The organism is Kitasatospora sp. NPDC022785 (assembly GCF_055561295.1).
Map to the genome: position 1 here is coordinate 105,799 of NZ_JBVHHB010000010.1, position 57,671 is coordinate 163,469.

Below are 57,671 nucleotides of genomic sequence, written 5' to 3' on the forward strand. Positions count from 1 at the left end.
TTTTCCTATCCCTTATGCCGGCCCCCCCCCCGGGGGGGCGGCCGCCCCCCCCCGGGCCCCGCCCCCCCCGCCCCCCCCCCCGGGGGGGGGGGGGGCGCCCCCCCCCCCCCCCCCCGCGCCGGTCGCCTGTCGGCCGTCGGCCCTCGGGACGGGTGCGGTGGATCGACCGACTCTGCTGCCGGCCCGGCGGCCTGCCCGAGCTGTGGCCGCTCAGCTGAAGCCGCTCAGCTGTGGCCGACGATGACGGAGATCCCCCAGCCGATGGCGGCGAGCACCGCGGCGAAGCACAGCCCCGCCACCACGTGGCCGACGGGCCCGGCGGTCGGCTGCCCGGTGACAGCCTCGTCCGCCGGAGCCGGTGGGTTGAGGGCGCGCAGGCCGATGGCGAACAGGGCCGGCAGGCCGGCGCCGGCGAGAAGGCCCACCGCGACGATCCGCCACAGCGCGTCCAGGTTGATCCAGGTGTTCACAGGGCCGCCCTGTCGGCGTCGGGTTGCGGGACCACCGAGCCGGTCCAGGTGGCGTTGACGTTCTCCGGTGTCACGGCCTGGTGGCGGGAGGCGACGTAGAAGGCGGTGGAGGCCAGCAGCAACACGAGGAAGATCACCACGACGCCGAGGGTCCCGCCGATCCCGTTCGCGGCCCAGTAGGCCGCGGCGCCGACCCCGCCCGAGGCCGGCAGGGTGAACAGCCAGGCCACCGCCATCCGGCGGGCGACGTTCCAGCGCACCACGGCGTCCTTCTTGCCGACCCCCGCGCCGACGATCGATCCGGTGGCCACATGGGTGGTGGAGAGCGAGTAGCCGAAGTCGGTGGAGGCCAGGATCACCGCGGCCGAGGCCGACTCGGCGGCCATGCCCTGGGGCGACTCGATCTCCAGGAGTCCCTTGCCCAGCGTCCGGATGACCCGCCAGCCACCGATGTAGGTGCCCAGGGCGATCGCCACCGCGCAGGACGTGATCACCCAGGTCGGGGAGGTGGCCCCGGGCTCCAGGGTGCCGTTGGCGATCAGGGCCAGCGTGATGACGCCCATGGTCTTCTGCGCGTCGTTGGTGCCGTGCGCGAGCGAGACCATCGAGGCCGAGCCGACCTGGCCGCGCCGGAAGCCGTGGTCGCGCGGGCCTTCGGACACGCCCCGGGTGAGGCGGTAGACGAGGTGGGTGCCGACCACCGCGACGGTGCCGGCGATGAACGGGGACAGGGTGGCGGGCACGATCACCTTGGACACCAGGCCCTGCCATTTGACGGCCGAGGCACCGGCTGCCGCCATCGTGGCCCCGACGACGCCGCCGACGAGCGCGTGCGAGGAACTGGAGGGGATGCCGAGGTACCAGGTGGTGAGGTTCCACAGGATGCTGCCGGCCAGGCCGGCGAAGACCACGGTGAGGGTCACGTCTCCGCTCTGGACCAAGCCGCCGGCGATGGTCGCCGCGACGGCGGTCGACAGGAACGCGCCGAGCAGGTTCAGCACAGCGGAGACGGCGACCGCCACCCGTGGGCGCAGGGCGTGGGTGGCGATCGAGGTGGCCATGGCGTTGCCGGTGTCGTGGAAGCCGTTGGTGAAGTCGAACCCCAGCGCGGTGGCGACCACCAGAGCCAGGACCGCGTCGTTGCCGGTCACGGGCCCGAACCTAGATCGTCGGCCGCAGCACCGTCATCCGATCGGACCAACGGCGCAGCACCTGAGCACCCGTCGTCAGGCGCCCGCGTACGCGACCGGCGGCCGCGGGAACGCATGCGCGGAGGGGCAAGGCGGTACCGGACGGCGCGGGGCGGAATCTCCCGGTGCGCTCGCCCGTGGCCCGGCGGTGCGACGCCGCCACGGGGAGGCCCTCCGTGATCGGCCGTCAGAAGAGACCGGAGGGTACCGACGGATCCGGCCCGGACGCGCTGGGCGAGGCCTCCCCCGGTGCCGCGCGTCTCTGCCGCATCATGGGCCGGGGGACGGAAGGAGACTCGTGCCGCAGCCTGTCCCGCGGAGCGGCGGATGGCGCCCCTCCCTTCCGCCGCTCCCCGGGCTCACCGTGCTCAGGGGCTACCGGCGCGTCTGGCTGCGCGGTGACCTGCTGGCCGGTGGCACCGTCGCGGCGTACCTCGTGCCGCAGGTCATGGCCTACGCGGGTGTCGCGGGTCTGCCGCCGGTCGCGGGTCTCTGGGCGATCCTGCCGGCGCTGGCCGTGTACGCCTTCGTCGGGTCGTCCCGGCTGCTGTCGGTGGGGCCGGAGTCGACTACGGCGCTGATGACCGCCACCGTGGTCGGGCCGCTGGCCGGCGGGGACGCCGACCGCTACGCGGTGCTCGCCGCCACGCTCGCCGCGGTGGTCGGTGGGCTGTTCGTGCTGGCGTGGCTGGCCCGGCTGGGATTCGTCGCCGACCTGCTCTCGCGGCCGGTCCTGATCGGCTATCTGGCCGGGGTGGCGCTGATCATGATGGTGGACCAGCTGTCCAAGCTCACGGGCGTCGAGGTGGAGGGCGAGGGGTTCGGCCCGCAGCTGCGGTACTTCGTGCGGCACCTCTCGCAGGCGGACATCGGCACCGTCGTCTTCAGCGCGGCGGCGCTGCTCTTCCTCTTCGTCCTCAACCGCTTCCTTCCCCGGCTCCCCGGGCCGCTGCTGGCCGTGGTCCTCGGCACTGCCGTCGTCGCGGTGTTCGGTCTGCAGGACCACGGCATCGCGGTGATCGGCGAGATCCCGGCGGGACTGCCCAGCCCCTCCCTGCCGGACCTGAGCGAGGTGCACCGTCTGCTGCTGCCCGCGGCCGGGGTGCTGCTCGTCGGCTACACCGACGTGATCCTCACGGCGCGGGCCTTCGAGTCCCGGGCCGAGGGCGAGCAGCTGGACGCCGACCAGGAACTGCTCGCCCTGGGCGGGGCCAACCTGGGCGCCGGGTTCCTGCACGGGTTCCCGGTGAGCAGCAGCGCCAGCCGCACCGCGCTCGCGCAGTCGGCCGGCGGGCGCACCCAGGCGTACGCGCTGACGGCGGGCGTGGCCGTGCTCGCCGTGCTGCTGTTCCTGAGCCCGCTGCTGAAGTACACGCCGTCGGCGGTGCTCGGCGCGCTGGTCGTCTTCGCCGCGATCCGGATGATCGACGTGTCGGGGCTGCGCCGGCTGAAGGGGTTCCGGCGCCGGGAGTTCCTGCTGGCGATCGGCTGCCTGGTCGGGGTGCTGGCGCTGGACATCCTGTACGGGGTGCTGGTGGCGGTGGGGTTGTCGGTGGCGGAGCTGCTGAGCCGGGTGGCCCGCCCGCACGACGCCGTCCAGGGCCTGGTGCCCGGTGTTCCCGGCATGCATGACATCGACGACTATCCGCAGGCCCGCACCGTTCCCGGGCTGGTCGTCTACCGCTACGACTCGCCGCTGTTCTTCGCCAACGCGGAGGACTTCCGGCGCCGGGCGCTGGCGGCGGTGGCCGAGGAGACCGGCCCGGTCCGCTGGTTCGTCCTCAACACGGAGGCCAACGTGGAGGTCGACATCACCGCACTGGACTCGGTCGAGGCGCTGCGGGCCGAGCTTGCCGGACGCGGCGTCGTCTTCGCCCTGGCCCGGGTCAAGCAGGACCTGCGGGGCGAGCTGGACGCTTACGGACTGACCGAATCCGTCGGCACGGACCGGATCTTCCCGACCCTGCCCACCGCCGTGGCCGCCTACCAGGCCTGGGCCTCCGGCGGCGGTCCCGGAACGGGGACCACCGGCCGGCGGTGAGGTCCACGGGGACGGGAGCCCTCGTCCGGAATCTCCACGTCTCCGTCGTCGCCACGCCGGTGCACGGCAGCGGCTCAGCCACCGCCGATCCTGCGCCCGGTGATCTCGTCCGCCCGGATCCGCACCCAGAGCGGGCGCTCCCCACCGGCCCACGGGGTGGTCGTGGGCAGCTCGGACAGCCGCCGCACCTCGTCGTCGTCCGTCACGTGTCGCGCCTCGCCGAGGATGAGAACGCTCCAGCCCCGGCTCAGGTGGTCGTCGATCCGGTCGACCTGGAACGACACCGCGGCCCCGTCGTCCGGGGCCGCGCTGCTTCGGGTGGCCGTGCGGAAGACGATGCCCGCGTCGTCCACTGTGTAGTTGACCGGGAAGACCGCCGGTCCCGGCTCGACGGGCAGGGCGATCCGGCCCACGCCGTGGGTGCCGATCTTCTCCCAGCACTCGGCGGCGGTGAGGTGGAGGAGGAGTGGACGCGCAGCCGCCTGTGGCTGCCCCGGCGGGGCGTCGGCACGGCCCTCCAGCAGGTCCTGGTAGGTGAGTCCGAGGGCGGCGGCGATCCGCTGGAAACCGGCCGGGTCGAAATCCGGGCCGGCCGCCAGCAGGTGCTGGAGGTAGCGCGGTGCCATCGCCGCCTGGTACGCCAGCATCTGCTCGGTCAGGCCGAGTCGGGAGCGCCGCTCGGTGATCCTGCGCGCGACGTCTGCGGGATCTGCGGGACGGACGGCGTCGATGTCGTGGTTCTGGTTCACCCTGTGCTCCTTGGCTCGCCGGGTCTCCGGGTCACGTACCTCCGGGTCACGTACGAAAGAGCGCGACCTTGAGGGCACCGTTGGTGCCAGCGTCGGCGAAGAGGTCGTAGGCCTCCTGCATCTCGTCGAGGCCGAACCGGTGGGTGACCAGCCCGGAGACGTCGAGCCGGCCGGCGGCCAGCATGTCGAGCAGCCGCGGGGTGCTGTGCGTGTCGACCAGGCCGGTGGTGATGGTGACGTCACGGATCCAGAGGTCTTCGAGGTGGAGGACGGCCGGCTTGCCGTGCACGCCGATGTTGGCCACCCGCCCGCCGGGGCGCACCACGCGGGTGCAGAGCTCGAACGCGTCGGGGACGCCGACCGCCTCGATCGCCACGTCCGCCCCGAGGCCGTCCGGGCTCAGCGCGCGCACCGCCTCCGGTGCTGCTTCGGCGACGGTGAGTACGGTGTCGGCTCCCATCCGCTTCGCGGCGTCGAGGCGGCTCGTCGCGAGATCGACGGCGATGATGCGGGAGGGGCTGTAGAGCCGGGCGGTGATGATCGCGGCGAGGCCGATCGGGCCCGCGCCGACGACCACGACGCTGTCGCCGGGGCCGATCCGGCCGTTGTGGACTCCGACCTCGTAGGCGGTGGGGAGGATGTCGGCGAGCGGCAGGGCGTTCTCGTCGGTCACGCCTTCGGGCAGCCGGTGGAGGGAGTTGTCCGCGAACGGGGTGCGGACGTACTCGGCCTGCGTGCCGTCGACCAGGTGGCCGAGGATCCAGCCCCCGCCCCCGGTGCACTGGCCGTAGCTCGCGGCGCGGCAGTAGGCGCAGCGGCCGCAGGCGGAGATGCAGGAGACCAGGACCCGGTCTCCTGCCTTGACGGTCCGTACGCCGGAGCCGGTCTCGGTGACGGTGCCGACGGCCTCGTGGCCGAGAACGCGGCCGTCGGCGACCTCGGGGACGTCTCCCTTGAGGATGTGCAGGTCCGTGCCGCAGATGGTGACCGCGTCCACCCGGACGACGGCGTCCTCGGGGTCGCGGAGGGCGGCGTCCGGTACCTCGCCCCAGGTGCGGCGGCCCGGTCCGTGGTAGGTGAGCGCCTTCATGTCCTGATCACTCCTGTCGGACATCGCCGGTGCGGAACGACAGCGGTGCCGTCCTGTCTCCTCCTCCAGCGTTCCCCGTGGAGCGGTTCGCCGCCATGGGCCGGGTGGGACCCGCAGCGGGGCCGATGGGCCCAGGCGGCGCGCCGGCGAGGCAGGGCGCACCCGAGCCGCCGCGTCCGGTCCGGCCATGGCACCCGGCGAACCCCGGATCTCCTCTCCCGCTGCTGCCGGGCGGCGCCGGGCATAGCCTGGACGCAGGCCGAACGCGGTGTCCCTCACGAGCACCGGACTGTCCCGCGGTGCCGCCCCGCGATCCGGAGGTACCTGCCATGAAGAACCCTGTCGTCGTGGGCGTCGACGGCTCGGAGTCGAGCGCGCAGACCGTGGACTGGGCGTCGGACGAGGCGTGGCTGCGGGAGGCGCCCCTCCACGTGGTCCACGCCTGGTTCGGTGAGACCGCGGCCGCACCCGCGGGACGCGAGACACGACTCACCAAGGAAGCGGGCGCCGCCGTGCTCGACGCGGCACGCGAACGGGTCCTGCTCCGGCACCCCGGCGTCGACCTCGCCACCTCCCTGGTGGACGACCACGCACGTGACGCCCTGGCCACGGCCGCCGAGGGCGCGCTGCTCCTCGTGCTCGGCGCGCGGGGTTCGGGGGGCTTTCCCCGGCTCCTGCTCGGCTCGACCAGCCTTCACGCCGCCGCTCACGCCCCCTGCCCGGTCCTCGTGGTGCACCCCACCGAGGCCGGGACCGGCGGCGAGGTGGTGGCGGGTGTCCAGGGCAGAGGACAGGACGAACAGGTCCTCGCGTACGCCTTCGATTCCGCGCGGCGCCGGAACCTCCCCCTGCGCGTGGTCCATGCCTGGGCCTATCCGCTGGTCGCCGGCCCGGGGCACGAGCTCCCGCTGGTCTACGAGGAGGGGCACATCGCCGCCGAGCACGAGCGGCTGCTCTCCGAGGTGCTGGCCGGCTGGCGCGAGCGGTTCCCGGACGTCACGGTCACGGCCACCTCCGTGCGCTCCAATCCGGCCCGGGAGCTGGTCTCCAGGTCCCAGGCGCAGCGGCTGGTCGTCGTCGGCCGGCACGGGGAGCACCGCGGCCCGCTCGGCAGGCTCGGCTCGACCAGCCAGTCGGTCGTGCAGCACGCCCGCTGCACGGTGGCCGTCGTACCGGCCTGAGCCCCGCGAGGGTCTCGGCCGTGGTGCCGTCGAGGATGCTGTGGTTCATCGTGCTCACGCCTCCCGGGTGGCGGCCGGTCGGCGCAGTCGTCGCAGGTAGGGGTCGAACGAGGGCCGGGGTTCCAGTCGGACCCGGGCGTCGACGCAGACGGCGCCGCCGGGGCGGGCGATGAGGGGGTTGAGGTCCGCCTCGACGAGTTGGGGCAGGTCGGCGGCGAGCCGGGAGAGTCTGGCGAGCACGTCGCGGACCGCGGCGAGGTCGGCCGGGGGTGCGCCCTGGTGGCCCAACAGCAGGGGTGCGCCACGGAGTTCGGTGGCCATGGTGGTGAGGTCGTGCTCGGTGAGCGGGGCGAGCCGGGCGGCTCGGTCGGCGAGGACGTCGGCGGCGGTGCCGCCCATGCCGAGGACGACGAGCGGGCCGAAGACCCGGTCCTGCACCACGCCGGCGAGCAGTTCGACACCGGGTGCGGCCATCGGCTGCACGACCGCGCCGCCCAGCTGCCCGCCGAAGCGCTCACCGAACTCGCGGAAGGCGTCTCTGACCTGCGAGTCCGTGGCAAGCCCGGTGCGCACCGCGCCGGCGGCGCTCTTGTGGACCTGGCCGGGCCAGTAGGCCTTCAGTGCGACCTCTCCCCCGTGCCCGAGCCCGCGCAGGCCCTCGGCGGCGGCCACGGCGGTGTGCTCGTCCGGCGCCCAGACCGAGGTGATCAGCGGCAGGCCGTAACTCTCCAGGAGGTCGGTCGTGCTCACCGGGTCGAGCCAGCCGCCGTCCGGGTTGGCCGCGAGGAAGGCGTCGACCATGGACTTGGCGGCCTTCGGGTCGCAGCCGGGCGCGTCGGCCTCGGCGGCGAACGGCTCGGCCAGCCACCGGGCGCGGTCACGGGCGTGGGCCAGGGCCCGGGCGGCGGCCGCCGTGTCGGAGTACGCGGGCAGCAGGCCACCGTCGGCGCAGGTCAGGTAGCGGACGGGCATCTGCTGGTCGAGCAGCACAGCGGCGACCGGGATCCTGCGCCGGGCCGGGCCGTCGAGCAGGGCGCGCACGGGGTCGCGTTCGGCGGTCGTGGTGAGTGCGGTGGGGACGAGGCAGACCAGCAGCGCGTCGACGGCCCTGCCGCGTTCCAACGCCTTCAGGCAGCGGGCCAGTTCGGCCGGCCCGACGGCCGCCGTGGTGTCGACGGGGTTGCGCGCCGACGCACCGTCCGGAAGTGACTCCAGGAGATCGGGCGCGAGTTCGGGCAGCAGGAGACCTGCGTCCGTGCAGGCGTCCGCGGCCAGGATGCCGATGCCGCCGGCGTTGGAGACCACCGCGACCGCGCCGCGCGGAGCGGGCAGCGGCTGGGCGTGCAGCAACGCTGCCGTCCCGACGAGTTCGTCGATGCTGTGGGCCGCGGTGATCCCGGCTTGCCGGAACAGCGCCTCACGGGTGACGGTCGGGGTGGCGGCCGCCGCCGTGTGCGAGGCGGCGCCCCGGCGCCCCGCCGGCGAGCGTCCGGCGTCGACGGTCAGGACGGGCAACTTCCGGGTGACGCGGCGGGCGGTTCGGGCGAAGGCCCTCGGGCTGCCGAAGGACTCCAGGTGCAGCAGCGCCAGGTCGGTGCGGCCGTCACCCTCCCACCACTGGAGCAGGTCGTTGCCGCTGACGTCGTACTTGTCGCCGAGCGAGACGAAGCCGGAGACGCCGATGCCGAGCCAGGCCAGCCGCTCCAGCAAGGCGATGCCGACGCCGCCGGACTGGACGGCCACTCCGGCGCTCCCGGGCAGCGGGAACGCGCCGCCGAACTCGGCGTCCAGCCTGACGTCGGGATCGGTCTGCGCGACGCCCAGGCTGTTGGGGCCGACCAGCCTCATGCTGTACCGGCGGCAGGACCGCATCAGCTGCCGTGACTCGCCCTGCCCGAGGCCGGCAGTGAGTACCACCAGCGCCCGGACGCCCGCCCGGCCGCACTCCTCGGCCACGCCCGCCACCGCGGCCGGGGGCACGGCCAGCACCACGAGGTCCGGGTTGGCCGGCAGGGCGCGCACCGACGGGTACGCGCGCTCGCCCGCGACCTCCTCCGCGCGTGGATTGACCGCCCACACGGGCCCGGCGAAGCCGCCCTCGCGGATCTTCCGCAGCACGGTCTGCCCGACCGACCCCGGCCGGCGCGACGCCCCCACGACCGCGACCGAGGCCGGCCGCAGCAGCGGGCCCAGGCTGGCGACGTCCGCGCGGCGGCCGCGCTCGTCGACCGCCTCGCGGTAGTGCTCGTCCGCCTCGTCGAGCGGCACCCGCACCCGGATCTCGCCCTGTTCGAGGCGGCGGTGCACGGGCAGCCCGAGGTCGGCGAAGACGCGGTGGACCGCCCGGTTGCCGGCCAGCGTGTCGGCCTCGAAGACCCGGACACCCCGGCTGCGCGCCGCGTGGACCAGGTACTCCAACAGCAGGGTCGCCACTCCCCGGCGGTGCCACTCGTCGGCCACCGCCAGCGCCAGTTCGGCAGCGTCCGGGCGGTCGTCCAGGATCCCGCAGTCCGCCTCCCCGACCAGGTCGTCGCCCGCCCATGCACCCAGGGCGAGCAGCCCGGGGCGGTCGGCGCCGCACAGCCGCTCGGCGGCCAGCCGCGGTGCGGTGCGGCTGGCGCCGAAGAAGCGCAGCCGCCGGCTCTCGGCGGACATCCGGTTCGCGTGCAGGTCGAGGACGGCCTCCCGGTCCGACGGGGCGATCGGGCGGATCTCGACCGTCGTGCCGTCGGCGATCAGCGCCTCGGCGGTCGGCGGCAGGTGCGGAACGGACATGGCCTCTCTCCTCGGCGGCCCCGGCGGTCAGGACATCTCCAGCGTCCGCACACCCGCTCCTCCCGGGAAGGGCCGACCGGCCCACCATCCGGCCGGGTACCGGCGGACCGTTCAGTACCCCGCACGGCCCGGTCGGCGCTCGCCGTGAGGTCCCCGCTCACCGACCATGGAACTGTGCCGGCCGTTCGGCGCCGCTGCAGCGCCCCCGGCGGACCGGGCCGTGAAGGGAGAAGTCCATGCCCATGACAGCATCAGGCGGGGAGCCGCCGCAGGACCGTCCGTCCCGATCCCACGACGGCGGGGACGACCAGGCCGGTCCCGGCGACATCGGCCGCCGGATCGCCCTGCGTCGTCGGCAGCTCGGGCTCAGCCGTGCGGAGACGGCGGAGAAAGCCGGCATGGCAGAAGGCTTCCTGGAGTATCTGGAATCCTCGCCGGCCGCCGTCGAGACCGGGCCGCTGATCAGACTCGCCGACGCACTCGGGACCTCCGCCGCACAGCTGCTCGGCGGCGGGCTCGACCGGCCGACCGGGTCGGCCGCGGCCGCCGCCCACCCGGTCCTGACCGAGCTGTCGGCCCCGGAATGCTGGGGCAGGCTGGCACCGGGCGGCGTCGGGCGGGTCGCGCTGAGCACTCCGGAAGGGCCTGTCGTGCTGCCGGTCAACTACCGCGTGCTCGACGGCACCCTGCTCTTCCGCACCGCCGCCGGGAGCACCCTCGCCGCCACCCCGGGAAGCCGGATCGCCGTGGAGGTCGACCGGATCGACGAGGCGTCGCGCACCGGCTGGAGCGTCCTGGCCGTCGGGGAGGCCACCGCCTTCGACGAACCGGAGGCCGTCGAGCACCTCGTCCGGCGCGGCAACCCGGACCCGTGGGCGGGCGGGCCGCGCGACGTGTGGGTGCGGATCAGGCCGACATCCGTCACCGGCCGGGCCATCCACACGGAGGAGGAGGCGGCGGCTGCGGACGACGGCCGGTGAGCGGGCCGACGACCCGTTGCGCAGACTGGAAGGACGCCGACAGCACGGAGGCCGCCGCGTGGAACCGGACAGCCCCGCCGCGGGCCGGGCGGACGCCCTGATGCCCGACCCCTGGGCGCTCCGCTACCAGGGCTTCGACCCCGCGCAGGAGGGACTGCGGGAGGCCCTGTGCGCGGTCGGCAACGGCTACGTCGTCAGCCGCGGCGCCGCACCCGAGTCGGTCGCCGACGGCGTCCACTACCCGGGCACCTACCTCGCCGGCTGCTACGACCGCGCCTCCTCGACGGTCGCGGGCCGCACGGTCACCAACGAGGACCTGATCAACACCCCGAACTGGCTGTCACTGACCTTCCGCCCGCCCGGCGGCGAGTGGTTCACCGGCCCGCCGGCCGAGCAGAGCCTGGAGCTGGACCTGCGATGCGGGCTGCTGACCCGTCGCGCCCTGGTCGTCGACGCCGAGGGGCGGCGGACCCGGCTGGTGCAGCGCCGCCTCGCCAGCCAGGCACAACGGCATCTGCTCGCCCTGGAGACCACGCTGACCGCGGAGAACTGGTCCGGCCTGCTGGAGATCCGTTCCGCCCTGGACGGCACCGTGGCCAACACCGGGGTCGCCCGCTACCGCGGCCTGACCGCCCGCCACCTGGTACCGGCCGGCCAGGGCCTGGACGGGGACGGGCCGCTCTGGCTGGAGGTCGCAGCCGCCGGTTCGCCGCTGCACATCGCACTCGCGGCGCGGAGCCGCCTGCACCGGGCGGGCGAAGCCGTCGGCTGCGGCCGTCGCGGCGAGTTCCGGGAGGGCTGGGCGGCCCAGACCCTGACCGCGGACATCCGGGCCGGCCACCCGCTGACCGTGGAGAAGACGGTCGCCGTCCACACCTCACGCGACCCGGCGATCGAGGCTCCCCTGCACGCCTCGCGCCTCCTGGTCGCGCGGGCCCCGGGATTCGAGGGGATCCTGGCCGACCACTCCCTCCGCTGGGGCGAACTGTGGCGCCGATGCCGGATCGAGGCGGACTTCGAGGGCGCCGGCCCGCTGCACCTGAACCTGTTCCACCTGCTCCAGACGTACTCCGAGCACTCCGCCGACCTCGATGTCGGCATCCCGGCCCGGGGGCTCCACGGCGAGGCCTACCGGGGTCACGTCTTCTGGGACGAGCTGTTCGTCCTCCAACTGCTCAACCTGCGGTTCCCCGAGCTGGCGCGAGCCGTCCTGCGCTACCGCCACCGCCGCCTGGAGGCGGCCCGCCAGGCCGCCCGCGAGGCCGGGCTTCGCGGCGCGATGTACCCGTGGCAGAGCGCGAGCGACGGCCGCGAGGAGTCCCAGCGGCTCCACCTCAACCCGCTCTCCGGCCGCTGGCTGCCCGACCACAGCCACCTCCAGCGACACGTCGGCTCGGCCGTCGCCTACAACATCTGGCAGTACTACCAGGCCACCGGCGACCTGGACTTCCTGGCCGAAGCCGGCGCCGAAACGCTCCTGGAGATCGCCCGGTTCTGGTCCTCGGCCGCCACCTACGACCCCCGGCGGGACCGCTACTCGATCCGCGGGGTAGTGGGCCCGGACGAGTACCACGACGCCTACCCGTGGGCGGACGACCCAGGCCTGGACGACAACGCGTACACCAACGTGCTGGCCTCCTGGGTGCTCGCCCGCGCCCTCGACACCGTCCGCGTCCTGCCCGGCTACCGGCGCGACGAGCTGCTCGAACGACTGGCCCTCGACGACACCGAACTCGGCCGCTGGCGCGAGGTCGGGCGGCGGCTGCACGTCCCCTTCCACGACGGTGTGCCGAGCCAGTTCGACGGCTACGAGCGACTCGCCGAACTGGACTGGGCCGCCTACCGGTACCGCTATCCCGACCTGCGCCGGCTCGACCGGATCCTGGAGGCCGAGGGCGACACCGCCAACCGCTACCGGGTGTCCAAACAGGCGGACGTCCTCATGCTCTGGTACCTGTTCTCCGCCCACGAGGTCCGCGACCTGCTACGCCGGCTCGGCTACCCCGCCGGTCACGAACTGCTGCGCCGCACCACCGCCTACTACCTGCGCCGCACGGTGCACGGCTCCACGCTCAGCTCCGTGGTCCACGCGTGGGTCCTCACCCGCTCCGACCGCCGCGCCTCCTGGCGGCACTTCCGCGACGTCCTGGTCGCCGACCTCCGGGACGCCCAGGGCGGCACCACGGCCGAGGGCGTCCACCTCGGTGCCATGGCCGGCGCGGTCGACCTGCTGCAACGCTGCTACACCGGCCTGGAGATCCGCGAGGACGCACTCTGGCTGGACCCGCACATGCCGTCCGCCCTCGGCCGGATCGAGCTGGAGCTGCGCTACCGCGGCCACTGGGGCGTGGTGATCGCCACCGACCGCCGGGCGGTCACGGTGAGCCTGCGGGCGGGCTGCCAGGCGCCCGTCCAGATCCGGTTCCGGGGCGCCCCGACGCTCGTCCGGCCCGGCGAGAGCCGTGCCTTCCCGCTCTGAGGCCGTCGGCGATCCGCTGTCAACACCGCCCGGACGTCTTCCGCCGGGGCCGGAACGACCGGTGCCCCGTTCGGTCCGACCCGACCGTTGGGCCGATCGGCCCTCCCGCCGAGCCCCCCGTTCCTCCTGGCGTGGGAACGGAACCGGCCATAGCGTGGAAACAGGACCGGTCATCGCGGGCCGGCCGTCGGGTGGAGGAGCCATGACATCCGCCAGCAGGAACCGTCCGATCGTCCTCGGTGTGGACGCCGTCGCCCCGGGGGCGACAGCGCTGGCCTGGGCCGCCGACGAGGCCGACCGCCGCAGGCTGCAGCTGCGGATGGTCCACGCCGTTGTGCCACTCCCCCACGACGTACGTGCCTTCGCCGGGGGCGCCTACCACAAGGAGCTGCGCGAGCGCGGCGACCAGGCCCTGGACGAAGCCACCGCCCTCGCCCTCCAGCGGCACCCCGGCCTGTCGGTGGCGACGGCCGTCAGCGAGGACGTCCCCGCCCCGATGCTCTGCCGGGAGTCCGCCCACGCCGAATTGGTCGTCCTGGGCTCGCGCCGGCTGAACCGCCTGGAGGAGATGCTGAGCAGCTCCTCGGTGACCGTGCCGGTGAGCGCCCAGGCCCACTGCCCGGTGGCCGTCGTCCACGAACCGGAGCATGCCACCCAGGACCCGCCGTACCTCGTGGTCGGCGTGGACGGCAGCCCGTCCTCCGCCGCGGCCGTCGACTTCGCCTTCGACCTCGCCGAACGGCGCGGGGCCGCGCTGCGCGCCGTCTGGGTCTGGCAGTCGCACCTGATCGGCCGTCTCGACGAGGAGGAGGCCGTCCGGACCCTGCGGCGGCTGCTGGACGAGACCACGGCCGGACGCCGGGCCCTCCACCCCGACATGGCGCCCACGCACGAGGTGGTGCACGGCCACCCCGTCGAGGAGCTGGCCAAGGCCTCCGCGCACGCCCTCGGCGTCGTGGTGGGACGCCGCGGGCGCGGCGGGTTCACCGGTATGCGGCTCGGGTCCGTCCCGCATGGCTTGCTGCACCGCGCCCACTGCCCGGTCTTCACCGTCCCCGCTCCGCCCGAGGGCGGGCACTGAGCGGCGGGCACTGAGCACGGCCGTCAGGGTCGGGGCCGCCCGCCGTCGGGGCCGCTCCCCTCGCTGGCTCACGGCCCGCGGTCACACGATGGAGGGACCGGACAACACTCCGCCCCCATCTGGCGGGCGGTGAACACCGACCGGACCGGCCCCGCGGGCCGCCCCTGAAGGAACGGACCTGGACATGGACGAGCGCACCGCACCCCCGGCAACGCGGACCAAACGGTGGACCCTTCGGCTGGACCTCTTTGAGGAGGGGGACACCACCAAGGTGCACGCTGTGCTCGACACCGGTGACAACACACTGGAGAGTCGGACCACGGCGCACCGCAACCCGCACGACGGCCCCGTGCCGGAGATCGGCGACGAGTACGCCGCCGGGCGTGCCCTGGTGGACCTCGGGCACCAACTTCTCCGCGCCGGACGGACGGACGCGGCCGCCAACGACACTCGGCCGGATTCCTGACTCGCGGACCCGGCCCCGATCGTCACGGGCCCGCCGGGGCACGCCCAGGCGAAGACATCGGCTTCGGCAATCCATCGGAGGACATCGTGAACGGACCTGTCGTGGCGGGCTTCGACGGGTCGCCCGAGAGCGTCTCCGCCACCGAGTGGGCGGCCCGCGAGGCGCTGCACCGCCGCCTGCCCCTGGAACTCGTGCAGGCGTGGCCGTGGCCCAGGACCGACGTGCTGGGCACCGCCGACGCCGTCACCTGGAGCAGGCAGCAGCTGGCCTTCCGGGAGGCCGACCTGCGGGCCCGGTTCCGGGGAGCCGAGGTGACCTCCGCCCACGTGCCGGAGGACCCCGCCACGGCGCTGGAGGCCGCGGGCCGGGACGCCACGATGCTGGTCCTCGGGTCGCGCGGGCTCAGCACGCTGCGCGGCTTCCTGGTCGGGTCCGTGAGTCAGGAAGTCCTCCGGCGGGCGGCATGCCCGGTGGTACTCGTCCGGGCCGACGACTCCCCGGACCGCGCAGCCGAGCGCGATGTCGTCCTCGGCCTGGACCTCCGGCACGCGTGCGACGCCGTGATCGCGTTCGCCTTCGAGGCCGCCGCCCTGCACGCGGCACCACTGCGCGCCGTCCACGCCTGGGACCCGCCGAACGGCAGCGCGTACATGGCGTTCGCGGCGATCGGCAGCACGGCCGAGGATCTCGCGCTGGCCGAGCGGAAGGAGCTCACGGACGCACTGCAGCCCTGGCGGGACCGCTACCCACAAGTGCCGGCGACACCGGACCTGGTCCGTGGGAGTGCCGCCGGGGTCATCGTCGGGCAAGCGGCCCGGGCCGGGCTCGTGGTGGTCGGCCGTCGCACTCACCGCGCGCCGATCGGCACGCACATCGGGCCGGTGGCCCACGCCGCCATCCACCACGTCCACTGCCCGGTCGCGGTCGTCTCCTACAGCTGACGCACCGACCACGGCTGACGCACCGGCCTTCCGGCACCGGGGGCCCTCGGCGGCACGGTCAGGGCCGAACGGCCCACGCCCGGTACGCGAGCGGCCCGGCACGCTGGAAGGCAGAGGTGAGAACCATGCACACAGTGATCGTGTACGAGAGCATGTACGGCAACACCCGCGAGATCGCCGAGGCGATCGCCGAGGGCGTCCACGACGCCGACCCGGACGCCGCGGTCGACTGCATCCCCGTGGCGGAGGCCGGCGCCGACGTGACGCGGACCGCCGATCTCCTGGTGGTCGGTGGACCGACCCACATGCACGGCATGTCCTCAGGTCTCAGCCGCCGGCTGGCCGCCACCGCCGAGGCGAGGAAGGAGGGACACGAGGACGCCGCGAGGGAGGCCGCCGCGACCGCGGGGGGCCAAAGCCTGCGCTCCTGGTTCCACGACCTCCCGAAGACCGAACCCGGCACCCACGCGGCGGCCTTCGACACCCGCGCCGACATGCGGATGAGCGGCAGCGCGGCCCAAGGCATCGCACAGCGGCTCTCCCGCCACCACTACGACGTGGTGGCCGAGCCCGAGGGCTTCATCGTCGACGAGGCCGACGGCCCCCTGCGTGCCGGCGAACGGGACCGGGCCAGGGCATGGGGCGCGGCGCTGGTCTGAGGCACCGGCCGACGCACTGTCCGGCCGGGAGGAGGTACCGGCCGAGCAGGGCTGGACAGGAGGTCAGGCCGTACGCCGCGAACACCGGACCGTCCTGTCGAACGGCTGCTCCTCCCGGCGGGCCCCCGCGGACGAGTTCACCTTCCAGGTGCTGTGACCCCGGCGGCCGAGAACGCCCCCGCCATGGCGGGCGGGGGCGCCGTCAGTCTCCGGTGACACCCCGGAAGCACAGTTGCGCAGGGCGCCCGCCGACCCCGTGGGCCGCCCGTTCAGCAGCCCGAAGCGCGGCCGGACGGCGGGGCCACCGGCCCCGGCGGCCGAACCGCGTCGTCCTCGGAGCACACCGGCGCGGTGGGTCAGGAGAGCAGGCCGTCGTAGTCCGGCAGCTTGAAGGTGCGCTCGGCGTGGCCGCCACCGAGGTCGGTCCAGTTGTTGCCGACGCTGGCGATGATCGTGTAGCCCTCGTTCTCGATCTCGATCCGCTCATCCGTCTTGAACTGCTGGACCGGCTCGAAGAGATCGCACAGGTCCCGCCCGTGCAGCTCGTCCACGGTGTAGCCCGCCTTCTCCAGGCTGTACCGGGTGACCGGCTCGATGAAGTCCACGCGCGCGGTGACGAAGATGATCGCGACCCCGCGCGCGTGGGCGTACTGCGCCAGCTCCACGACCGGCGAGATGCCCGGCATCGCGAACGGGTGGAAGTGCGTCGCCAGGGTGGTGTTGTCGATGTCGAAGACGATCGCGGGCCTCTCGTCCGTGGGCTCGGCCGTGCGCCGCTCGACGTAGGCGCGGGCGGGCGCGATCGCGGCGGTGACGTCGGCCAGCCACTGCCGCTCGGTCACCGTGCTGCCGCTGCTCGCCGCGGGGGCGGCGGCGACCGCCGGCGCGGCGGGGGCCGCGGCGACCGCGGGGGTGGTGGCGAGGCCGGCGGTGATCGCGGCCGTCAGGGTCGCGGTGGCAACGAGCTTTGCCTTGATGCTCATATCTGGTACTCGGCTTTCGACTTGACGGATTGTCGGTCAGGTGGTGATCGGCGGGGCACTCCGGCCGTGCCCCGGCCCTGCACCTGGGCCCGCAGGTACGGCTTGACGGTCGCCTTCACACCCAGCCGTCGACAGGCCGAAGAGATGTCAAGGGCATGCCAGACAGGCCCCGGCAAAGGTCCTCCACGGGAGGAACCCGGACGGCCACGCGTACACCGAGGGGGTCACGGGGATGTGGCCGAAGTCCGCCGTCGGCCCGGGCCGCGAAGGCGGGTTGCCTTCGAGGTCCTTGCCTGGCGCCACAGGGGAGACGCCAGGCGCCATCCATGGACACCCCTAAAACTAGAACCCGTAGTTTTTCCTGGGCGAGAACGTACACTAGTCCACGGCGAGAGCCCATACCCGGGGGTGACCACCAGCGGACGAGAGGACCAACAGATGGGCAGGCCGTCACGGCCACTGCTGACCCGGGACGGAATCATGCAGGCCGCTCTCGCACTGGTCGACGAGGAGGGCGCCGCCGCGCTCTCGACCACCCGCATCGCGGCCCGGCTGGGCGTCAAGGGGCCCTCGCTCTACAACTACGTCTCCAGCCGCGACGAGATCATCGCCGGAATCAGCGACCTCATCGTCGCCGAGATGGAGCTCGACCCGACCGTCCAGCCGTGGACCGCCGCCCTGGACGCCTGGGCCCGCTCGTACCGCGCCGCCCTCGCCCGCCACCCGAACATGGTGCCGCTGCTCGCCTCCCGGCCGACCCGGTCCGTCGCGGCCCTGCAGGCCTACGCCTGTGCGTTCGCCCTGCTGCGGGAGGCCGGCTGGCCCGAGGAGCACGTGCTCTCGGTCGTCCAGTCCGTCGAGTACCTCCTGATCGGCTCCGCGCTCCACCTCGACCGCCCGCACGACGCGGCCTGGACGGACGAGGCGCTCCCGCCCGGGCTCGAACCGCTGCGGAACGCCCCGCCCGACTTCCGCGAGCGGGCCTTCGAGACCGGCCTCGCCGCGCTGATCCGCAGCTTCCAGGAGTCCCTGAACGACCTTCAGGGCCGGCACGACGGCTGACGTGGCACCCGGTCCGACCCGGCTCCGGCCGGCTTCGTCGGACTGGCCGCCGTAGGGACCGGCGCCGCGCCGGCCGGGAGTGGAGGCCGACGGGGCATCCGCTCCGGCGTGATCCGGGGCCCGTGGGTCTTCCGGATGCCCGGTCACCCCGATATTGCGGGCGGGCACCCGCCCGCGTGCCGCAGACTCGGACCGAGCACTTCTCGGACCGAAGGATGGTTTTCATGGTTGACCGGCCCTTGACACTGATGGCGGTACACGCCCACCCCGACGACGAGGCCACCGGGACGGGGGGTGTCCTCGCGCGGTACGCGGCGGAGGGGATCCGCACGGTCCTGGTCACGTGTACCGACGGCGGGTGCGGTGACGGAGCGGGGGGCGTCAAGCCGGGCGAGCCCGGGCACGATCCGGCGGCCGTCGCCGCGATGCGCCGTCAGGAACTGGAGGCGGCCTGCGAGGTCCTGAAGGTCGGTCATCTGGAGATGTTGGGGTACGCCGACTCCGGGATGATGGGCTGGCCGGCCAACGACGCCCCCGGGTCCTTCTGGCGGACGCCCGTCGAGGAGGGCGCTGCCCGCCTCGCCGAACTCCTGCGGCGCTACCGGCCCGATGTGGTCGTGACCTACGACGAGAACGGGTTCTACGGCCACCCCGACCACATCCAGGCGAACCGCGTCACGATGGCGGCGCTGGCGATGACCGGGATGACGCCGAAGGTGTACTGGACGACGGCGCCGCGCTCGATGATGCAGCGCTTCGGGGAGGTCATGCGCGAGTTCGGCGCGGAGTGGGAGGAGCCGGATCCGGCCGAGGCCGCCGCGATGGCCGAGATCGGACTCCCCGACGAGGAGATCACCACCTGGGTGGACACCACCGAGTTCGGCGGCCAGAAGTTCGACGCGCTGGCCGCACACGCCAGCCAGGGCGAGAACATCTTCTTCCTGAAGATGGGCAAGGAGAGGTTCACCGAGCTGATGGGCGTGGAGACCTTCGTACGGATCCAGGACACCACCGGCGCGGCCGTGCCCGAGAACGACCTCTTCGCCGGACTGCACTGATCTCCCGGCACAGCCCGGGCCGTCGGCGTGGCCCGGGCCGCGACGATCGAGGGCTGCCCGCCGGCGGCGCGTGGTGCGCCGCCGGCGGGGAACCCCCGGCCTGGTCAGGCGATGCGGCGGGCGCCGGTCGCGGGAACGGCGGTGAAGGTACGGGGGGCGGTGTGGCCGGCCTGCCGGAAGGCCTCCTCGACCGCGACGGTGACGGCGGGCACGGCGCCGGCGTCGACCAGGGCGATCACCGAACCGCCGAAACCGCCGCCGGTCATCCGGGCGCCCAGCGCACCGGAGCCGACCGCCGCCTCGACGGCCAGGTCGGTCTCCGGACAGGAGACGCCGTAGTCGTCGCGCAGCGAGGCGTGCCCGGCGGTCAGGAGCGGACCCAGTCCGCGCAGGTCACCCGCGTCGAGGAGGGCCACCGCCCGCTCCACCCGCGCGTTCTCGCTCACCACATGCCTCACCAGCGGGCGGAGTTCGTGCGGCAGCCGGCCCAGCGCCGCCGGCAGTCCGTCCGGGCCGAGGTCGCGCAGGGCGGGCAGGCCGAGGAGGGCGGAGGCCCGTTCGCAGCCGGCCCGCAGCTTCGCGTACTCGCCGTCGGCGAGGTCGTGCTTGACCCGGGTGTCGACGACGAGCAGCCGCAGGCCGGCCGCGACGAGGTCGAGTGGGACGTGGCGGGCGGACAGGTCGCGGGTGTCGAGGAAGAGCGCCCCGCCCTCGCGGCAGCACATCGACGCCATCTGGTCCATGATCCCGCAGGGGACGCCGACGAACGCGTTCTCGGCCCGCTGCGCGATCCGGGCCAGCTCGGGGCCGTCCAGACCGAGATCGTGCAGGTCGTTGCAGGCGGCGGCCATCACGCATTCGATCGCCGCCGAGGAGGAGAGGCCGGCGCCGGTCGGCACGTCGCTGTCGATGCGCACGTCGGCGCCGCCGACCGGGTGTCCGGCCTCGCGCAGTGCCCACACCACGGCGGCCGGGTAACGGGCCCAGCCGTCCACGCCGCCCGGGGCCAGCTCGGTGACGGCCAGCTCCACGGCGGCTCCACCGCCCTGCTCGCTGTACAGCCGCAACACCCCGTCGGTGCGCAGCCGCACCGTGGCACGCGCGGTGTGCGGCAGGGCGATCGGCAGGACGAACCCGTCGTTGTAGTCGGTGTGCTCGCCGATGAGGTTGACGCGGCCGGGCGCTGCCCACGTCCCTGCGAGGGCGTTCGGGGCAGCGGCGCCGCGGGCGGCGTGGGTCCGGGTCATCGGGTGGGCTCCCCCGTGGCGGTGGTACTCATGATGCGACCTCTCGAAGGCGCTGTGCGGCCGCCTCCGGCGACACATCGTTGACGAACGCGTCCATGCCCGACTCCACGCCGGCGAGGTACTTCAGTTTGCCTGCCGTGCGGCGGATCGTGAACAGCTCCAGGTGCAGGGCCAGTTCGTGGCCGTCCACGGCCGGCGCCTGGTGCCAGGCCGCGATGTACGGCGTCGGCCGGGCCTGCTCCGACTGCCCCTCCTCGATGAACAGCCGGTCGAAGCGGCGCAGCAGTTCCAGGTACAGGCCGGGGAACTCGGCGCGTTCGGCCTCGTCGAGGTGGGTGAGGTCGGCGACCCTGCGGTTCGGGTAGAGGTGCACCTCGTAAGGCCAGCGGGCGGCGAACGGAACGAACGCGGTCCAGTGCTCGCCGGTCAGCACCACTCGCACCGGGTCTGCGCGTTCGGCTGCCAGCACGTCCTCGAAGAGGTTGCGGCCGGTGGCGGCGCGGTGCCGGCCGGCCTGCTCGATCATGCTGACGGTGCGCGGCGGGTGGAACGGGAAGGCGTAGATCTGCCCGTGCGGGTGGGCGAGGGTGACGCCGATCTCGGCGCCGCGGTTCTCGAAGATGTACACCTGCCTGACGTCGGGCAGCGCGGAGAGTTCGGCGGTCCGGTCCGTCCACGCGTCGAGGACGAGGCGGGCCCGGGACTCGGTCAGGTCGGCGAACGACGAGCCGTGGTCGGCGGTGAAGCAGACGACCTCGCAGCGTCCGGTGCCGGGTGCGGCCTCGGCCACCGGGTGGCCGGGGAGCTCGGGGTCGGCGTCGCCGGCCAGGGACGGGAACCGGTTCTCGAAGACGACGACCTGGTAGTCGGAGGCCGGGATCTCGCTGAGCCTGCCTTCGCGGGACGGGCAGAGCGGGCACTCGTCCGCCGGCGGGTGGTAGGTGCGGGCCTGCCGGTGCGCGGCCACGGTCACCCAGCTGCCGGTGGTCGGGTCGCGGCGGATCTCGGACAGGCTCACCGAGGCCTCCAGCGGGCGCAGGTCGCCGTGGCCCTCCCGTGGAACGGCCTCGTCCGGGTCGAAGTAGAGGAGCTCGCGGCCGTCCGCGAGCTTCTCCGACGTTTTGATCATGGCTTCCTTCCGTACAGGGCCCCGTGTCGGCTCCCCGGACCGAGCAATCGCGCTCATAGTCAAACGATATAGAACAAAAGTCAACACACCAGCCTTCGAGCGAGCCGCCGACCGCAGGCGGGGCGCGGGCAGTGAGGCCGGAGCGGACGGCCCCACCCGTTCTCCACAGCTGGTGCCGAGGCGGCGGACACGGGCTTCGTCACCGACCGGCCGAATACGGGCCACGCCGCGCCGACGGGTGTCCCACACCCGGGATCCGCGAGGTCACAAGCTGATCTCGTCCCCGACTTCCTCTTGACACTACCGCGCAACAGAGATGTCATATGTGCCATCCCGTTTGAAAGTGTTGATTCTTGAGGGTTGGTGGCTGGTACCTCGCAGGTCGAAGCGAGTGCGGCCCATCAGCTCCCACTTCCGCCCGGGGCCCGAACGGGCAGTACCCCCCGACCCTTTGTGGGCGCCGGAGTCGGCGCCTGCGCGAAGGAGCTCCCGCATGTTCCGTCCCACCAGCCGTGTTGTCGCCGCGACCGGTCTGCTGCTCGCTCTGGGCCTGACCACCGCCTGTTCGACGGGGCAGGAGTCCGTCGCCGGAGGCGATGCCCCGGTCGCGCCGGTGAGCGGGAAGATCTCGATCACCTACCTGCAGAAGCAGGGCGACCAGGAGTACTTCGTCGGGGAGGCGGCCGGCGCCAAGGCGAAGGCCGCGGAGCTCGGCGTCGACCTGAAGGTGGTGAACCTGGGCAGCGACGCCAACAAGACCATCAGCGAGGTGCAGTCCGCGATCGCGCAGAAGACCAACGGCGTCATCATCGTCGTCCCGGACCCGGCCGTGGGCCCGCAGGTCGTGCAGACCGCCAAGGACGCCAAGGTCGCCCTGCTCACCTCGGACGACCAGATCTGCGCCACCGGCCCGGACCCCGCCGCCTGTGCCAAGGACGACCTGGTCGCCCGGATCGGCTTCTCCGGCCAGCAGATGGGCACCGAGGTCGGCAAGCGCGCCGCCCAGGAGTACAAGAAGGCCGGCTGGAACCCGGCCGACACCCGGATCATCTCCGCCTGGAAGCAGGACGTCACCGTCTGCGGCGACCGCGTCAAGGCCGCCAAGGAGGCGTTCAGCGCCGACGCCGCCCAGGTGCAGAACATCGACGTCGCCACCGACAACACCCCCACCGGTGCGCAGGACAAGATCGCCGCGACGATCACCGCCAACGCCGGCGTCAAGCACTGGGTCGTCTGGGGCTGCAACGACGAGAACGTCCAGGGCGGCGTCACCGCCCTGCAGAATGCCGGCATCAGCCCCGACAACGTCATCGGCGTCGGCCTCGGCGCCTACCTCGCCTGCAAGAACTGGAGCGGCAACAAGCCCACCGGCATGAAGGCCGCCCTGTTCATCAACGGCAAGGACGTCGGCGCCCTCGCCGTCCAGACCATGTACGACAAGCTCAAGAACAGCAAGGACTTCCCCAAGGAAGCCTTCGCCCCCACCACCATGGTCGACGCGGCCACCTGGCAGAGCGCCGGCGTCACCTGCAGCTGACCCCCGATCGGGCCGGACCCCCACGGCCGGCCTCGGTGCCCCGGGCCCGGCCCGGAAACTGCCCCGCCGGGCCGGGGGCACCCCCTCCCGCCGCCTCGGCACCGCCCGAGGGGCGGACGGACCGAACCCCACCGGACCTCCCGCTCCTCCCCGGGTGCGCAAGCGACCGTGACGCACCGGCCACGAGCCCTTCCCGACCCTCCGTACGCCGTCTCGAGGAACCCCATGAGCCCAGCCCACGACGCGAACCCGGATCCCCGCCCGCCCAGCGCCCAGCCCGCCGCCGGCAGCGCCGGCGTCCACCAGGTCACCAAGCGGTTCGGCACGGTCCAGGCCCTCGGCGGCGTCACCCTCGACTTCCCGGCCGGCCAGGTCACCGCCCTGATGGGCGAGAACGGCGCCGGCAAGTCCACCCTGCTCAAGATCCTCACCGGCGACCACCAGCCCACCGAAGGCCACGTCGTCCTCGACGGCAGGCGCGTGGACCTCGCCTCCCCCGCCCAGGCACGGACCGCCGGGATCCGGATCATCCCGCAGGAACCGGAGATCATCCCGCACGTCTCCGTCGCCGAGAACGTCTACGCCGGCTCCCTGCCCCGCGCCGCCGGCCGACGCCTGGACCGTGCCGAACTGCGCCGCCGCATCACCGCCGACCTCAAGCGCCTCGGCTTCGACAAGGTCCTCGACCCCGACCTCCTCGGCTCCCAGCTCACCCCCGCCCAGCGCCAGCTCGTCGAGATCCTGCGAGCCCTCACCGGCGAGGCCAAGGTCATCGCCTTCGACGAACCCACCTCCTCGCTGTCCGAACACGAGGTCGACGCACTCTTCACCCTGATCCGCCGCCTGCGCGACGACGGTGTCGCCGTCGTCTACGTCTCCCACCGCATGCAGGAGATCTTCCAACTCGCCGACCGCATCGCCGTCCTGCGCGACGGCACCCTCGCCGGCGTCCAGGACGCCGCCACCACCACCGAAGGCGACCTCGTCCGCCTCATGGTCGGCCGCGACCTCTCCTCCCTGTTCTCCCGCACCCGCGTGGCCACCGACCGCCTCGTCCTCGACGTCCGGGGCGTCACCACCGACGCCGTACGCGACATCGACCTGCAGATCCACGCCGGCGAGGTCGTCGGCCTCGCCGGTCTGATCGGCGCCGGACGCTCCGAACTCGCCCTCGCCCTCGCCGGCGACCTGCCCATCCACTCCGGCACCGTCACCCTCGACGGCCGGCGCCTGCCCTCCGGCAAACCCGGTGCCGTCATCCGCGCCGGACTCGGCCTCGCCCCCGAGGAACGCAAGGCCCAGGCACTCTTCCTGCAGCGCTCCATCCGCGACAACACGTCCACGGTGGTGCTCGAACGCCTGCGCCGCTTCCGCTTCGTCAAACGCGGGGCCGAGCGCGAACTCGCCCAGCAGTACACCGACCGCCTGCGGGTGCGCACCCCCTCCATCGAACACGAGGTCCGCAAACTCTCCGGCGGCAACCAGCAGAAGGTCGTCCTCGCCCGCTGGCTCGCCCGCAAGCCCAAGGTCCTCATCCTGGACGAGCCCACCCGCGGCATCGACATCGGTGCCAAGGCCGAGATCTACCAGATCATCGCCGACCTCGCCGCCGAAGGCGTCGCCGTCCTGGTCATCTCCTCCGAACTCCCCGAAGTCCTCGGCCTCGCCGACCGCATCGTCGTCATGCAGAACGGCCACATCACGGGCGAACTCAGCAGCGCCCAGGCCACCGAGGAGGCCATCCTCAACCTCGCCATGGCCGACGACCTCGCCGGTACGACCAACCCCGCCCCCGCCTCCGGAGCCTCCGCATGAGCACCACGACCCGCACCACGCCATCCGCCAAGAACGGCGGCCACTCCCCACGTCGGTCCGCGGGCTCGCCGAGGGTCCTCGCCTCGGTCGGCGGGCAGAACCTCAGCCTGATCGGCGCACTGGTCGTCGTGCTCGCCCTCTTCGGCGTGCTGAACGACAACTACCTCAGCCTCAACAACATGCAGGTCATCGCCGAAGCCGCCACCATCACCGGCCTGCTCGCCGTCGTCCAGACCGTCGTCATCATCTGCGGCGGCCTCGACATCTCCGTCGGCTCCCAGGCCGGCGTCGCCTCCGTCGTCTCCGCCATGGCCTTCACCTCCGCGGGCGCCAACGCCCTGGCGGGCATGGCCGCCGCCGTCGGCACCGGCCTACTGATCGGCGTCCTCAACGGCGTCATCATCGTCTACGGCCGCGTCAACCCCACCATCGCCACCCTCGCCGGCCTCGCCGCCTACAAGGGCCTCGCCCAGCTCATCTCCAACGGCCGCGCCCAGGGCTACGTCCTCAACAACGACATCTTCATCTTCCTCGGCCGTGGCAAGATCGCCGGACTCCCCGTCATGGTCTGGATCCTGATCCTGGTCGCCCTCGCCGTCCACCTCCTCCTCAGGTACACCGACATCGGCCGCAACATCTACGCCATCGGCGGCAACGACACCGCCGCCCGCCTCGCCGGCATCAACATCAACAAGTACCTGGTCGCCGTCTACGCCCTCATCGGCACCGTCGCCGCCATCGCCGGCATCCTCCTCACCGCCCGCACCGGAAGCGGCCAGCCCGTCTCCGGCAGCGAAGGTCTCGAACTCAAGGCCATCACCGCCGCCGCCCTCGGCGGCTGCGCCCTCAAGGGCGGAAAGGGCGGCATCGGTGGCACCCTGCTCGCCGTCGCCCTCCTCGGCTGCCTCGAGAACGGCCTCACCGTCCAGGGCATCAACTCCTTCTGGCAGAACGTCGCCCAGGGTGCCCTCCTCGTCGTCGCCGTCGTCATCCAGCAGCGCCGCAACGGCGAACGCGCCATCGGCCTCCCTGCCTGACACACCGGGACCGCTCCCTGACTTCCGCCGGGGCCGTACCGGCCCGGCCGTTCCGGGGACGGAACGGCCGGGCCGGTACGCCCGGCGGAACGGCGAGGGCCGCCGAGGGTCGGCCTGATCGCCGCCGGCCGCAGGTGGCACCCGTCCGGGACGGGTGCCACCTGCGGTCCCGGTACCGGGGACCCGGAGGAAGCTCGCGGGAGGCTGACAGCACCGTGGGCGGGCTCTCCGGTCCGCTCTCGGCGCACCCGCTGTCCGAAAGTCCCACTTCGCCCTATCCGATCCGCCCGAGGGAGCCGACGACAGGTATGGGGATGTCCGACCAGGGACTGCTCGTCCACCAGCGCCGCGCCCTCATCCTGGAGGCGGTCCGGCGCGACGGCGCCGTGCGCGTCTCCGATCTCGTCGTCGTGTTCGGGGTGTCGGACATGACGGTCCGCCGCGATCTCGACGCCCTGGCCCGGTCCGGCGCGGTGGAGAAGGTCCACGGCGGCGCGGTCGCCGTCGGCACCAGCGAAGAGCTCGGATTCGAGGTGAAGTCGACCCTGGAATCCGCGGCCAAGGCCGCCATCGCCGAGGCGACCGCGGCCCTGGTCAACCCCGGCACGGTGGTGGCCATCAGTGGCGGAACCACCACGCATGCCGTGGCCGCGCAACTGCTGAACGTGCCGGACCTCACCATCCTCACCAACTCCCTTCCGGTCGAGCGCCTCGTCCGCGGCGCGGCGGACGCCGCCCACCGGGCGCCCGTCGTGCTCCTGACGGGCGGCAGTGCGACCCGCTCCGAGGCGCTCGTCGGCCCGATCGCCGATCACGCCATCGCCTCCCTCCATGTGGACCTGCTGATCCTGGGCACCCACGGAGTCACCGAGAGCGAGGGTCTGACCAGCCCCAACCTCGCGGAAGCACAGACCAACCGGGTGTTCATCTCCCGCGCCCGCCGCGTCGCAGTGGCCGCGGATCACACCAAGTGGGGCATCACCGGGCTCAGCACCTTCGCCGACCTGGACCAGATCGGCTGGTTCGTCACGGACGACAGGATGCCGCCGGACGCCCGGGCGGTCCTCGCGGACAGAGTCGGCGAGCTGGTCATCACGGGTGCTCCCGGGACTTCGCCGGACGCCGGCGGCCGGTAGGCGGGACCGGCCTGACACGTGCTCAGCCCGTACGACCGTCGCCGGGTGCCGGCAGTCCGAGGCGAACGGCTGAGATCCCGACGGCCTGAGCCCCCGGCCTCGCGACGGTGCACCTGCTCCGCCCGCCTGATGGGCCGTGCAGCAGGGACTCCGGCCCCTTCCGCATGCGGAGAACCGGCGATCCGCCGTCCTCCCGATCCGCCGGAGTCACCAAGGCACGCGTGGGTAGTTCGTGATCCCGTACGCTGCTTGATCTCCGGGTGTGGCTGGCATGAGGGGGCGTGGGGATGGCCGGTGGAGAACGCGAGCGCAGGGCTGGGATCGTCCGGTACTGGCGGGCGGTGGAGTTGTTCAGCCCGCAGAAGGTCGACCGGGTGGATCCGTCGAAGGACGTCTACCCGGTCCAGGACGGCCGGCCCCTGCCGTGGGAACCGGGCCACCGGCTCCGCCGGCGCTCGCCCGGCCGCGGACGGTCCTGGCAGCACACGGTGTACGCGGGCGTGTTCGAGCTGACCGCGCTGCGCGACACGCTGCTCGGCGTGTTCGGCACCGACGGGCCCACGGAGGACTTCGACGGCCGTTTGGGCGGCCAGAGCGCAGTGCTCTGCTTCTCGGTCAACGACCAGGGGCTGCTCCTCAAGGACAGCGTGACGATCTCGTCGTGCGCCTGGGCGGTGGGCCGGGCCCTGCGCCCGGGACCGGCGGACCCGGCCTGGCTCGACGACTTCGAGAAGGACTCCGAGCAGTGCGTGTCCACGCTCCTCGAGCTGGGCGACGGCCGGCTCCCGGTGGTGGAACGGCAGCGAGGAGCGGGCGGCGCGCCCTCCCGGCCCGGATCCGCCCTCGGTGCGATCGCGGGCGTGGCGGTCGACGTCGTGCTCGGCGTGGCCGTCGGCGGGATCGCCTCGGCCGTCGGCACCGTGGCGGGCGCGGCGCTGGGCTCGGTCACCCAGGCGGTCGCCGAGACGCTGACCGGATCGGCGGCGAAGGCGCTCGCTGACGGGGTCACCAGCCGGGTGAGCGATCACGTGACCGAGCGGGCGGAGGGAGTCCTCGACGGCGCCGTGCACTCCGCGGACGGCGCCGATTCCGACGGCGGTCCGCGGTCCGGGGACGACGCGGACGCGCCGGAAGACCCTCTGGGTCCGGACCCGGCGGGCGATCTCCCCGTCCCATTGGGCCTGAAGCCGCTGGAGGTGAGGGACCTGGCGGCCGTCACCCGCTGGGTCGCCGAAAGGCTCGGGATCGCGGAGGCGCTGCGGCCGGACGCCGTGCGGGTGAAGAGCTACACCGTCCGGGAGTCGCAGAGCGCGGAGAGCGACCAGGCCGACTTCCTCAACAGTTTCATCGCCGCGGACCTCGAGCAGGTGACTGCGGCGCTCGCGGAGGGCACGTCGGGGCGGGCGCTGGAGGAGTACCTCCGACCCACCGCGACTCTGGACTCCGGCCGCCGGACCGACGTCCGGCAACGGCCGGAGACCCTGCTGGACGGTGTCCGTCCGACGGCCGCCCCGCTCGGCCGGTGGCCCGGCAGGAGTGACCAACCGCTCGTGCTCAGCCAGCAGTTCGCGGTGAACAGCGCCTTGGCGGAGCTCGGCGGCGCCGGGGGCGGCGGCCTCTACGCGGTCAACGGGCCGCCCGGCACCGGCAAGACCACCATGCTCCGGGACCTGATCGCCGCCCTGGTGGTGCAACGTGCGGAGCGGCTGGCGGCGTTGGCCACTCCCGCGGACGCGTTCGGCAAGGTCCACACCTGGAGCTCCGGCCAGTGGAACCGGAAGCTTCACGGGCTGCGCGAGGAGCTGACGGGCTACGAGATCGTCATCGCGTCCGCCAACAACGGTGCGGTCGAGAACGTGACGACCGAGATCCCGTCCGCGGCCGCGGTGGCCGGGGAGTGGCGCGAGGAGGCCGACTACCTCTCCGCGCAGGGCAGGCTCCTGCTCGGCGGCGCCGAGGCGTGGGGAGCGGTGGCGGCGCCTCTCGGCAATCGCGCCAACCGCTCCCAGTTCGTCAGCCGCCTCTGGTGGGGCCGGGAGATCCAGGAGACGGCCGACCCGCAACGGCCCGGCCGGCGCCGCCGACAAGCCGTGGCCACCGGTCACGGGCTGCGAGATCTCCTCGTCCGGCAGACGGAGTCGGACCGTGACGCCCGACCTGCCCCGGATCGGAACCCGCACAGCGACAGCCGCCCATCCGGTGCCCCGGGCGCGTCGGATGCGCCGGCCACCGCTCCGCTGGGAGATCCCTGGCCGCTGGCGGTACGCCGCTTCACCGAGGCGCGCCAGGCCGTCCAGGAGCTCGCCGCAGCCAGGGAGGCCGCGGCCGCCGCACGCGACAGCCGGCAGCTCCTGGCGCAACAGATACGGACCGCTGATGCCGCCGTTGCAGCGGCCCGGGCGGAGAAGGCCCCGGCCGAGCGCGCGCTGGCCGGCGCACACGCCGCGGTGCGGGCCGCGGCCGAAGGGCTGGCGGCCGCCCGGCAGACCGAGCACCAGGTGTCCGCGACGTCGGCCGAGGCTCAGCGCACCGTGGAACTGCGCCGGGGGGTGTGCCAGTCACGGCTGGACGACCTGCGCTCGTACGATGCGCGTCAGCGTCCGGGCCGGTTCCGCGCCCGGCTGTCCTCGGATGCGGAGGAACGCTGGCTGCGCGGGCGGGAACCCCTGGTGAGCGCCATGGCCCAGGCCGAAACGGCATGGGAGGCGTCGGAGACCGCACTCGCCCGGCTCGGTGAGCTCCTCGCCACCGCACGGGCCGCCGGCATGGAGGCCGCTGCCGCCGAGGCTGCGGCACAGCGCTCGTACGCGGGCCGGCTGGACGGCCTGCGCCGCGCGGAGCTGACCGTCACCGCCGCCGAGCGGGCAGCGGCGACGGTTCGGACCACCGCCGACATCGCCGCCCACCGAGTCTCCGAGGCGACGCGACGGTGGCGCGCACACGTGCCGGCCGAGGACTGGGCCGCGCTCCCCGGAGACCCGCAGGCCGACCGTCGGCGGGAGACGTCCGCCCCCTGGATGGACGAGGAGTTCAGCGCCGCCCGCACCCGCGTCTTCCTCGCCGCGCTGGATCTGCACCGGGCCTTCCTCGCTGCGGAGGCGAAGCGCCTGCTCACCAGCCTGCAGGCGGTGATGGAGGTCGTGGGTGGGGACGCCCCGAAGGACCTGCCGCCGGAGCACGTCCGCGCAGCCTGGCAGCTGCTGTTCCTGGTCGTGCCGGTGGTGTCGACGACCTTCGCCTCGCTGGACCGCCTCTTCGCGGGCCTGGGCTCCGAGGCCCTGGGCTGGCTGTTCATCGACGAGGCGGGGCAGGCCGCCCCGCAGCAGGCGGTCGGCGCACTCTGGCGGGCCCGCCGCGCGGTCGTGGTCGGCGACCCGTTGCAGCTCGAACCCGTCGTGACGGTGCCCTGGACGGTGCAGCAGCGGCTCCGGACCCACTACGGGGTGGCGCAGGAGTGGGCGCCCGGCCGTACCTCGGTCCAGCGGGTCGCCGACCGCCTCGCCCGGTGCGGCACGTGGCTCCCGGCCGAACTCCCGGACGGCGGGACGGAGGTGTGGGTGGGGTCACCGCTTCGGGTGCACCGTCGCTGCGACGATCCGATGTTCGAGATCAGCAACCGCATCGCCTACGACGGGCTGATGGTGTTCGGCACGGGTGAGCGGGCGCCCTGCCCGCTCGCCGACCGCAGCGTCTGGCTGAACGTCGTCGGGGGCGAGTCCGACGGCAAGTGGGTGGCTCAGCAGGGCCTCGTGCTCGGCAGGGCGCTGGACCTCCTCGAGGAGCGGATGCGCGCGCAGATCGAGCAGGAAGAGTCCGAGGCCGCGCACCGGGAGGGCCGGCAGCCGGCCGACCTCCGCACCGCGTCGCCCGACGAGGTGCGCGAGCGCCTCGGCAAGTCCGTGTTCGTGGTGAGCCCCTTCCGTGAGGTGGTCGCCGGGGCACGGCGTACGACCGGAAACCGGCTTCCCGCGAAGCGGGTCGGCACGGTGCACACCACCCAGGGCAAGGAGGCCGACGTGGTCATCCTGCTGCTGGGTACCGTGGCGTCCCAGAACGGAGCCCGCGACTGGGCGGCCGCCAGCCCCAACCTCCTCAACGTCGCCGTGAGCCGGGCCCGCCGACGACTGCTGGTCATCGGCGACCGGGCCCTGTGGGGCCGGCACCGCCACTTCGACGTCCTGGCAGGGCACAGCGGCCTGGCCAGGTTCGACGCGTCCGGCTGGCTGAACGGCTGACCCGCGGCCCGCTCCGGCGGAAGGACTCCACGAGAGGAGATTGGCCGAACCGACGCCCGGTGTTCTCGCGAACCGTGCCCGGAGCAGGGGTCCGCCACCGTTGGAGTGGGAATGGAGCAGCCTGCCTGCCGATCTACCTGCCGGCCTCACGGCGAACCGGCCAGCCGTGGCCGTGGCCGAGGGCCGACAAGAGGGACCCGACTGCCACGTCGACTCACCTCACCCTCGGCGCGGGCGGGTCCTGCGGTCAGGCCGCGGCGCGGAAGACGTACGCCGTCATCGGCGCGGTGACCGGCCCCAGGCCCAGACGGGCCGTCATCTCCTCGATGACGGTGGCCCGGAGGGCCGGTCCGTCGCCGTGCTCCTCAACGGCCACGCGCACCGGTGTCCCGGTGAGGTACCCGGTGGCAAGGTCGGCGGTCGACGCGGCCCGGCCCTGGAGCGTCACCTTCTGCACGTCCTCGACGGCGAACCCGGCGGCCGCCAGATCGGCGGCCACGACAGCGGGGTCGGCGTAGCCGTGCGGAACCGTGGGGAAGAACCGCGGTGGGTCGACCGGAAAGGCCCGCTCCAGCCCGGCCTGCAGCGCGACTTCGAAGGCGTGCGTCCCGAGCGGGCCCCAGGTGTTGAACAGGAACCGGCCCCCCGGGGCCAGCACCCGGTGGACCTCGGTGAAGGCCTCGATGCGGTCGGGAAAGAACATCACGCCGAACTGGCAGACCACCAGGTCGAAGCCTCCGTCCGGGAACGGCAGCCGCTGTGCGTCTGCCTGCCGCCACACCGCGCCCGGGGCCCGGGTCGATCCGAACGCGACCATGGCCTCGTTCAGGTCGGTGGCCGTCACCTCGGCCGAGGGTGCCGCCGCGAGCAGGCCCGACGTCAACGCGCCGGTGCCCGCAGCCAGTTCGAGGACTCGCTCAGGGTGGAGTGCCGTCGCCCGGGCGGTCAGGTCCTCGGCGAAGGGCCGGAACACCACCGGCACGAGGTACCGCTCATAGGCCGCCGGCATGGACTCGGACCACCGCCGGTCGGCATCGGTTCCCGTCACCCTGACGACGGTAGCGCCGCGCCGGGAAGCCGCCTCCCCGCCGCGCCGCCGCGCATCCCGGAGCCGGGAGTGCCATCGCGGGCGCTGCGCCCGCGGCGGGGCGCCCGCGGCGGGGAACGGCGTGAGCGGAGCTCAGCCGTCCGGAAGCCCTGACGGACTCAGCCCCGCGGGCCGTCGGCCGCCGGCGCGGCGGGTGGCGCCGGCGGCCCCTCCTCGGGATCGGTGACCACGAGGATGACGTGCCTCGCGTCGTCGCTGTGGACGGCGCTGGACCGACAGCCGGACGGGAGGTACAGGGCCTCGCCGCTCAGGGTGGAGACCTCGGCGGCGACGTCACCCGGTGACAGGAGCGTCCAGTGGCTCGATCCGGCGGACTGGATCACCAGGACGTGGCCGGAGGGTGGCCGGGCACCGGTGGCGTGCGCGACCTTCCAGCCCAGCAGGGCCGTGAGGCCGGTGGCGACGTATGCGGCCAGTGCCGCGTCCGGCGATCCGCCCGCGTCCAGGGGCACGACGGGGTCGTTCTCGGGCCAGAGCAGCCCGAAGGTGCGGGCGAAGTGGGCGTCCAGGAAGAGCGCCAGCTCCTGGAGGTAGGGGTCCAGCCCGGGGCGCTCGCTCAGGCGTTCCCAGTCCACGTGCACTCTCCTTCGGCGGCGCCAGCCACCACAGCGATGTCGGAGTGTCAAGCATGGAGCATCGGCGTGTCGGACGGCATCACGATTTTCAGGTATCCAGCAGGCCCGTCCGACTGGCGGCCACGCCCGCCTGGAAGCGACTGTCGGCGCCGAGCTGCTCCAGGATCTCGGCGATGTGACGGCGCGCGGTGCGCAGCGACATGCCCAGCCGGCGGGCGATCGCCTCGTCCTTCAGCCCGTCGGCGAGCAGGCGCAGGATCGTGCGGTGCAGTTCCCGGGCGACGGCCTCCATCTCGCGTCCGGTCGACTCCTGGAACGGGGTGGCCTGGCCCCAGGTGAGTTCGAACATCTCGTACAGGTAGGCGACGGTCGACGGTTCGCGGATGACCACGGCTCCCAGCTCCGGGCCCGCGGCGGGGAGGAAGGCGGTCTCGCGGTCCATGATGATGATCCGCCCGGCCAGTTCGTGCGTGGTGCGGTATTCGGCGCCCAGGACGGAGGCGGCGGCGACGTAGGCCTGACTGGGGCCGTTGAAGCGGGCGGTGTGGTGGTAGAGGGTGCGGATGCGCACGCCGCGCTCCAGCATCGCCCGGTCGCGCACCAGTGCCTCGGACATCGCCTCGGGAATCCGGGCGCCGCCGCCGGGCTGGCAGGAGACCACCTCGGTGGTGCACTGCTCGCCCAGCCGGTTGAGCAGGAAGCGCACCTCCGCCAGTGTGGGGATCACCTCGATGCCCGCGCCGGCCTCCCGGCTGTCCGGGAACAGCGGGGAGAACTCGTCGAACCGGCTGCGCATCCGGGCGATGTCGTCCTGGCGCTGACGGATCTCCGCCTCGACGGGAGCGGCGCGCCGGAAGAAGGCCGAGTCGGGGGAGACCACCCTCAGTGCTTCCTGCCTGGCGCCGGCCGGCGCCAGCAGTCCCGAATCGAGCAGCCGCTCGACCGCCGCCGTCACGCCGGACGGGGACAGTCCCGTCGCCTGCGCCACGACCGCCGGATCGTGGGCGCCGGTGTAGCGGTTCTCCGCAAACCATGCGTAGACGGACAGGTCGGATTCGTGCCCCTGACCTGCTTCGGTCCGACGCTCTGTCACATCGCGATCGTTTTTGTCCATATTTACCCCCACACCCCTTTGCTGTCAGGCAAGTTGATGAACGGCTCCAAGCATGTCGGCGATCTTCGATGCCCGCCAGAGTGGAGCCATGGCCCCTTCACCCAATGGGGCAAATGCCAATGAACCCACGGGAGATCCCCATGAAGCGCATCATCCTCATCACCGTGGCGCTCCTCGGCGCTGCTGCCGCCTGGCTGACGCCGGTCGCCTCGGCCACCTCGGCGCCCGCCCGCCACGACGTTCCCACCGCGGCCGGTGTCCTCACCTGCCCGCCCCTCACCCGCTGCGACGACACCTCCTGGGGAGGCTGAACCTTTGTTCACGACGCGAGAGAGGGAGATCCTCGTCCACCTCGCACAGGGCCGCACCTCCCGGGCGATCGCCCGCCTGCTGCACCTGAGCCACCACACCGTCGAGACCCACGTCCGCAACATGCGGGCCAAGAGCGGAGCCAGCAGCCGCACCCAGCTGCTGGCCATCGCCCTCGGGCTCGACGCCGCCGGGCCTGTCGTGCCCGTCGGGCCCGGCAGGGGCTGATTCAGTCCGAATCCGAGCAGCACTCCCCGACGGGGGTCGGACAAGTCCGGCCGGCCGGCGGCTCGCCCGTGGGCGACGCCCGGACCGGCGGGAACCGGGCGTGCTGGGAGGACCACTCCGAAGAAGGGGGATGTCACAGACCGATGGAAATACCCATTCTGATATGTGCGGGCCAGCCGCTGATGCGCAGCGGACTCTCCTCGGCCCTCGTGGCCGAGCCGGACATCCGGGTGGTCGGTGAGACCGCGGACGGGAGCACCGCCAGCGCGCTGGCCCGGGAGCTGAACCCCGCCGTCGTCGTGGCCGACTTCGAGCTCGCGGACATGACGGGGATCGATCTCGTCCGCGAGCTCCTGAGGCCGAGCCGGGAGGCCCCCCGCACGCTGCTGATGGCACCGGCCGAGGGCGACGCCGTCCTGGAGTCCATCCTGGCCGGCGCCACCGGGATCGTCACCCGGAACACCCTGGTGGAGGACTTCCCCCAGGCGATAAGAGCCATGGCCACCGGCCACTCCTTCCTCTCCCCCGACATCGCGGCCCTGCTCCTGGGCTGGGTCCGCGACAAACAGCCCGCGCTGTTCCCGGCGCTCGGCCTGAACCTTCTCACCTTCCGCGAACGCGAGATCCTGGCGCTGCTGGCGAACGGGATGTCCAACGCCGAGATCTCCAAGCGGCTCTGCATCGTTCAGTCGACGGTCAAGTTCCACATCTCCCAGCTGCTCAGGAAACTCGGACTCAGGGACCGCCTGCAGGCCGCCGTTTTCGCCCACCAGAACGGTGTCACCTGATGTTGCGACAGGACCAGCACCACAGCACCCGTTGGCTGCCGTGGACCAAGGGGACGACGGGGTTGCCCCGCCTCTACTGCCTCCCCTTCGCCGGCGGGGCGGCGCACTTCTTCCGCCCTTGGACGGAGGCGGCCCGGCACCTCTCCGTCGAGGTGGTCCCGGTCGAACTGCCGGGCCACGGCACCCGCTTGCGTGACCCCTTGCTGACCGACATGGCCGCCATGGTGGACGCGCTGTGCGAGGAGGTCCTCCGGCGGGAGAGCGGGCCCTTCGCGATCCTCGGGCACAGCATGGGCGCGAAGATCGCGTACGCGGTGGCCGAGGAGCTGGAACGGCGGCCCGGGGGCACGCCGCCGGCCCGGCTCTTCGTGTCCGGGGCCCTGCCGGCCTCGGCCGCCGAGCCGAGGCCGCTGCACGGCCTGCCGGACGCCGCGCTCATGGCGGAGCTGTCCGCGATGGGCGGCACGCCTCCCGAGATCCTCGCCAACGCCGAACTGATGGAGTTCATGCTGCCGGTGATCCGGGCCGACCTGACCCTGCTCGAACAGTGGCACGCGCCGGCCCGGAGCCGGGTCTCCTGCCCCATCACGGCGTTCGCCGGCCGGGACGACCGGATCGTCCGGGCGGATCTGACCGCGGGCTGGGCGGACCACACCTCGGCGTCCTTCGCCCTCCAGGTCCACCCCGGGGACCATTTCTTCCTCCGGGAGGAGATGGAGGGGATGCTCGGCCGGATCGCGGCCGACCTCCACGAGCACCCCGGCGACCGGCCCGCCCCGGGCGGGGCATGACGGTGGCGTCACTCCCCTTCGACGCCGACCTCGATCAGTCCGGTCGCCTCGGCCAGCGCCCGTCCGACCTCCTGCGGCGACGAGCCGAGGGCGATGACGTGGCCCAGCCGGTCGTAGGCGCTCCGCGGCGGCCGGACCTCGCGCCCCGGCGTCGCGCTCACCAGGACGCGCTCCACGCCCGGCACCCGCTCGGCCTGCCGGACCCCGTCCACGCCGGTCAGCCGGCCCGGCCGCGGCGCGGTCAGGAACCGCAGGCCGGCCCGGGACGCGTGGTCGGCCGACAGGTTCAGCGGCAGGCCGGCGGCAGCGCGGATCTGCTGCTCCAGCAGGTCGATCCCGGTGGCCGGGCGGATCAGTTCCGGGATCATGCCGCCGGCCAGCCGTCCGTTGATCTCGATGACGGCCGGACCGTCGGCGGTCAGCCTGAGCTCGACGTGCGCCGGGCCGCGCTCGAAGCCGACGGCCTTCAGCGCCTGCCGGGCCGTGTCGGCGATCCGGTCGGCCAGCGCGTCGTCGATGTCGGCGGGGAAGAGGTGACCGGTCTCGACGAAGTGCGGCAGCGGGCTGACGGTGCGCTGAGTGACGCCGACGCACCGGGCCTCGCCGTCCTCGCCGAACATCTCCGCGCTGAACTCGGGCCCGTCCAGGTACTGTTCGACCAGCACCGCGCCCGGCGTCCGCTGGCCGCGCACGTTGTGGGTGACGGCGAGCAGCTCGGTGGCGTGCGCGGCGGCGGTCACGGCGTCCTCGCACCACAGCACGGACTGCGAGCCGGACTCCCCGACCGGTTTGACCACGCAGGGCAGCCCCACCGCGGCGACGGCGGCCGCGACCCGGTCCGGGTCCGTGACGATCGCGAACCCGGGCTGGGTCACCCCGGCCTCGTGCAGCGCGGTGCGGGTCAGCACCTTGTTGCGGCAGCGGGTCATCGCCTCCGGCGGGTTGCCGGGCGTGCCCAGGGCCGCGGCCGCCCGCGCGGTGTGCTCCAGGTAGAACTCGCTGGTCGTCGTGACACCCGCCACCCGGCGTCCGGCGCTCACCCCGGCGATGGCCGCGGTCAGCGCGGCCTCGTCGTCGGTGTCGCAGACCACGACCCGGCAGCCGGTGTCGGCCAGGTCCGGGTAGCGCGCCGCGTCCTTGGTGAACAGCACCGGCTCCAGGGCCAGCCGGACGGCGGTCCGCAGCGCGATCATCCCGGTGCCGGTGGTGTTGGACTCGACGAAGAGCAGCAGCCGGCGGTCCCGGCGGGGTATCCGGGCGAACGACCAACTGGACACCGTGGCACCGTACTCCACCTCCTCCGGGGCGTCGGCGACGGCGCCCCGCGGTGCGCCCCGGCCGGCGTCGGCGGCGGCGTCGGCGTAGACGCTGTCCACGTAGCGGTCGCCGCGGTCCGGCATGATCCCGACCAGCCGGGTGCCCGGCTCGGCGCGGGCCGCGAGGTGGGTGAGGACCCGGTAGACCGACCCGGAGGTGTTCCCGCCGAAGATCTTCTGCTCCTGGGCGAGCCGGCGGGTGGCGTCGAAGGCCTCGTCGTCGGACAGCCAGTGCACCTCGTCGAAGACGCGGTAGTCGATGTTCTCGGGGATGAGGCTGTTGCCGAGCCCGCCCTGCTTGCGGGTCGGGCGGTCCGGCTGGGCGAAGAGCACGCTGCCCACGCAGTCCACGCCCACCACCGAGACGTCGGGCAGGCGTTCCAGCAGCGCCTTCGACGTCCCGCAGAGTGAGCCGCCGCTGCCCACCGCCCCGACCAGGACGTCCACCGACCCCAGGTCGGCGACCAGTTCGCCGGCCAGGCCGCGGTACGCGGCGGGGTTCTGCGGGTTGCTGTACTGGCGCGGCCAGAACGCGCCGGGCAGGTCGGCCATCAGCTCGGCCAGGCGCTCCAGCCGGGCGCTCTGCCACCCCTGCCCGGTCATCTCCGCCACGATGTGGACCTCGCAGCCCAGGGTGCGCAGCTTGGCCAGGGTGATGGGGTCGATGCGCGGGTCGGTGACGATGTGCACGGGGTGGCCGAGGTACGTGCCGACCAGGGCCACCCCGAGCGCCATCGTGCCCGAGGAGCTCTCCACGATCGGCCCGCCCTCGGCCAGCGCGCCGGTGCGCCGGGCTTCGAGGATCACCTGCCGGGCCACGCGGTCCTTCATCGCGAAGAGGTTCTGCATCTCCAGTTTGGCGAAGACCTCGACGCCTTCGGGGGCGTCCACCCGCAGCCGCACCACCGGGGTGTGGCCGATGCCGTCGATGACCGATTCCTGCCGCATGTGTGCACGTCCTTAGGAGGTGTGGGAACTGCCCTGCCGGGAGGGCCGGGGGAGGGTCCGGAACAGCAGCGTGTCGTCGCCCAGGGCCTCGCAGGCCGCGTGCGCCTCGGCCACCTTGCGGGCGCGGTCCGGGTCCGCGTCGTCGAACAGCAGGCCCAGCATGGTGCCGCTGTGCGCGCACACGACGCCGAGCGCCCCGGTCCGCCCGGCGATGGCCAGCATCGCGTCCAGGTGCCGCTTGGGTGCGAACCGCTGGTTGAGGACGGCGCTGCGGGTGGTCACCCGACCCACGGCGGCGAGGTCCCCGGCGCGCACGGCCGCGGTCAGGGTGTCCAGCAGTCCGGTGAACTCGGCGGTGTCGGCCGGCGAGTAGCGCTTGGGACGCTTGTTGAAGGCGACGGTGTCCAGGTGGCCGCCCTCGTCCACGGCCACCACGGTGGCGGGCGCCAGCCCGCCGAGGGCCTCGCGCAGCCGCACTTCGCGGTGCTCGAAGACGACGACGCCCGGGTGCATCACCCCGTCGGTCGGCTCGATCGGGCGCAGCCAGTGCTCCACCGCCGCCGGGCCGGTGTCCAGTCCCAGCGCGCCGCCGACCGCCCGCGCGGTGGCGACCAGGTCGGCCGAGGAGCTGGCCAGTCCCTTGCCGATGAGCAGGTCGCTGTCCAGGATCAGGGTCCCGCCGCCACCGGGCTGGTGCACCGTCAGCATGGCCTCGGCCAGCCGCAGGGACTTCTTCTTGTGGGCGGGGAAGACCCGCAGCGGACCGGCCCCGTCGAAGCGGAACCAGGCCCGGGAGCGGAGCGTGATCGGCAGGGTGACGAGGAAGTCCGTGCCGTCGGGCAGCCGTCCCTGGAGCAGTTCGCCGAAGGTCCCGGAGGCGTCGGCGCGGCCGCTGCGCAGGTCCGCGCCGGGGCGGCGGGTGATGAGGCTGGGGCCGGTCACGGGGTGCCCGCCGGGGTGCGCTCGGCGGTGTCCTCGACGGCCAGCAGGGCGTCGACGCGCGCCACGGCGACGCTCGCCGCCTCGCCGCGCACCAGCCACTGCCCGGAGACCTCGCGGTAGCCGCGTTCCTGCGCGGCGAGCATGGCGCGGACGGCGTCGGGGTGCGTCGACCCCGCGGAGTTCTTGACCCGGACGGCCTTGTCGGCGTCGAGTGCGCCGGACAGCAGTTCGGCGGGTTCCGGCACCCGGTGGCCGTGGTCCTCGGCGACCGCCGCGAGCAGCGGGCCGTCAGGGGTGGCCGCGGTCAGGTTCTTGGCGATGGCGGCCCTGACGTAGGCCCCGGCGATCACCTGCGCCGTCCGCCAGGGGACGCCGGCGTCCAGGGTCAGCCGGTTCGCGAGGGTGAAGGCGCCGAGGAAGTCCCCCTCGCAGGCCTCGCGCATGCGGTCGGTCCGGAAGGTGGCGGTGGCGAGGACGGTGTGGGCCAGCCGCAGGGCCGAGCGCAGCGCGGCGAACTGGGCCTGGAGGTGCCGCCCGGCCTCCTTGGAGACCTCGACGCTGTTGGCGTACGGGGTGCCGTGCTGGGCGAAGGCGAGCTGGGTCGCGCAGCCGACGACGTGCGAGCAGCGGCCGCGGATCCTTTCCAGGACCGGGAAGTTGCGCTTCTGCGGCATCGCGGCCGAGATCCCGGCCAGCGCGTCGGGGAAGTCCACGAACCCGAACCCGGCTCCGCTCCACGTCATCAGGTCGGTGGTGAACCGGCTGAGGAGCACGGCGAAGTTCGAGAGCTCGGACGCGACCGCGAGGGCCCAGGACCGGGAGGCCACCGACACGAGGGCGTGCGGCTGCGGCTGCCGGAAGCCCAGCAGCCCGGCCATCCGCTCGCGGTCCCAGGGCAGTTCCTGGCCGGCCATGCTGCCCGCGCCGAGGGGCGAGCGGTCGATCTCGTCGTAGGTGGTCAGCAGGCGCCGGGCCGCGCCGAGGGTCTCCTCGGAGAGCGCCGAGAGGTAGAAGGCGGGTGTGATGGTCTGCGCGGCCTGCGCGTGGGTGTAGCCGGGCATCGGGCTGTCGGGCAGTTCGGCGGCGCGCGCCGCCACCGTGCGTCCCAGGGCGAGGAGGTCCCCGGCGAGGGCACGGACGTTCTCCCGGCAGGACAACAGCTGGCCGCAGGCCTGGAAGTCGTTGCGGCTGCGGTCCACGTGCCAGGCGGCGAACGGGGCGGTACCGCCGCGGGCCACGTGGCGTTCCATCGCGAAGAAGATGTCCGACATGTTGTCCCGCGGGTCCGCCCGGATCAGCTCGGGGGTCAGCTCGTCGAGCCGTCCGGCGATCGCGGCCGCCCCCTCCGGGTCGACCAGGCCCATCCTGCGGTACTCCAGCAGCAGCACCTTCTCGATCGACACGTAGTGCGGCAACAGGGCTTCGGCCTCGTAGCCGAACTGCGGGGCCAGCACCTCCTCGTCCCAGACCTCGCTGGGCACGCCGTCGATCCGGCCGGTCACTGCCATGTCTCTCCCTCGGGGTCGGTCTGGTTCTCCCGGCGCGTCGCGGCGTGCCGCTCCAGCTCTGCGGCCAGCCGTGCGACGGTCGGGTTCGAGAAGAAGGCGTCGACGGTGGTCTCGACGCGGTGGTCGGACGACAGCCGGGCGAGCAGGCGCAGCGCCTGCAGCGAGTGGCCGCCGACGGCGAAGAAGTCGTCGTCGACGCCCACCCGGTCGACGCCGAGGACTTCGGCCCAGACGCGGGCCACCAGTTCCTCGGCGGCGGTGCGCGGCGGGACGTGGCCGGGCGGTGGGGCCGGGACGGCACCCCCCTCGGGCCCCGGGCCCGCCGGGAGCCGGGACAGCGGTGTCGCCGGGTCGGCGAGGGCCGCCGTGAGCACCGCCGCGTAGTCGGAGAGCAGCCCTTCGGCGGTCTCCCGTCCGAACAGAGCGGTGTTGTACTCGAGGCGGGCCGTCGTGCCGGACACCTCCAACAGCAGGTCGTCCTCGGCCGCGGTGGACGGGGGCCCGAAGCCCTCGGCCGCCGTGACGTTGAACGCCAGCTGGTAGAGCGGGGGCAGGCCGGGGCCGCGCTGCGGTGCGAGCTGCTCGACCACGGTCTGGAGCGGCATCTCCTGGTGGTCGCGGGCCGCCCGCCACACCGCCCGGACGCGTTCGACGAGCCCGCCGTACGAGGGGTCGCCCGAGGTGTCCACCCGGAGCACCACCATGTTCACGAAGGTGCCGACGAGGGGCAGCAGTTCGGGGCGGTCCCGGCCGGAGAGCGGCACCCCGAGGACGATGTCGTCCCGGCCGGAGCGCCGGTGGAGCAGGGCCGCGTACCCGGCGAGCAGGACCTCGAACGGCGTGACCCGGTACCGGCCGGCGGCCTCCGCGAGCGCGGACGCCGTGCCGGCCGGGAGTTCGGCCCGGAGCTCCGCGCCGGCGAAGGACCTCCGGGCCGGCCGCGGCAGGTCCAGCGGAAGGCCGTGCGCGGGTGGCAGACCGGCGAGCTGCGCCCGCCAGTAGCCGGCCAGCGCGGCGATCTCGGCGCCGCCGAGGCGCTCGCGCTGCTGCCGCGCGTACTCGCCGTAGGAGAGCGGCAGTCGGGGGACGTGCGGCAGCCGGTCCTGTTCGAACGCCGCGCAGAACTCGGTGATCTCGGCGTGGAGGTTGAAGAGTGACGGGGCGTCGCAGACCGCGTGGTGGGCGACGAACAGCAACCGCCAGCGCCCGGCGCCGAGTTTGACCAGTCCGGCGCGCCACAGCGGTGCGCGGGAGAGGTCGAAGGCGGTGTGCTTCAGCCGGTCGGCGAGGGCCTCGCGGTCCGCGCGCTGCTTCTCCTCGGTCCGGCCGGACAGGTCGACGGCCTCCAGATCGAGGTCGACGCGGTCGTGGACGACCGCGGTCAGTGTGCCGTCCACGACCCGGAACCCGGTGCGCAGCGCCTCGTGCCGGTCCACCACGGCGGCCAGTGCCGCCCGGATCTGTCCCTCGGAGACGTCCCCGTGCAACGGCCACTGGTCCGCGACGTGGTACAGCGCGGTGTCGGCGGCGAACCGGCTGGCCAGCCAGGCGCGTTCCTGCGCGAAGGAGGCGGCGGTCATCCGGCCTCACCGCCGGGCAGGACGTGGCCGGCGAGCCGGACCGGGTCGCCGAGGACGACGGCGACCTCCCGGGGGCCCTCGTACGGCTCCCGGCTGTGGGCCATCCGGATGTTGTCGACGACCAGGACGTCGCCGTCTCGCCAGGACTCGCCGAAGGCGGCCGCGTCGTAGACCGCGTTGACGGTCTCGACGGTGTCGGCGCCGACCGGGGTGGTGTCGCCGTGGGCCGTGGTGAACGGCAGACCGGCCGGCCCGTACTGGTCGAGCAGGTACTCGCGGATCGCCGGGTCCAGGGTCAGTTCGTTGAGGAAGGCGATCTGGTTGAACCAGCCGGGCACGCCGGTGCGGGGGTGGGCGACGACGGCGGCCCGGCGCTGCGCGGTGCGCAGCCGGCCGTCGTCGAACCACTCGTGCCGGATGCCCTCGGCCGCGCAGTAGGCGTCGACCTGGGCCCGGTCCTCGGTGCCGAAGGCGTCGGTCCACGGCAGGCCGACGTCCTGGTACGTGCGCAGCAGCAGCCAGCCGTGCCGACGGAACGGCTCGACCAGTTCCGGGGGGAGGTTGCGCAGCACCTGCTGGGAGTCGGCGAGCATCGTCCGGCCGCCGCGGTCCGGGGCGGTCAGGCACCCGAACACCAGCAGACCGGGGACCTCGGAGGCGTAACTCTGCTCGTGGTGCATGCACATCGGGGCGTCCGCGGGCCAGTGCGAGGCCGAGTAGACCGTCTGGCCGTGGCGCTCGCGGGGCGCGAACCCCTCCCGCTCGACCATCGGCTCGACCCCGAGGGCGGCGGTGACGGCCGCGAGGTCCGCGGCCGAGGCGACGCCCAGGCCGCGCAGGAGGACGGCCCCGGCCGTCTGGACCTCGGTGAGGACCTCTCCGCGGTGCTCGGCGGCCCACTGCGGGCCGGGGGCGGCTTCCAGCACGCGCAGGACCGGTGCGGTGCGGGTGGTGGTGGTGCGGGTGGCGGTGGTCATCGCCGCGCCTCCGCGGTCCGGCCGGCCGCCTTGCGGTCGAGGAGTCCGGCCACCTCGGCGACGGTCGGGGTGGCCTTCAGCTCGCCCACCGTCACCGCGCGGTCCAGGGCGATCGCCAGCCGGATCGCGGCCAGTGAGGTGCCGCCGAGCTCGACGAACCGGGAGCCGCGGCCGACCTGGTCGAGCGGGACGTTGAGCAGCTCGGCCCACAGCCGGGCGACCCGGCGCTCGGTGTCGGTCTCCGGGAGCGCCACGTCGCCGTCGGCGGACGGCCGGCCCTGCTCCCGGGCCGCGGCGGTCAGCGCCTTCTTGTCGATCTTGCCGTTCGCGGACAGCGGCAGCCTGGCAAGGCGGTGCAGCCGGCCCGGCACCATGTAGTGCGGCAGGACGGCGGCCAGGGCCCGGTCCACGGCCCCAGGCTCCGGGGCGGCGGCGCCGCTGTAGAAACCGACCAGCTGCGGGTCCTCGGCCGAACCCGCGATCACCACGGCGCCGTCGCGGACGCCGGGGACCTGCAGCAGGCGGTTCTCGATCTCGCCGATCTCGATCCGGAATCCGCTCACCTTCACCTGCGAGTCCCGGCGGCCGAGGTACTCGAACTCGCCGGAGGGCAGCCGGCGTCCGAAGTCGCCGGAGCGGTAGAGGCGTTCGCCCGGCCGGTACGGGTCCGCCCGGTACGCGGCGTCCGTCCGGGCGGCGTCGTTGACGTACCCCCGGCCGACGCACACCCCTGCGAAGACGATCTCCCCCGGCGCCCCGTCGGGGACCATGCGCAGCTGCTCGTCCACCACGTACACGCGGACGTTGCGGGTCGGCGGGCCGAGCGGGACGGACCGGCCGGCCGGCGGGCGGTGCATCACGCCGTGGTTGGTGTCGTCCGAAACCTCAGTCGTGCCATAGCAGTTGACCAGCGGAATGCCGGGGAAGGCGGCGAACCACCGGTGCACCAGTTCGGTCTTGAGCGCCTCTCCCGTCACCGCGAGGCAGCGCAGTGACGGCAGGCCGAGGCTGTCGCCCTGGAGGGTCTCCAGCACCAGGTCCAGGTAGGAGGGCACCAGCTGGGCCACCTGGACGCCCGCCCGGGTGACGGTCTCCACGAAGCGGCGGACGTCCGTGATGGTGTCCTGTCCGATGATCTCCGTCCGGCCGCCGACCAGCAGCGCGCAGAGCAGCTGCCACAGCGAGATGTCGAAGCACTGCGGGGCGGTCTGGGCGATGACGTCGCCCTCGCGGACACCCAGGTCCTCGATCTTGGAGTAGAGGTGGTTGAGGAAGCCGGCGTGCTCGCACATCGCGCCCTTGGGCTCACCGGTCGATCCCGAGGTGAAGTAGATGTACGCCAACTGGTCGGCGCGGACAGGCAGTTCGAGGTCCTCTTCGGGGCCGGGCCCGGCCGGCACCCCGGTCAGCACCGAGACGGTCACGTCGCCACGCCCCCGCACCGCCTCGTCGAGCTGGGCCAGCCCCCGGTCCGCCAGCACCCGGCGGCAGCCGCTGCGCTCCAGCACCACGGAGATCCGCTCGGCCGGGAACGCCGGGTCCAGCGGGAGGTAGCAGCCGCCCGCCTTGAAGATCGCGATCACCGCGGCCATCCACTCCAGCGAGCGCTCGGCCACCACGGCCACCACGTCCTCGTCGGCCAGCCCCTCCCGCCGCAGTGACCGGGCGATCCGGTTGGCGCGGCCGTTCAGCTCCGCGTACGTCCAGCTCCGCCCGGCCTGCACCGCGGCGACCGCGTCGGGGTGCCGGCGCACCCGTTCCTCGAACAGCTCGTGGAACCGGCGGTCCGGCAGCGGCCGGACCGGCCCGCCCGAGCCCGCGAGCACGGCCGCCAGCTCCTCCCCGCCGACCAGCCCATGCGCGTCGTGCGCGTCGTCCGGGGAGGCGGTCATCCGCTCCAGGACCGTCCGGACGTAACCCTCGACGCGGTCAGGGCCGACGTGCTCCTGCTCGGCGGCCTCCCGCCCGACCCGCTCGGCCTCGGCCCGCCCCTCCGGGGTGGCCACCCGGGCGACGAGCTCGCGCCAGCTCGCGCCGCCGTCGCCGAGCGCGTCGGAGCCCGTGAGCACCGCCGCCACCTTGAACGACGCGGCCAGCCGCACGGTGTCCGGGCCGACCCCGGTCCCGGCCGCCAGGGCCGCGATCGCCGCTTCGGCGTTCGTCATGATTCGTCACCTTCCGGTTCGTTCCGTCGTGCCGGCAGGGGCCAGGGCAGCCGCGCACGATCACGTTTGTTGGTGGCGGTGCGCGGCAGGTCGGCCAGCACCGCGATCAGGTCGGGCACCGCGGGGGCCGGCAGCCGCGCCGCGAGGAGCCGCCGCAGCCCCTCCCCGGAGACTCCGGGGTCGGCCACCACGTAGCCCACCAGGCAGGGGTCGCCGGACGCGGTGGTGCGGACGGCCGCGGCGGCCTCCCGCACGCCGGCCTGCTGCTCCAGCACAGCCTCGACCTCGTCCAGTTCGACCCGGTTCCCGCGGATCTTCACCTGGTTGCCGGTCCGGCCGGTGAACGCCAGCGTGCCGTCGGCCCGCACGTAGCCGCGGTCGCCGGTGCGGTACAGCGTCCGGCCGGGCCGCCAGGGATCCGGCAGGTACGCCGAGGCCGTCTCGGCGGGCCGGCGGTGGTAGGAGCCGGCCAGGAACGCGCTGCGCAGGTGGATCTCGCCGGGCACCCCGGCCGGGCACGGCCGGCCGAGGCCGTCGAGGACGAGAACCTCCCGGCCCGGGATCGCCCCGCCGATCGGCACGGTGGCCGGGAACGCCCCGCCCGGGGGCAGTTCGTGGTGGGTGGCGAGGATGCACTCGGTGGGCCCGTACAGGTTGTGCAGCCCCGGCCGCACCGGCCGGTGCGCCCAGGCCTCGGCCAGGTCCACCGGGAACACCTCACCGGCGACCAGGACGTGTCGCAGGTCCGGCAGTTCGCCGCCCTGCGCGTCCAGCGCCTCGGTGATCAGCCGGAAGAACGACGGCACCGTCTGGATCTGCCCGATCCGTTCCCGCCGCAGCCAGCGCACCACCGAGACCGGATCGCGCCGGGCCGCGGCGGGCGGCAGGCAGAGCGCGGCGCCCGCGGTGAGCGCCGCGAAGATCTCGGTGTACGCGGCGTCGTAGGTGAGCGGCGCCCACTGGGCGACCCGGCTCTGCGGCCCGATCCCGAACCGCTCCCGCTGCCACTCGGCGAACTGCGCGAACGCGGCCCGCGAGAGCGCGATCCCCTTGGGCGTCCCGGTGCTTCCCGAGGTGTGGACGATGCACAGCGGGTGGTCGGCGACCGGTGGGGCCGGGAAGCAGACGTGCTCCCCCGGCGAGTCGTCCCCCGGGGCGGCCTCCAGCGGAAGCACCGGCAGGCCCGCGAGCCGGCCGTCCGGTCCGAGGAGCGCGGGGTGCGCCGCGGCGGCGGCCTCGTCGGCCAGCACGCAGACCGCCCCGGTGCCGGCCAGGATGTCGCGGAGGCGGGCGTCCGGGTCGGCGGGGTTCAGACAGGTGAAGGTCGCGCCGGTGCGCATCGCGCCGAGGACGGCCGCGATCTGGCCGGCGCCGCCACTCGGCAGGAGCGCCACCACCTGCCCGGGGCCCGCGCCGTGGCCGGCCAGGGCGCGGGCGATCCGGCAGCTCCACCGGTCGAGCCCGCCGTAGTCGAGCGTGCCCTCCGCGGAGCTCACCGCGACCGCCTCGGGGGCTTCCTGCACCCGCGCCGCGAACTCCTCGTCCAGGAAGGCCAGGTAGTCACGGTACGGCCGTGTGGTGGCGGGGGCGGGTGCCGGGTAGGGCGCGGGGCGGCCGGAGAGGTCGAGCTCGGCCAGGGGCCGGTCGGGGGTGTCGAGCCCGAACCGCAACGCCCGGACGAGGTGGCCGGCGAAGCCCTCGGCCGTCACCCGGCCCGGCAGCGTGCCGGTGAGGGCGACGGTGAACTCGTCCGGCCCGGTCACGGCCAGGATCAGCCGGCCCTCCGGGTCGGGCGGGGAGTCGACGGTCACCTCGGCCGTGACGCCCGGCAGGTCCAGGGCCGCGGCCGGAAGGCCGTGCCCCGCGAACGCGGCCCGGATCGGGAAGGCCGGTCCGTCCGCGCCGGCCTCCGGTGCCGTACGCACCGCGGCGCGCAGTCGAGCGGACGTCAGGGCGTCGGAGAGGTCCAGCCGGATCACCCGGTGCGCCGGGCCGTCCAGCACGGTCACCACGGCCTCGTCCGTGCCGGCGTACCTGCCGAGCACCGCGGCGAAGGCGGCGAGCACCCGCTCGGCCGCGTCGCCGCCGGGCTCCGCGGGCAGCTTGCGGGACGCCCGCTCGCCCGGGAGCCAGGCGCCCGGCAGGGGTCCGGTCGCGGGCGGCGGCGCCGGTGCGTCCGGAATCCGGGCGCGGTAGGCGGCGCCGAGGTCCCGGGCCAGCCCCGCGACCGACCACGCGTCGGCCCGCTCCCGGTCCACCGTGAGCAGGAGTTCGTACGCCCCGGCGCCCAGCCCGGCGAGGCAGGCCCGCAGCCGGGGGCGGCCGGCGGGCCCGACCGGCCGGGCGGCCTCGTCGGCCGCCAGGTCGGCGAGGACGCGCCGCTGCTGCTCCCCGGCGGACCGCGAGAGGTCGATGACCCTCAGCCGGACCCGGCCCGGCCGCTCCCCCGCCGCTTCGAGCTCCGGATGCGCCGCCACGAGGTCGCCGACGGCGGCCGACAGCGCGGTGACGTCCAACTCCCCCGTCAGGCGGGCGCGGAGCACGGCGTTCGCGGGCGGGGCCGCCGCGGGAGCGCTCACGACCCGCTCCGCGCCATGCGGTCCGTCACGGCCGAGGCGAGCCCGGCGACGGTGGGGTCCAGGAGGAACGCCCGCAGCGGGAGGTCCACCTGGTACTCGTAGCGGACCCGGTCCATCAGCCGCGCGATCGCCAGGGAGTCGCCGCCGAGCAGGGTGAAGTCGTCGTCGCGGTTGACCCCTGCCAGGCCGAGGATCTCGCTCCAGATCGCGGCGATCCGCGTCTCCGCCGGCCCTTGCGGCGGTTCCGTGGCCTCCGCCGTCCGCTGCAGCGGGACCGGCGGCAGGGAGCGGCGCTCCACCTTGCCGTTGAGCGTCCGGGGGATCGCCGTCATACGGACGAACACCGAGGGCACCAGGCCGGGTGCGAGCCGCTGCGCGGCGTGCGCGCGCAGCTCGGCGTCCGAGACGTCCGGGGCCACCACGTAGGCGACCAGGGCGGTCGACGCGTCCTCCGTGACCGCCGCCGCGCAGACGTCGTGCACCCCGGGACGGCTGCGCAGGGCGTTCTCGACCTCGCCGAGGTCGATGCGCACGCCGTGGACCTTGACCTGCTGGTCCCGGCGGCCGTACAGCTCCAATGCCCCGTCGGGCCGGAACCTGCCGAGGTCGCCGGTGCGATAGGTGGTGGCCGTGCCGCGCCACTCGTCCTCGCCGAGGTAGCCGAGGAGCGGGAACGGGACCTCGATCTCCACCTCGCCGAGCGCGTCCTGCGGATCGCCGGGCCCGGTCAGCACCCGGGCCGCCACGCCCGGCAGCGGCCGGCCGACCGGCACCAGCCGGGCGTGGGCGTCCTCCTCCGCCGTCCGGTGGAAGAGCTTCGTCATGGTTGTCTCGGACGGCCCGTACAGGTTGACCAGCTCCTTGCCGCCGCCGAACAGGCCGCGCCACCACGAGACGTCCGAGGGGTGGAGCTGCTCGCCCGCGAGCAGCACGGCGCGCAGGGCCGGGAAGGAGCCGGGGGTCAGGGCGGCGGAGCGCAGCGTGCGGAAGAGGGTCGGCACGCAGTGCAGGACCTCGACCTCGTTCTCGGTGAGCCAGCGCGCGAGGCCCTCGCCGACCGGCGTCTCGGCGGCCGGGTTCACGCAGACGGTGCCGCCCGCGCACAGGGGGGTGAAGGCGTCGCGCAGGAACGCGTCGAAGCCCGGCGAGGTCAGCTGGGAGACCCTGGTGCCCTCGCCGATCCCGAACTCGGCGATCTCCCAGTCGACGAAGTGGTGGACGGCCCGGAGGCTGCCGCGGATGCCCTTCGGGCGCCCGGTCGTCCCCGAGGTGAAGTAGACGTATCCGCGGTCCTCCGGGGCGGCCCGCTGCCAGGCCTCGGCGGACCACTCGCGGGACTCCAGCGTCTCGGGGCGGACGAACCCGGCGCCGTCGGGCAGTTCGCGCCCCTCGAGCACCTCGCGGCTCGCCGTGTCGGCGACGACCGCGCCCGGACGGAGGGTGGCGAGCACGCCGTCCAGCACGGCGGCGGGCAGGCGGGGGTCGACCGGTGCGAACGTGCGGCCGGCGGCCATGCAGCCGAGGACGGCCGCGATCACCTCGACCGGGTCGGCGCAGGAGAGCAGGACCGGGTCAGCGGGCCTGCCGGTCCGCTCGAACGCGGCCTGGTAGCCGGCGACACGGCCCGCGAGATCCCGGTAACTCACTTCTCTGCTACCGGACCTGACGGCACAGCGGGAGCTGTCGCGGGCCAGGCTGTCCGCCCATCGCCTCAGAACCGTCGGCGTTGTCATATCAATCCATCCCTGATTCGCTGTGCGATGACGGTCATCGGGTCGATGCTGGGCAGGTGCCGGGTCAGCCCGCGGGCCTCGATCGCCCGGGTCACCAGGTGCAGTTCGGTGCATCCGGCGACGAACGCGGCGGCCCGGTACTTCGGCAGCAGTCCGCGGACGAAGGCGATCGTCGCGAGCCGGTCGCCGTTGCGCTTGAGGCGGTAGACGTGGCGGTGCAGCTGCTCCTGGTCCTCGTCGTCGGGTAGGACCAGGCGGTGCGCGAACTCGGGCCAGCGCTCGTGGTCGGTGAAGACCCCGGCGAGGACGCTGCCCCGGGTACACAGCACCAGGTGCCGGCCGGGGCGCTCGGCGAGCTGCTCGAAGACCAGGTCCACCAGGGAGACGCAGCGGGAGCTCAGCCGCCCAGGCAGCAGCCGGATCGCGGGGTGCGCGGTGATGCAGGCCACCACGACGACGTCGGCGCCGGCGGTGAGCAGGCGGTCGACCGAGTACTCCAGCGCCTCCCGGACGAGGTCGACCGTCCCGGACTGGATGGCCGTGGTGCGGTCCGCCACGGCCGGGTCGGACCACAGCAGGATCCGCGCGGCGAGCTGCTCGTGCTCGGGCGGTTCGAGTCCGTACACCGTGTTGAGGAGCTCGGTGGAGGCCAGCGGGCCCATACCGCCGATCACGCCGATCAGCGGCCTGCGGGTGCCGGGCTCCCCGGTGCGCGCGGGGGCGTCGGCCGGGGTCGGCCGCACGGCGGTCGTCGGGTGCGTGGTGACGCGTTCTCGGATCATCCCAGGCACGGCAGGTCGAACTCCTCCAGGAAGATCGCGAAGGTCGCGATGACGAGCAGGTAGTCCGTGTCCAGGTGCGGGTGCACGGTGCGGGCCCCCGACGTCTGCCGGCGGATCAGCTCGGCGACGACGGCCGGGTCGAAGTAGCCCTGCCGGCGCACGGTCGAGGGCGAGAGCAGGTCGTTGAACCAGTCGTCGCCGGCCAGCAGCAGCTCGGTGCTCGTCTGGCTGCGGAAGCCGAACTTGCGGCGGTCCAGGACTTCGGGCGGGACGAGGCCCTCGGCCGCGCGGCGCAGCACGGCCTTCTCCCGGCCGTGGGCCGTCATCAGGGACGGCGGGATCGTGGTCGCGTGCCGGACGACGTCCCTGGCCAGGAACGGGAAGCGCATCTCGACGGAGCTGGCCATGGCCATCCGGTCGCCGTGGTCGCCGAGCAGGTGGTCGGCGAGCCGCAGGTGGAAGTCGAGGTAGGAGCGCTGGTGCAGCGGGTGGCGTCCGATCAGGCGCTCGGGTTCGACGAGGCGCTGGGCGGTCACCGAGAAGCCGTCGAACTCCTCGGCCAGCGGGCCGCTGTAGAGCTGGCGGCGCAGGTCGTGGGCGGGGAGCTGGTCGGTCTCGTACCGCAGGTCCAGGCCCCACATCCGGTGGGCGGCCTCGCGTTCGAGCTGCTCCTCCAGGAGGTCGGCCGTCCCGCGGCCCGGGCCGCCCGTGTCGAACAGGTAGCCCGGGTAGCCGCCGAACAGCTCGTCGGCGCCCTCGCCGCTGAGCACCGCGACCGTGCCGGTGGCGCGGACCTTGCGGGCCAGCAGCATCGAACAGACGTTGTAGGACTCCTTCACCGGGGTCTCGGCGTGCCGGACCATGCTGCTGAGCAGGCCGGCGGTGTCCGCGGCGTCCACCGGTACCTCGTGGTGCCGGGTGCCGATCTTGCCGGCCACCAGCCGCTGGTAGCGCGCCTCGTCGATGCTGCTGCCGGGGAAGGTCACCGCGTAGCTGGGCCACGGGTGGTCGGGGCGCTCGGCGGCCATGAGTCCGCCGATCAGGCTGGAGTCCAGGCCGCCGCTGAGGTACATCCCGACGGGGACGTCCGCGACCGAACGGGAGCGGACGGCGGCTTCGAGGAGGCCCCTGGTCCGGTCGGCGTACCCGTCGAGCACGCGCGGGTCGCCGAGCGCGGCGGCGTCCCGGTGGCGCGCCTCGTCGTCCCAGAGCGGGTAGTCGAGGTCCCAGTAGCGCTCGGTGCGGTGTCCCGAGCGGTCCGCGACGAGCCGCTCGCCGGGGCGCAGCGACCGGATGCCCTCGAACATCGTCCGGGGGCTCACCAGTCCGGGCAGCGAGAGCACCTGGTCGAGCCCGCGCAGGTCGACCCGGCGTTCCACCAGCGGGTGCCGGAGAATGCTCTTGATCTCCGAGGCGAAGATGATCCGGCCGGCCACCACCGTGTAGAAGAGCGGAAGGACTCCGCAGTGGTCGCGGGCGAGCAGCAGGCGGTCCTCGCGCCGGTCGTAGAGGGCGAAGGCGAACTGCCCGTCGAGGTGTTCGGTGAGTTCGGTGCCATATTCCTCGTAGAGGTGGACGAGCACTTCCGTGTCCGATCCGGAACGGAATCGGTGGCCTTTTCGCCGGAGTTCGTCACGCAGGCTCCGGTGGTTGAATATCTCACCGTTGCACACCGAGACGACCGAGGAATCCGGGGTGGCGTGGGGCTGCCCGCCGCCGGCCAGGTCGACCAGCGACAGGCGGCGGAATCCGGCGGTGAACGCGCCGGTCTCACAGGTGGTGTGCGCGTCTGGGCCCCGGTGCACCAGCGCGTCGGTCATGGCCGTCAGGACTTCGGGGTCCAGGCCGGCCGGGTCGTCGAGTCCGTAAACCCCAGCTATTCCGCACATCGAGCTCAGGCTCCTATCACCCGGTCGCTCACGCGAATCCTGACGGAATCCGCTGTTCCTTCGATATGTCCGTCGGTCACATTAGGAGCGGCGCCGCGCACGGGTCAACGTTTTACCGCTCGTCCTTTCGGCCAGAATCCCGGCCGTACCGAAGTACAGGTCAGGTCCCGACCTGCGGGCGGCGACGCACGGGGCTTTCCCGGCCTAGCGTGAGAGCCGAACAATTTCGCGTGGCATCGACGGTGAGGTTGGGAACTATGCGCGTCCTCGGCTACAGCGGGCTGAACGGCGGCCTGGAATTCAAGCGGGAGGCTTTCCCCGGGCTCGATACCCGGCTGCACAGGTTCGCCCAGGGCTACGACTCGGCGGCGGCCCTGGTGATCGACGGCGAGGTGGTGGCCGCCGCCGCGGAGGAGCGGTTCACGGGGGAGAAGACCACCGGGTCGTTCCCCGTCAACGCGATCGAGTTCTGCCTGGCGCAGGCCGGTCTGGGGCCCGATGACATCGACGTCCTGGCGCACGGCTTCGCCTACGGGGAGCCGGCCGGCAGCTTCGAGAGCCCCTACTCCTCGGCCAGGTTCCGCGAGGTGTACTCGACGGAGTCGCAGCTCGCGCTGGCCGAGAAGTTCCTCCCGGGCCGGCCCTGGGGCGACCGCTTCCGGCCCGTCCCGCACCACCTGGCCCACGCCGCCAGCACCTTCTACCCCAGCGGGTTCGAGGAGTCGCTGATCGTGGTGAGCGACGGGATGGGCGAGTCGGAGAGCCTCACCGTCGCGGTCGGCAGGGGCGCGGACATCGAGGTGCTCCAGACCATCCCGGCGATGCACTCGGTCGGGATTCTCTACAGCCTGGTCACCCACCACCTCGGCTTCGTCCCCTTCATGGACGAGTACAAGGTGATGGGCCTCGCGCCCTACGGCGACCCGCAGCGCTACTACGACCGCTTCGCCGCCATGGTGCGGCTGCGGGAGGACGGCACGTACACCGTCCCCGTGCTGGCCCGGGACCGCACGGCCTTCGAGCACGAGACCCACGAGGGCGTCCTGCGCGAGCTGGCGGCCGTGCTCGGCCCCGCCCGGCTCCCGGGGCAGCCCTCGACCCAGGACCACGCCGACATCGCCGCGGGCCTGCAGGCGATCACCGAGCAGGCGATGCTGCACGTCCTGCGTGCGGCCCGCGAGCGCACCGGCCTGAGCCGGCTCTGCCTGGCCGGCGGTGTCGCGCTGAACTGCACGCTCAACGGCCTCGTGTCGCGCAGCCGTCTGTTCGACGACATCTTCGTCCAGCCGGCCTCCAGCGACGACGGCACCGCGATCGGCGCGGCGCTCGCGACAGACGCCGCCGCGTCCTCCCGGGCCGGCCGGATGTCCATGCCGTACTGGGGGCCCGGGTTCTCGGACGAGGAGCTGGCGGCGGCGGTCGGCGAGCCGGAGGGCTGCACCGTCGAGGAGTTCGCCACCGACGCCGACCTCGCCGAGCGCGTCTCGGAGCTCCTGGCCGACGGCTGCATCACCGCGTGGGTCCAGGGCCGGATGGAGTTCGGCCCCCGCGCGCTCGGCAACCGCAGCATCATCGCCGACCCCCGGACCGAGGCCATGCGCGACCGCCTGAACGAGGTGGTCAAGGAGCGCGAGAGCTTCCGGCCGTTCGCGCCGGTGGTCCGCGTCCAGGACGCCACCGAGTACTTCGAGATCACCCCCGGCACCGAAAGCCGGTACGCCCACATGCTGTTCGTGACGCAGACCCGCGCCGAGCACCGCGAGAACCTCGGCGCGGTGACCCACGTCGACGGCAGCGCCCGTGTCCAGGTGCTCCACCCCGAGAGCAACCCGCGGTTCTTCGAGCTGATCGGCGCCTTCGGCCGCCGCACCGGCACCCCGGTGGTGCTGAACACCTCCTTCAACCTGCGCGGCCAGCCGGTCATCGCGACCCCGCAGGAGGCCCTGCGTACCTTCCTGCGCTCGAAGCTGGACGCCCTCGTCCTCGGCCGCACCCTCATCGTCAAGGACGCCAAGGAGTCGATCGCCGATGTCGGCTAGCCTCATCCAGCCCCGGCAGCCGGCCGCCCACGCGACCCTGCCGCCCGACCGGCCGCGGCCGCCGGTGCCGCAGTTCCGGCGCGCGTCGGTGAGCGTCGACGGCGCCGCCTTCGCCGAGTGCCTCGCGGAGGTCTCGGCCCGGTACGGGGTCGAGGCGCAGACGGTGGCGGTCGCCGCAGTCGCCGCCGCCCTGGCCGCCCGCCACCACCGCGGCCGCACCGCGCTCGCGGTCGGCACGCTCCTGGGGCCGGCCCGAATCCTCGACGTCGAGGTCGACCTGGGCGGCCGGGCCGCCGCGACGGTGACCCTCGGCCGGCTGGACGCCGAGCTCGAAACCGGACTCGAACCCGAAGCCGGGCAGGAGTCCGCCGGGCGCTCAGGCGTCGCGGTGCTGTTCGGGCGCCCGGCCGAGGAGTGGCGGGGCATCGAACCCCAGCTCGCCGACCGGGACCTGGTGCTCAGCCTCGACCCGGACCGCAAGGAGGCCGGCTGCGAGTTCGACCGCGACCTCTACGACCCCGCCGGTGTGACGGCCTTCTGCGAGGACGTCCGGCAGGTGCTGGCCGTGCTCCGGGACTCGCCGGACCTGCCCGTGCTCGACGTCGAGGAGACCGCGGGCCCGGACGCGGCGGAGGCCGCCCCGGCGACGCCCGGCCTCCCCGAACTGACCGCCACCGAGGACCTCCTGGCGGGCGTCTGGGCCGAGGTGCTGGACGTCTCCCCCGCCGAGATCGACGCCGGCTCCGACTTCTTCGCCCTGGGCGGGCACTCTCTGCTGGCCGCCCGGGTCGCCATGCGGGTGGGCACCGTCTTCAGCGTCGAGCTCACCGTGGAGGACCTCTTCCACCATCCTGTGCTGTCCGCGCTCGCCGACTGGATCGACCGGGCCTCGCCCGCGACGGTACGGCCGATCCCCACGGCACCGACCGGCGGCGCCCACCCTCTCAGCTCCGCGCAGACCGGGATCTGGCTCGCCGAACAGCTCAACCCGGGCGCGGCGCAGTACAACTTCCCGCTGTACTGGCGGCTGCGCGGCACGGTGGACCCGGAGGCGCTGCGGCGGGCCCTGGACGAGCTGGTGCGGCGTCACGAGGCGCTGCGGCTGCGGATCACGGAGTCGGACGGCGGCCCCGTCCAGACCGTCGCCCCGGTCTCGGCGGCCCCCTTCGAGACCGTCGAGCTGCCCGGACCCGACGAGGCGGCCCTCGCCGCGCTGGTCGAGCGCACCGTCAACGCGCCCTTCGACCTGGCCGGGAACGCGCTGCGCGCGGTGCTCGTGCGCCTCGCCGACGACGACTGGGCCTTCGTCCTCGTCGTCCACCACATCGTCTGCGACCAGTGGTCGCTGGCCCACCTCGTCGACGAGCTCGGCACGCTGTACGCGGGCCGGGCGACCGCGCCGGACGACGGGCCGCGCACCGGCTACCTGGACTACGCGGCCTGGCACCGGGACGTGCTGGCCGAGCGGCTGCCCGCGCTGCAGGACCACTGGCGGGAGAGCGTCGTCGGCGCCCCCGAGGTGGACCTGACGGCACTGCACCTCTCCGACGCCGGCCCCGGCCTGCGCAGCGGCTGCCACCGCTTCGAGATACCCGCCGGGCTGCTCGGCGAGGTCGAGGCCCTCGGCCGGCGCAGCGGCACGACCCCGTTCATGGTGCTCTACGCCGGGTTCCTCGGGCTGCTCCACCGCTACTCGGGCCAGCACGACCTCACCGTCGGCACCTCCGTGGCCGGCCGCAGCCACCCGCAACTCGAAGCGCTGGTCGGCTCGTTCGTCAACCTCGTGCAGCTGCGCACCGGGCTGGCCGACGGACTCCCGTTCCGTGAGCTCCTGGACCGCGCCCGGACCACCGTCATCGACGCCTACGTGCACCAGGACTACCCGCTGGAGACCGCCCTGCGGGAGCGGCGGGTCCACGGCGCCCAGGGCTCGCCGCTGACCTCGGTCATCTTCGAGCTGCTGAACGTCGACCCGGTGCGGCTCACGCTCCCGGGCGCCACGGCCGAGGAGGTGCCCGTCCGGGTCCGCTCGGCGAAGTTCGGGCTGATGGTGACGCTGGAGTCCACCACGTCGGGGACCATCGGCAACGTCGAGTACCGGGCCGACCGCTACGACGCCGCGCGCATCGCCCGGTTCGTCGAGCACTACCTGTCGCTCCTCGCGGCCGTGGTGCGGGATCCGGAGCTGCGGGCCGACCAGTGGCTGCCCGCCGGGGAGCCGGTCGCGCCGGACCAGACCGCCGCGGGCCCCGGGGCCGTTCCCCAGCAGGAGCAGGCGGCCGCCGAACCGGCCCCGGCCTCCAGCCGGCGCGCCGCCCTCGAAACCGTCCTGGCCGACATCTGGGCCGACGAGCTCGACGTGGACGCCGTCGGCGCCGACCAGGACTTCTTCGCGCTCGGCGGCTACTCGCTGACCGCGACGCGGATCGTGGCGCGGGTGCGGCGCGAGCTGTCCGTCACGGTGCCGCTGCGCGTTCTGCTCGTCGACGGGACGGTCGCCGCGCTGGCGGCGTACATCGAAGCGCACGAGCCCGACCTCCCGGGTCTGCACAGGACAGTCCGGGTCATCCGGCTGGCGCGGGCGGACGTGCACCGGCAGCGGCAGCGGCAGACCGCCGATCAGGAAAGTTGAGCGTCATGACCCACTCGCTACCCGTCTCGCCGACGCAGCGGAGCATCTGGCTGGCCGAGCAGGTCAACCCGGGGCAGCCGGTCTACAACGTGCCGGTCGCGCTCCACCTGCGGGGCGAGCTCTCCCCGAACGGGCTGCGGGACGCCGTCGAGGCGCTCGTCCGCCGCCACCCCGCGCTGCGGACGAGGTTCGCGTCCGTCGCCGGCCTCCCCCGCCGGACCGTCCTCGACCATACCGACATCCCCGTCCGCGAACTCCGGCTGCCCGACGAGGCGGCGGCCCGGCAAGCGATGGCCGAGGAGATCGCGCGTCCCTTCGCCGTCGCCA

General features: G+C 73.7%; 43 protein-coding genes (1 of these 43 running past the window's edge). 22 read left to right on the forward strand and 21 right to left on the reverse strand.

Annotated features, from left to right (window positions below):
• Nucleotides 1–224 precede the first annotated feature (224 nt).
• Nucleotides 225–470, reverse strand: coding sequence for a hypothetical protein (locus tag ACZ3YO_RS18490; RefSeq protein ID WP_465570284.1), 246 nt, complete (start codon nucleotides 468–470; stop codon nucleotides 225–227).
• On the reverse strand, nucleotides 467–1,621 hold the full coding sequence (locus tag ACZ3YO_RS18495; protein WP_465570286.1) for an inorganic phosphate transporter: 1,155 nt from the start codon (nucleotides 1,619–1,621) through the stop codon (nucleotides 467–469). Before ACZ3YO_RS18495 ends, ACZ3YO_RS18490 begins: the two co-directional genes overlap by 4 nt.
• A 337-nt stretch (nucleotides 1,622–1,958) precedes the next feature.
• On the opposite strand from ACZ3YO_RS18495, the gene ACZ3YO_RS18500 reads away from it, so the two are divergent.
• Nucleotides 1,959–3,701 carry a SulP family inorganic anion transporter gene (locus ACZ3YO_RS18500; RefSeq protein ID WP_465570288.1) on the forward strand — a complete coding sequence of 581 codons (1,743 nt, stop codon included), beginning with the start codon at nucleotides 1,959–1,961 and terminating at the stop codon, nucleotides 3,699–3,701.
• 74 nt (nucleotides 3,702–3,775) lie between these two features.
• Here the strand turns inward: ACZ3YO_RS18500 and ACZ3YO_RS18505 are convergent, their stop codons facing one another.
• Nucleotides 3,776–4,450 carry a pyridoxamine 5'-phosphate oxidase family protein gene (locus tag ACZ3YO_RS18505; RefSeq protein ID WP_465570289.1) on the reverse strand — a complete coding sequence of 225 codons (675 nt, stop codon included), beginning with the start codon at nucleotides 4,448–4,450 and terminating at the stop codon, nucleotides 3,776–3,778.
• Nucleotides 4,451–4,496: 46 nt separating this feature from the next.
• Entirely contained in the window at nucleotides 4,497–5,540 is a 1,044-nt protein-coding gene (locus ACZ3YO_RS18510) for a zinc-dependent alcohol dehydrogenase family protein (protein ID WP_465570290.1), read from the reverse strand.
• 329 nt (nucleotides 5,541–5,869) lie between these two features.
• Here ACZ3YO_RS18510 and ACZ3YO_RS18515 point away from each other — a divergent pair, with 329 nt between their 5' ends.
• On the forward strand, nucleotides 5,870–6,721 hold the full coding sequence (locus ACZ3YO_RS18515) for a universal stress protein (RefSeq protein WP_465570291.1): 852 nt from the start codon (nucleotides 5,870–5,872) through the stop codon (nucleotides 6,719–6,721).
• 54 nt (nucleotides 6,722–6,775) lie between these two features.
• On the opposite strand, the gene ACZ3YO_RS18520 is transcribed toward ACZ3YO_RS18515, so the two are convergent.
• Nucleotides 6,776–9,496 (reverse strand): bifunctional acetate--CoA ligase family protein/GNAT family N-acetyltransferase, encoded by a 2,721-nt coding sequence (locus tag ACZ3YO_RS18520; protein ID WP_465570293.1) that lies wholly within the window; start codon nucleotides 9,494–9,496, stop codon nucleotides 6,776–6,778.
• Nucleotides 9,497–9,738: 242 nt separating this feature from the next.
• On the opposite strand from ACZ3YO_RS18520, the gene ACZ3YO_RS18525 reads away from it, so the two are divergent.
• The 6 genes from ACZ3YO_RS18525 (at nucleotide 9,739) to ACZ3YO_RS18550 (ending at nucleotide 16,102) form a co-directional block, all read left to right on the forward strand.
• Entirely contained in the window at nucleotides 9,739–10,476 is a 738-nt protein-coding gene (locus ACZ3YO_RS18525; RefSeq protein ID WP_465570295.1) for a helix-turn-helix domain-containing protein, read from the forward strand.
• A 58-nt stretch (nucleotides 10,477–10,534) separates the two neighbouring features.
• Nucleotides 10,535–12,955: a glycoside hydrolase family 65 protein gene (locus tag ACZ3YO_RS18530; protein ID WP_465570296.1), complete on the forward strand. Its 2,421-nt coding sequence runs from the start codon at nucleotides 10,535–10,537 to the stop codon at nucleotides 12,953–12,955.
• Nucleotides 12,956–13,157: 202 nt separating this feature from the next.
• The gene (locus tag ACZ3YO_RS18535) at nucleotides 13,158–14,036 is read left to right on the forward strand and encodes a universal stress protein (RefSeq protein WP_465570298.1); all 879 of its coding nucleotides are present in this window, start codon (nucleotides 13,158–13,160) and stop codon (nucleotides 14,034–14,036) included.
• A gap of 184 nt (nucleotides 14,037–14,220) precedes the next feature.
• Nucleotides 14,221–14,502 (forward strand): dsRBD fold-containing protein, encoded by a 282-nt coding sequence (locus ACZ3YO_RS18540; RefSeq protein WP_465570300.1) that lies wholly within the window; start codon nucleotides 14,221–14,223, stop codon nucleotides 14,500–14,502.
• Between the two features lie 86 nt (nucleotides 14,503–14,588).
• The gene (locus ACZ3YO_RS18545) at nucleotides 14,589–15,443 is read left to right on the forward strand and encodes a universal stress protein (protein ID WP_465570302.1); all 855 of its coding nucleotides are present in this window, start codon (nucleotides 14,589–14,591) and stop codon (nucleotides 15,441–15,443) included.
• 125 nt (nucleotides 15,444–15,568) lie between these two features.
• Nucleotides 15,569–16,102: a flavodoxin family protein gene (locus ACZ3YO_RS18550; protein ID WP_465570304.1), complete on the forward strand. Its 534-nt coding sequence runs from the start codon at nucleotides 15,569–15,571 to the stop codon at nucleotides 16,100–16,102.
• Between the two features lie 356 nt (nucleotides 16,103–16,458).
• Here ACZ3YO_RS18550 and ACZ3YO_RS18555 read toward each other — a convergent pair whose 3' ends face one another.
• Nucleotides 16,459–17,085, reverse strand: a complete 627-nt coding sequence (locus ACZ3YO_RS18555) for an HAD family acid phosphatase (protein WP_465570305.1) — start codon at nucleotides 17,083–17,085, stop codon at nucleotides 16,459–16,461.
• Nucleotides 17,086–17,523: 438 nt separating this feature from the next.
• Here ACZ3YO_RS18555 and ACZ3YO_RS18560 point away from each other — a divergent pair, with 438 nt between their 5' ends.
• Nucleotides 17,524–18,147 (forward strand): TetR/AcrR family transcriptional regulator, encoded by a 624-nt coding sequence (locus ACZ3YO_RS18560; RefSeq protein WP_465570307.1) that lies wholly within the window; start codon nucleotides 17,524–17,526, stop codon nucleotides 18,145–18,147.
• A gap of 224 nt (nucleotides 18,148–18,371) precedes the next feature.
• Complete coding sequence (locus ACZ3YO_RS18565; RefSeq protein WP_465570309.1) at nucleotides 18,372–19,205, forward strand: PIG-L family deacetylase; 834 nt, start codon at nucleotides 18,372–18,374, stop codon at nucleotides 19,203–19,205.
• A gap of 104 nt (nucleotides 19,206–19,309) precedes the next feature.
• Here ACZ3YO_RS18565 and galK read toward each other — a convergent pair whose 3' ends face one another.
• Nucleotides 19,310–20,452: a galactokinase gene (gene galK / locus ACZ3YO_RS18570; protein WP_465570310.1), complete on the reverse strand. Its 1,143-nt coding sequence runs from the start codon at nucleotides 20,450–20,452 to the stop codon at nucleotides 19,310–19,312.
• Between the two features lie 28 nt (nucleotides 20,453–20,480).
• Nucleotides 20,481–21,581 (reverse strand): galactose-1-phosphate uridylyltransferase, encoded by a 1,101-nt coding sequence (gene galT, locus ACZ3YO_RS18575; RefSeq protein WP_465570312.1) that lies wholly within the window; start codon nucleotides 21,579–21,581, stop codon nucleotides 20,481–20,483.
• Nucleotides 21,582–22,074: 493 nt separating this feature from the next.
• Here galT and ACZ3YO_RS18580 point away from each other — a divergent pair, with 493 nt between their 5' ends.
• The 5 genes from ACZ3YO_RS18580 to ACZ3YO_RS18600 all read left to right on the forward strand — a co-directional run bounded on the left by ACZ3YO_RS18580 (nucleotide 22,075) and on the right by ACZ3YO_RS18600 (nucleotide 31,341).
• Entirely contained in the window at nucleotides 22,075–23,118 is a 1,044-nt protein-coding gene (locus tag ACZ3YO_RS18580) for a substrate-binding domain-containing protein (protein ID WP_465570314.1), read from the forward strand.
• Nucleotides 23,119–23,343: 225 nt separating this feature from the next.
• Nucleotides 23,344–24,933: a sugar ABC transporter ATP-binding protein gene (locus ACZ3YO_RS18585; RefSeq protein ID WP_465570315.1), complete on the forward strand. Its 1,590-nt coding sequence runs from the start codon at nucleotides 23,344–23,346 to the stop codon at nucleotides 24,931–24,933.
• A complete protein-coding gene (locus ACZ3YO_RS18590; RefSeq protein ID WP_465570317.1) occupies nucleotides 24,930–25,970 on the forward strand; it encodes an ABC transporter permease in 1,041 nt (346 codons plus the stop codon). The genes ACZ3YO_RS18585 and ACZ3YO_RS18590 overlap by 4 nt, the downstream gene beginning before the upstream one ends.
• Nucleotides 25,971–26,284: 314 nt before the next feature.
• Nucleotides 26,285–27,106 carry a DeoR/GlpR family DNA-binding transcription regulator gene (locus tag ACZ3YO_RS18595; protein ID WP_465570319.1) on the forward strand — a complete coding sequence of 274 codons (822 nt, stop codon included), beginning with the start codon at nucleotides 26,285–26,287 and terminating at the stop codon, nucleotides 27,104–27,106.
• A 287-nt stretch (nucleotides 27,107–27,393) separates the two neighbouring features.
• Nucleotides 27,394–31,341 carry a DEAD/DEAH box helicase gene (locus ACZ3YO_RS18600; RefSeq protein WP_465570320.1) on the forward strand — a complete coding sequence of 1,316 codons (3,948 nt, stop codon included), beginning with the start codon at nucleotides 27,394–27,396 and terminating at the stop codon, nucleotides 31,339–31,341.
• Between the two features lie 247 nt (nucleotides 31,342–31,588).
• Here ACZ3YO_RS18600 and ACZ3YO_RS18605 read toward each other — a convergent pair whose 3' ends face one another.
• The 3 genes from ACZ3YO_RS18605 to ACZ3YO_RS18615 all read right to left on the reverse strand — a co-directional run bounded on the left by ACZ3YO_RS18605 (nucleotide 31,589) and on the right by ACZ3YO_RS18615 (nucleotide 34,117).
• Nucleotides 31,589–32,350, reverse strand: coding sequence for a class I SAM-dependent methyltransferase (locus ACZ3YO_RS18605; protein WP_465570541.1), 762 nt, complete (start codon nucleotides 32,348–32,350; stop codon nucleotides 31,589–31,591).
• 197 nt (nucleotides 32,351–32,547) lie between these two features.
• Nucleotides 32,548–33,024 (reverse strand): hypothetical protein, encoded by a 477-nt coding sequence (locus ACZ3YO_RS18610; RefSeq protein WP_465570321.1) that lies wholly within the window; start codon nucleotides 33,022–33,024, stop codon nucleotides 32,548–32,550.
• Between the two features lie 88 nt (nucleotides 33,025–33,112).
• Nucleotides 33,113–34,117 (reverse strand): helix-turn-helix transcriptional regulator, encoded by a 1,005-nt coding sequence (locus tag ACZ3YO_RS18615; protein WP_465570323.1) that lies wholly within the window; start codon nucleotides 34,115–34,117, stop codon nucleotides 33,113–33,115.
• Between the two features lie 161 nt (nucleotides 34,118–34,278).
• Here ACZ3YO_RS18615 and ACZ3YO_RS18620 point away from each other — a divergent pair, with 161 nt between their 5' ends.
• The 4 genes from ACZ3YO_RS18620 to ACZ3YO_RS18635 all read left to right on the forward strand — a co-directional run bounded on the left by ACZ3YO_RS18620 (nucleotide 34,279) and on the right by ACZ3YO_RS18635 (nucleotide 36,254).
• Complete coding sequence (locus ACZ3YO_RS18620; protein WP_331741448.1) at nucleotides 34,279–34,449, forward strand: hypothetical protein; 171 nt, start codon at nucleotides 34,279–34,281, stop codon at nucleotides 34,447–34,449.
• A 4-nt stretch (nucleotides 34,450–34,453) separates the two neighbouring features.
• On the forward strand, nucleotides 34,454–34,675 hold the full coding sequence (locus ACZ3YO_RS18625; RefSeq protein ID WP_465570324.1) for a response regulator transcription factor: 222 nt from the start codon (nucleotides 34,454–34,456) through the stop codon (nucleotides 34,673–34,675).
• Nucleotides 34,676–34,818: 143 nt separating this feature from the next.
• Nucleotides 34,819–35,463 (forward strand): response regulator transcription factor, encoded by a 645-nt coding sequence (locus ACZ3YO_RS18630; RefSeq protein WP_331741444.1) that lies wholly within the window; start codon nucleotides 34,819–34,821, stop codon nucleotides 35,461–35,463.
• Nucleotides 35,463–36,254, forward strand: a complete 792-nt coding sequence (locus ACZ3YO_RS18635; RefSeq protein WP_465570326.1) for a thioesterase II family protein — start codon at nucleotides 35,463–35,465, stop codon at nucleotides 36,252–36,254. Before ACZ3YO_RS18630 ends, ACZ3YO_RS18635 begins: the two co-directional genes overlap by 1 nt.
• Nucleotides 36,255–36,262: 8 nt before the next feature.
• On the opposite strand, the gene ACZ3YO_RS18640 is transcribed toward ACZ3YO_RS18635, so the two are convergent.
• From ACZ3YO_RS18640 to asnB, 10 genes are read right to left on the reverse strand one after another with little or no spacing between them, the layout of a single operon-like run.
• Entirely contained in the window at nucleotides 36,263–38,518 is a 2,256-nt protein-coding gene (locus tag ACZ3YO_RS18640; protein WP_465570328.1) for a pyridoxal-phosphate dependent enzyme, read from the reverse strand.
• Between the two features lie 12 nt (nucleotides 38,519–38,530).
• The gene (locus ACZ3YO_RS18645; RefSeq protein ID WP_465570329.1) at nucleotides 38,531–39,460 is read right to left on the reverse strand and encodes a GHMP family kinase ATP-binding protein; all 930 of its coding nucleotides are present in this window, start codon (nucleotides 39,458–39,460) and stop codon (nucleotides 38,531–38,533) included.
• Nucleotides 39,457–40,968 (reverse strand): lyase family protein, encoded by a 1,512-nt coding sequence (locus tag ACZ3YO_RS18650; RefSeq protein WP_465570331.1) that lies wholly within the window; start codon nucleotides 40,966–40,968, stop codon nucleotides 39,457–39,459. The genes ACZ3YO_RS18645 and ACZ3YO_RS18650 overlap by 4 nt, the downstream gene beginning before the upstream one ends.
• Nucleotides 40,959–42,548, reverse strand: a complete 1,590-nt coding sequence (locus tag ACZ3YO_RS18655) for a condensation domain-containing protein (protein ID WP_465570332.1) — start codon at nucleotides 42,546–42,548, stop codon at nucleotides 40,959–40,961. The genes ACZ3YO_RS18650 and ACZ3YO_RS18655 overlap by 10 nt, the downstream gene beginning before the upstream one ends.
• On the reverse strand, nucleotides 42,545–43,525 hold the full coding sequence (locus ACZ3YO_RS18660) for a TauD/TfdA family dioxygenase (protein ID WP_465570333.1): 981 nt from the start codon (nucleotides 43,523–43,525) through the stop codon (nucleotides 42,545–42,547). The genes ACZ3YO_RS18655 and ACZ3YO_RS18660 overlap by 4 nt, the downstream gene beginning before the upstream one ends.
• A complete protein-coding gene (locus ACZ3YO_RS18665) occupies nucleotides 43,522–45,690 on the reverse strand; it encodes a non-ribosomal peptide synthetase (protein WP_465570335.1) in 2,169 nt (722 codons plus the stop codon). The genes ACZ3YO_RS18660 and ACZ3YO_RS18665 overlap by 4 nt, the downstream gene beginning before the upstream one ends.
• Nucleotides 45,687–48,269: an amino acid adenylation domain-containing protein gene (locus ACZ3YO_RS18670; RefSeq protein WP_465570337.1), complete on the reverse strand. Its 2,583-nt coding sequence runs from the start codon at nucleotides 48,267–48,269 to the stop codon at nucleotides 45,687–45,689. The genes ACZ3YO_RS18665 and ACZ3YO_RS18670 overlap by 4 nt, the downstream gene beginning before the upstream one ends.
• On the reverse strand, nucleotides 48,266–50,116 hold the full coding sequence (locus tag ACZ3YO_RS18675; RefSeq protein WP_465570339.1) for a non-ribosomal peptide synthetase: 1,851 nt from the start codon (nucleotides 50,114–50,116) through the stop codon (nucleotides 48,266–48,268). Before ACZ3YO_RS18675 ends, ACZ3YO_RS18670 begins: the two co-directional genes overlap by 4 nt.
• The gene (locus ACZ3YO_RS18680) at nucleotides 49,999–50,784 is read right to left on the reverse strand and encodes an aspartate/glutamate racemase family protein (RefSeq protein ID WP_465570340.1); all 786 of its coding nucleotides are present in this window, start codon (nucleotides 50,782–50,784) and stop codon (nucleotides 49,999–50,001) included. Before ACZ3YO_RS18680 ends, ACZ3YO_RS18675 begins: the two co-directional genes overlap by 118 nt.
• The gene (gene asnB / locus ACZ3YO_RS18685; RefSeq protein WP_465570341.1) at nucleotides 50,781–52,673 is read right to left on the reverse strand and encodes an asparagine synthase (glutamine-hydrolyzing); all 1,893 of its coding nucleotides are present in this window, start codon (nucleotides 52,671–52,673) and stop codon (nucleotides 50,781–50,783) included. Before asnB ends, ACZ3YO_RS18680 begins: the two co-directional genes overlap by 4 nt.
• Nucleotides 52,674–52,930: 257 nt before the next feature.
• Between asnB and ACZ3YO_RS18690 the strand changes: the two genes are divergently transcribed.
• The 3 genes in view from ACZ3YO_RS18690 to ACZ3YO_RS18700 are tightly spaced (at most 5 nt apart) and all read left to right on the forward strand, a layout consistent with a single transcriptional unit that may run on beyond the window.
• A complete protein-coding gene (locus ACZ3YO_RS18690; RefSeq protein ID WP_465570343.1) occupies nucleotides 52,931–54,712 on the forward strand; it encodes a carbamoyltransferase family protein in 1,782 nt (593 codons plus the stop codon).
• Nucleotides 54,702–57,344, forward strand: a complete 2,643-nt coding sequence (locus tag ACZ3YO_RS18695; RefSeq protein ID WP_465570345.1) for a condensation domain-containing protein — start codon at nucleotides 54,702–54,704, stop codon at nucleotides 57,342–57,344. The genes ACZ3YO_RS18690 and ACZ3YO_RS18695 overlap by 11 nt, the downstream gene beginning before the upstream one ends.
• A 5-nt stretch (nucleotides 57,345–57,349) precedes the next feature.
• Nucleotides 57,350–57,671 carry the start of an amino acid adenylation domain-containing protein gene (locus tag ACZ3YO_RS18700; protein WP_465570347.1) on the forward strand. It continues 6,014 nt past the right edge of the window, so only the first 322 of its 6,336 coding nucleotides appear in the window; it begins with the start codon at nucleotides 57,350–57,352; the stop codon falls past the right edge of the window.

Coding starts and splice junctions, on each gene's coding strand:
- ACZ3YO_RS18510 (WP_465570290.1), bottom strand. CDS start 5,540: ATGAAGGCGCTCACCTACCACGGACCGGGCCGCCGCACCTGGGGCGAG.
- ACZ3YO_RS18515 (WP_465570291.1), top strand. CDS start 5,870: ATGAAGAACCCTGTCGTCGTGGGCGTCGACGGCTCGGAGTCGAGCGCG.
- ACZ3YO_RS18520 (WP_465570293.1), bottom strand. CDS start 9,496: ATGTCCGTTCCGCACCTGCCGCCGACCGCCGAGGCGCTGATCGCCGAC.
- ACZ3YO_RS18525 (WP_465570295.1), top strand. CDS start 9,739: ATGACAGCATCAGGCGGGGAGCCGCCGCAGGACCGTCCGTCCCGATCC.
- ACZ3YO_RS18535 (WP_465570298.1), top strand. CDS start 13,158: ATGACATCCGCCAGCAGGAACCGTCCGATCGTCCTCGGTGTGGACGCC.
- ACZ3YO_RS18540 (WP_465570300.1), top strand. CDS start 14,221: ATGGACGAGCGCACCGCACCCCCGGCAACGCGGACCAAACGGTGGACC.
- ACZ3YO_RS18550 (WP_465570304.1), top strand. CDS start 15,569: ATGCACACAGTGATCGTGTACGAGAGCATGTACGGCAACACCCGCGAG.
- ACZ3YO_RS18555 (WP_465570305.1), bottom strand. CDS start 17,085: ATGAGCATCAAGGCAAAGCTCGTTGCCACCGCGACCCTGACGGCCGCG.
- ACZ3YO_RS18560 (WP_465570307.1), top strand. CDS start 17,524: ATGGGCAGGCCGTCACGGCCACTGCTGACCCGGGACGGAATCATGCAG.
- ACZ3YO_RS18565 (WP_465570309.1), top strand. CDS start 18,372: ATGGTTGACCGGCCCTTGACACTGATGGCGGTACACGCCCACCCCGAC.
- galK (WP_465570310.1), bottom strand. CDS start 20,452: ATGACCCGGACCCACGCCGCCCGCGGCGCCGCTGCCCCGAACGCCCTC.
- galT (WP_465570312.1), bottom strand. CDS start 21,581: ATGATCAAAACGTCGGAGAAGCTCGCGGACGGCCGCGAGCTCCTCTAC.
- ACZ3YO_RS18580 (WP_465570314.1), top strand. CDS start 22,075: ATGTTCCGTCCCACCAGCCGTGTTGTCGCCGCGACCGGTCTGCTGCTC.
- ACZ3YO_RS18585 (WP_465570315.1), top strand. CDS start 23,344: ATGAGCCCAGCCCACGACGCGAACCCGGATCCCCGCCCGCCCAGCGCC.
- ACZ3YO_RS18590 (WP_465570317.1), top strand. CDS start 24,930: ATGAGCACCACGACCCGCACCACGCCATCCGCCAAGAACGGCGGCCAC.
- ACZ3YO_RS18595 (WP_465570319.1), top strand. CDS start 26,285: ATGTCCGACCAGGGACTGCTCGTCCACCAGCGCCGCGCCCTCATCCTG.
- ACZ3YO_RS18600 (WP_465570320.1), top strand. CDS start 27,394: ATGGCCGGTGGAGAACGCGAGCGCAGGGCTGGGATCGTCCGGTACTGG.
- ACZ3YO_RS18605 (WP_465570541.1), bottom strand. CDS start 32,350: ATGCCGGCGGCCTATGAGCGGTACCTCGTGCCGGTGGTGTTCCGGCCC.
- ACZ3YO_RS18620 (WP_331741448.1), top strand. CDS start 34,279: ATGAAGCGCATCATCCTCATCACCGTGGCGCTCCTCGGCGCTGCTGCC.
- ACZ3YO_RS18630 (WP_331741444.1), top strand. CDS start 34,819: ATGGAAATACCCATTCTGATATGTGCGGGCCAGCCGCTGATGCGCAGC.
- ACZ3YO_RS18635 (WP_465570326.1), top strand. CDS start 35,463: ATGTTGCGACAGGACCAGCACCACAGCACCCGTTGGCTGCCGTGGACC.
- ACZ3YO_RS18640 (WP_465570328.1), bottom strand. CDS start 38,518: ATGCGGCAGGAATCGGTCATCGACGGCATCGGCCACACCCCGGTGGTG.
- ACZ3YO_RS18650 (WP_465570331.1), bottom strand. CDS start 40,968: ATGGCAGTGACCGGCCGGATCGACGGCGTGCCCAGCGAGGTCTGGGAC.
- ACZ3YO_RS18655 (WP_465570332.1), bottom strand. CDS start 42,548: ATGACCGCCGCCTCCTTCGCGCAGGAACGCGCCTGGCTGGCCAGCCGG.
- ACZ3YO_RS18660 (WP_465570333.1), bottom strand. CDS start 43,525: ATGACCACCGCCACCCGCACCACCACCACCCGCACCGCACCGGTCCTG.
- ACZ3YO_RS18665 (WP_465570335.1), bottom strand. CDS start 45,690: ATGACGAACGCCGAAGCGGCGATCGCGGCCCTGGCGGCCGGGACCGGG.
- ACZ3YO_RS18675 (WP_465570339.1), bottom strand. CDS start 50,116: ATGCACCGAACTGCACCTGGTGACCCGGGCGATCGAGGCCCGCGGGCT.
- ACZ3YO_RS18680 (WP_465570340.1), bottom strand. CDS start 50,784: ATGATCCGAGAACGCGTCACCACGCACCCGACGACCGCCGTGCGGCCG.
- asnB (WP_465570341.1), bottom strand. CDS start 52,673: ATGTGCGGAATAGCTGGGGTTTACGGACTCGACGACCCGGCCGGCCTG.
- ACZ3YO_RS18690 (WP_465570343.1), top strand. CDS start 52,931: ATGCGCGTCCTCGGCTACAGCGGGCTGAACGGCGGCCTGGAATTCAAG.
- ACZ3YO_RS18695 (WP_465570345.1), top strand. CDS start 54,702: ATGTCGGCTAGCCTCATCCAGCCCCGGCAGCCGGCCGCCCACGCGACC.